Below are 55,238 nucleotides of genomic sequence, written 5' to 3'. Positions count from 1 at the left end.
GCCGGGGTGGATTGGGCCGGCCCCCTCCCGGGCAGCGTACCCGATGTCCGGGATCGTGTCCGGGCGCATCCGCAGGGGTCTCCGTCAAACTGCGCAAAAAGAGAACAGGAGACACCGATGCCTTCCCCCAGCCATTACCTCGTCATCGACCTCGAAGCGACGTGCTCCGAGGACGGATCGATCCCGCGCGAGGAGACCGAGATCATCGAGATCGGCGCCGTGCTCGTCGAGGCCGAGACCTTGAAGACCGTGCGCGAAATGCAGACGTTCGTGCGACCGATCCGCCACCCGCGCCTCACGCCGTTCTGCACGAAGCTCACGACCATCACGCAGGCCGACGTCGACGCCGCGCCCCGCTTCCCCGCGGCCATGGGAAAACTCCGCGACTTCCTCGGCCGCGACGCCGCGCTCTTCTGCTCGTGGGGCAACTACGATCGCAATCAGTTCGAGCGCGACGCGCGACGCCACGGCATTCGCCTCCCGCTCGGCAAGGACCACTGGAATCTCAAGGCGGCCTTCGCGCGGAAGCACAACGACGGCCGCGAGATCGGCGTCGGCCAGGCGCTCCGCAAGCTCGGCCTCTCGTTTCAGGGCACGCACCACCGCGGCATCGACGACGCGCGAAACATCGCGCGGATCCTGCCGTACGTGCTCGGCGGAGGAAAAGAACGCGCTTGACACGCGCCGCGGCATGGCATTCTCTTCCGCGCTGCGCGGGCGCATGAAACCCATCGACGTCGGCATCATCGGCTGCGGCACCGCGGGGAGCGCCGCGGCCCTTTTTCTCTCGCGGGCGGGGCATCGGGTCACGGTCTACGAGCGCGTGCCCGACCCGGGCCCCGTCGGCGCGGGCGTCATGCTCCAGCCCACGGGGCAAGCCGTCCTCGGCGTGCTCGGCCTGCGGGAGGCCGTGCTCGCCCGCTGCACGCCCATCACCCGCATGATCTGCCGCACCGCCGGTGGAAGGCAGCTCTTCGACCTTCGTTATGGCGACATCCCCGGTGATCACGTCGGGTATGGCCTCCACCGCGGCGTCCTCTTCGAGCACCTCTTTCGCGCCGTGCGCGCGGCGAACGTGGACTTGCGGCTCGGTGTGAGCGTCGAGAACCTGGAGAATGCAGGAAGAGGCCGCGGCTTGTATTTCGTCACGCCCGAGGGGGAGCGCCTCGGGCCACACGCCGTGTGCGTCGTCGCCGACGGGGCGCGCTCGCAGCTCCGCGACGACACCACGATAGGCAAGCGCATTCGCCCCTATCCGTGGGGCGCGTTGTGGTTTGTCGGGGAGGATCCCGGTGGCGCGTTCCGGGGCGCGCTCGCGCAGGTCGTGCGCGGGACCGAGCACATGGTGGGCCTCTTGCCGACGGGGTTCGGCCCGGGGGAAGGACCGGCCACGGACAAGGTCAGCCTCTTTTATAGCCTTCCCGTCGCGGGCCTCGACGCCTGGCGTGAAGCCGGGCTCGACGCGTGGAAAAGCGAGGTACGCGCGCTCGCGCCGTCCGCCGCGCCGGTGCTCGATCAGATCGACTCCGCCGACGAGGTCCTCTTCGCGCGTTATCACGACGTCTCGATGTATCCGTGGAACGACGATCGCGTCGTCTACCTCGGCGACGCGGCGCACGCGATGAGCCCGCAGCTCGGCCAGGGGGCGAACCTCGCGTTATGGGATGCGATGGTCCTCGCGGAGGCGCTCGCGGCGCACGAGTCCTTGCCCATCGCGCTCGACGCGTATTCGCGCGCCCGCCGCTCCCACCTCGATTATTACCAGTTCGTCACGCGCTGGCTCACCCCGTTTTTCCAGAGTGACCTCGCGCCGCTCGGCTGGCTGCGCGACCTCGGGTTTCCCCTCGCCACGGCCTTGCCCTTCCTGCGCCGCCTGATGGTGCGCAGCATGTGCGGGATCGCCCAAGGAATCGGGATCGACGCGCCGGTCCTCTTGCCGGCGCCCGATCCCGTCCCTCGGCTCGGCCCCGCCGCCTGACGATCACTTCGGCGCGTCGATCACGGCCACCGTCCACTGCGGGCTGACGTATTGCGCCGTGATGCTCTGGCCGGGGATCCAGAACGCTGGCTGGCTCGGGTCCTGTGTCCCCGCCGCAAGCTTTTCCCGATCGAGCGCGGTGATCCAGAGCTGCTTGCATTGCCTCTGCCCCTGGACGAGCCCGCACGCGGGGGTGTTCTGCGGGGTCAACTTGTGCCCGTACGGCCGCTCCGACGCGTAGGCGAGCCAGACCCATTTCTTCCCGACCGAGGGCGCCCATTGCGACCACGTGCTGCTCCAGACCTTCTCCGGGCCGTTCGGCGCGCCCCGGCCGAGCTCGAGCACGGTCCCGTCGCTCCGCCGCACGACCGCGATGCGGCCCGAGAGGTTGATCAGCGATTGTTGCGTTTTGATCGACCACCACCCGTCGGCCCGCGTGAACGAGATCGCCGTGCCGTCGGGCGAAATGCTCGGCAGCACGTTGTTCTCGCCCGTATCCGGGTTCGTCCCCGCGGCCGGGGGCGCGGCCACGAGCACCTTGGGCGTGCCGAACTGGAACGAACCATCGGCCATGTATTTCACGGACATCTCGACGATCGAGCCGAGCACCGTGTCGTCGCCGAGGAGCCGCACGTAATTGGAGTTGTTGTCGTACGCGGTGAACACGACGAAATCACCGCCCGGCGACCAGTCCGGCATCAGGGTCGCGTGGCCCACGGCCGTCGGAAGCTCCCCGATCGCCTCGACGAGGTTGTTCGCGATGGGCTGGTTCGTATCGGGATCGACGAGCAGGAGGCGTACCGTGCCCGGCGTGTTTTGCGGGACGTTGTCCGGCGACGTGTAGATCATCGCGGGCCGCGTATTGTCTTCGAGCGGATTGAACGCGGCGTACGTCCCGCGGACGGCGGGGCTCGGCGAGATGGTGGAGGCATAAAGCTTCTGTGCATCGTCATAGGCGAGCGCGCCGAAATTGAAGTTGCCGCCGTCGAAGCTGTAGGCGAAGCGCTTGCCGTCGCGTGAGATGCGATGGCAGCCGGAGCAGGGCTGCCCGGACGAGAGCGCGGGGCTGTTCGTCGGCAGCGGCACGTCCGTGCCCTTGATGATGTCGAGCACGCGGAAGCTGCCCGTCGACGATTGCCACACGTAAATGGCGCTCTCGTCGATCCCGTCGGAGGCGACGGTGAGCGAACGCGGGCTGCCCGCGCGGACCATGGCATTCGGCCCGAGCCCGTCGACCGAGAGGCTCACGGCCACGTCCGGGCTCGACTGCGCGACCTTCGTCCACACGTCGGCGGGGAATGCGAGTTCCCGCCCGGTCGTGAACAACGTGATGTCGAGGATGTCGGGGCTCGTGATGCGGACGCGATAGACGTTGCTATCGGCGCCCGGCGTCCATTGCGCCTCGATGGGCGGCAGGTTCGCCGGCAGCACGACGCCGTCCTCGGGGTATTCGAGGGCCGGGGCCTTGGACGGATCCGGATCGGCCGTGGCAGCGTCGAACGAGGCCTTCGTCGAGGCGTCCGTGCCCGGGAGGAAGACGTCGCCGCGGAGCGTCAGCGTGAGCGACGCCTCGGCCGTCACGCCGTCGTACGTCGCGAAGACCTTCGATTTGCCGCCGAGCCCTTTCACCGAGACGTTGCCGCCGACGACATCGGCAAGCGCGGGGTTTCCCACGAACCATTCGACTTCGCTCGTGACATCGACCTCGTCCTCGCCTTCGCGTTTTGCATAGGCGCGGTGCGGGAGGGCGGGGGCCGTGCCCGAGAGGTCGAGCGTGAGGGTGGTCTCGGGCGGATCGATGCGGAGCGTGACGGCCGCGGGCGCGTCTGCCCCCGCGTCTTCGTTCGCGCCGCCGGGTCCGGTGCCGGTCCCCTGCGTATCGGAGCAAGCGGAGGCGGCCGCGCCGAGGACGGCGAGGCCGAGGGCGAAGAAAAAAGCGTGTCGAGGGCGAAGTCGCATGCAGCGAGGATACACGAGATCCAGGGCACGCGGGGAGAGCGTTGCAACGTTCTTGGCCCTTCCTCCGCGCGTGTGCCAATCACCTCAGGACCCTGTCACAGCGGAAGGAAGAGCCTTGATTCGACCCATCGCCGTCCTCGTCGCAGGTATGCTCCTTTCGAGGCCGGGGATGCCGAAGGACGAGGCGGACCGTTATGCCCGTGTCCTCGCCGAGGTCGCGGCGGCGCGTGGCTTCGACCCGCTCGTCGCCGTGGCGATCGTGCATTTCGAGACGCAGTGGCGGCCCTCGCTCGTCTCGGCGGACGGGGAGGATTACGGCCTCGGGCAGGTGCGCGCCCGATTCGCGGGCGCCTGCCGCGAGGACGCCGATCCGGTGAACGCGCCGAGCGAGGCCTGCCAGCGCGTGAAAGACTCGCTGCTCGACGGCGCGACGAACCTCCGCCGCATGGGCGGGATCATCGCGGCCAACATGGAGTTCTGCAAGGCCAAGACCGGCAGCGCGAAGACCGAGCGTTGGCTCTCGGGGTACCAGGGGTATGGCGATCCCGAGCGCGGGCGCTTCTGCGAGCCGGGCGAAAAGACGCGGATCGTCATCGATTACTACAAGGGACTCGTCGCGAAGCTCGCGCCGCCGCCCAAGCCGGCGCCGCCGAAACCCGCGCCGAAGCCGAAAGCCACGCGTCCTTCATCGCCGGATCACGGCGCGGAGCCCACGCGCGCGGCGCGGCCGTCGCGCCCGGAGCTCAGCGTGAAGACGGTCGCGGCGAAGAAGAACGACGGGACGAAGAAAGCGTCACGCGCAAAGGCCGGCAAGGGGAACACGACGCGGCCCTCGCAAAGGAAGACACGATGACCGAGATCCTCAAGCTGTCGGGACCAGGGAAAAATGCGCTTTCGAGCGTCATGATGCGCCACGTCCTCGAAGGCCTCGACAAGGCCGCGGGCGCGCCCGTCCTCCTCACGGGCGAGGGCGACGCGTTCTCCGCGGGGCTCGATTTGAAGGAGGTCCTCTCGCTCGACACAGGCGGCATGGTCGCCTTCCTGCGCCTGCTCGAGCAATGCATGACGACGCTGTATTTGTACCCGGGGCCGACGATCGCCGTCGTCAACGGTCACGCGATTGCGGGCGGCTCGGTGCTCGTCGCTTGTTGCGACGTGCGTATCGCGACGAGCAAGCCGACCGCGAAGATCGGCCTCAACGAGACCGCGCTCGGCCTTCGATTGCCGCCGCGCATCCTTTCGATCCTGCGGCGTCGCCTCCCGCCCCAGCACATCGACGAAGTTCTCCTCGGCGCGGGCCTCTTCGATCCCGAGAAGGCCCGGCGCCTCGGTCTCGTCGACGAGGTCGCCGACGACCCGTACGAGGTCGGCCTCGCTCGCCATGCGGCGCTCGCGAAGCATCCCGCGGAGGTATATGCGCAGACCAAGCGAGACCTGCGCGGCACGGCGGACGACCTCTACCCCGAGGCCGATCACGCCCGCGCTGTCGACGAGAGGCTCGCCTCCTGGACCTCCGACGTCGTGCGCATGAAGGTCCTGTCCGCGCTCAAGCGCTGAGCGCGCATTTCAAGGAGACAGCCCGCCTGCCGAGGTCGCCTCGATCGAATCGGCGAGGGCGCATTTCTCCAGCCCGATCTCCTTCGCTTTCGCGCGGATCATCTGCGCCTGCTCCTCCGGGCCCTTCACGCTGACGAGCGTACGAAATTCGATTCCGTCGGGATTCTCGATGTGATCGGCGAGCCACGTCGTCCGCTGTTGCCCGATCGCGAGGGGATCCTCCTCCGCCGTGAGCCCGGCGCGTTGATCGACCTCGCACATGAGCTTGACGGCGTCGGCGAAGGTTTGTCCGGTATGCGGAGCGGCCGGGGGCTCCGGGGCCTGGGAGGCGCAACCGACGGCGAGGGCGATCGAGAACGAGGCGAGGATCCGGGAACGTTTCATGCCGCATGGACACGGAAGCCCCGGCGGCTTTGGGTGTCGTCAGACCGCGGGCATCGCCGCCGCGGGGACGGACGCCTGCCGGACGGGCTTCTCCGCCTCGGCGCGCTTCACGCCGCGCAGCATCGACGTCTTTCCCACCGCGATGTCGACCATCTTCTTCACCCGCGAAAAGACGCTCTCCTGCACGTAGGGGATCCCGTACTTCTCGCAGAGCGCCTTCACCTTCGGCTGCACCTGCCGGTATTTCAGCATCGGGATGTCGGGGAAGAGGTGGTGCTCGATCTGGTAATTGAGCCAGAGGTGCGCGTAATCAACGAGGTCGCCGCCCGTCTGGAAATTCGTCGAGCCGATCACCTGCCGCACGAAAAACTCCGCGCGCGAGGCCGGGCGGTCGTCGAAGCGATAGAGGTCGTCGCCCGTGTGGTTCGGGACGATGACGCAGAACGTGTGCAGGTTCGTGATCGCCTCGGCCATCAGCGAATTGCAGAACGCGCTGAAGACGCCCCAGGGGCCGAGCGGGAGATAACAGAGCGGGAGGAGCCCGAAATGGATGCCGGCATAAGGCAGGTAGCACTTGAGCCAGAGCTCCTGCGTCTCGCCCTCCTTCGAGGGGGCCACGCCGTCCCGCTCGGCGTGGCGCGCGCGATAGACCTCGAGCGTGCTCGGCGCATAATACGAAGCCCGCCAGGTGAGCGCGAGGGCACCGAGGAGCCCGTAACGGACCGGCATGGAATGTTCGCGCAGCCCCTCGGTGTTGCGCTCGACGAGGTCCCGATCGTCGAGCTCACCGGTGTAGGAGTGGTGCAGAACGTTGTGCTCGTAAATCCACGCTTCCGGCAGAATCCAATCGGACCAGTCAAGAAATCGCCGCTTTCCGCGGGCGAAGACCTTGCTCGTGTACTGCGACGGCACGCCCGGCACCTTGTCGTAACCACGATGACCGATGTGGTGCATGAGGATCCATCGCGTCGATCGACCGAGGCTGAGCAGCAATGCGCTCGCGGGGTTCGGCGCGAGTCCCGCGGTGAGCAAGCCGAGCGCGGTGCAGGCGCGCCCCCAGCGTTCGAACTTGTAGAGGTGCCGCAGATCGTCCTCCCCGAGCGCGTCGTCGATTTCGCGCCGCAAGGCCTTGATGTCTGCGTGGAATGCTTCGAGGTCGATCTTGGAGAGGTCGAAAGGAAGGGGCTTTTGCATGGCGTCGGGCGGCTCGCTTTAGCACCCTTCCCATCGGACGGGAAGCGCCGTAAGCTCGCGCGGCGATGAAGCGGAGAGGCGTCCTGAAGGTCGGCGCGGCGCTCGCGGTGTCCCCACTTTCGTTTTCGGGAGAAGCGCGGGCTTGTGACGGGCACGGCAACTGGGAGACGCTGCCACCCGAGAAGGCGCCCGAGAAAGCGGCCGTTTGCGAGCGTCTCGTCGCGAGGATCGGGCGAAATCACGGGCACGCCTTCACGATCGTCGCCGCCGACGTGCTGGCGGGTGTCGACAAGACGTATGACCTCACAGGGACGTCCGGCCACCCGCATACGGTCACGGTCACCGCCGCCGATTTCAAGAGGATCGGCGCGGGGCAAATCGTGCGCCTCGCGTCGAGCCGGGAGGGCGGGCACATCCACAGGCTCTTCCTCGAATGCGCCCCGGCGGTGGACCCGCCCGAGCGCGTGAATGCCTGCGAAATCGAGGTCGCCGGCAAGGACGAGCACGAGTTCGTCATCCCGGACGCCCACGTCAAGGCGAAGGTGGAGCGGACCTACGACATCCAGGGCCTCGCGGGGCACGTGCATTCGGTGACGATCACCGCCGCCGATTTCGAGGATCTACTCCGCGGCAAGCAGGTGAAGCTCCCGAGCTCCCGAGGCACCGACGGGCATAACCACCTCGTGTTCATCCGGTACCCCCGAAAGGGGTGAGATTGCGGAACGAACGGCGCGTCCGCGGGCGGGAATGCGGGCGTCGGGTGTGGGCCTACGGGATCTCCTTCGTGGACTCCGACGGCTGCGCTCGATGCATCTGACACTTGGCATTCGGGGAAAGGCGCCTTTATGTCTTCCTTGGATGCGATCCAAGGGCTCTCGGCGAATGCATGGATTCGGGGAATCCGAGGTTCGTGTGTCTGGAGGGGGACGTATGAAGAGGAATTTGAACGTTCAGGTTGTCGCGGATTCGGGCTTCTTCTGGGAAGTGCCGTCTCGGCCCAGGCCGCGCCCGCGCCGGTGGGCGCTCCGAGCGAATCGACGGCGGCCCAGCCGCTGGCGGAGAGCGCCACGGTGGTAGTTGCAGCTCGCTGCGGGCGTGAATTCACGTCCTGCAACACGAATTGCACCCGTCGTTGCGTCCAGGGGCCCCGGTATCGCGAGTGTACCACGAAGTGCGACCGTGACTGCCGCACACGTTTCTGCAGGTAGAGCAGGAATGTGAGGGGCGGGGCGGGCGTACAGGCCCTCCGCCATGTCGCTCCGCTCCCGCCTCGCATGGGCTGCACCTCTCGTGGCCGCGCTCGCCGGCGCGTGCACGAGCGCCCCGCCCGCTGCTGCGCCGAAGACCGCACGGACCTCTGGTACAGACGAGGCGCAAACGCCCGGGGCTGCGCTCACGTCTCCCGCTCGGAATGGCGCACCTCGGCCGACAAACGCGTGCACGCGGCGCCACACCCATTCCATTCCCCGCCCTGAATCACCAGTCCGTCAAGGCAGTACCGTGGCCCTGGTAAGACAGGCCGATCGGACGATCGCCTACGTCGCGGACGCCGATCGGCACGCCCTTCATACGGTCGATATCGACGGCCGGTCCCTCCTCGCGACGACGCCCCTCGCAGGCGCGCCCTCGCAGCTCGTCGTACTCGCGGACGGCCGGGTCGCCGTTTCGCTCCGCGATTCCAATCGTGCCGCCCTCCTCGAACCCGCACCCGCGCCCGAGGAGAAGCTCGCGCCGCTCTGCGAAGCCCCGACGCCGAGCGAGCCCACGGGCCTCTTCGTCACCCCGAACGAGGCGACGATGTTCGTGGCGAGCGGCTGGGGCCGTACGCTCACCGCATTCGTCGTCGACACCCTCGACGTCCGTTATGCCGTGCCTTTGCCGCGCGAGCCCCGCGCCATTTACGTCGAGCCCTCGGGCCGCCGCGCCTTCGTCTCCCACGCCATCGGCGACCAGATCTCGATCGTGGACCTCGAGGATCCGCTCCACGTCCTGCGGTCCGTTGATCTCCGTCGCCACAATGGCGAAACCGCCTCCCGCCGCACCGGCCAGGGATTCGTCCTGACCGCGCTCGTCGGGACGAACCCCGAGCGCGTCACGCGATTGCTCGCGCCGATGGTGAGCGTCGACGAGGACGCGGGCAGCATCTCCACCGAGACGTATGGCTCGCGATTCCTTGCCGCCGCGCCCCTCGTCGCCGTCGTCGATACCACGAGCGAATCCCTGCTTGGTCGAGACCTCTCGGTCCTCGGTGGCCTCGACGACGTCGGCGGCCCTGAAAAAGCCTGCACCTTGCCGCGCACCGCCGCGCTCGTCGGTGATCGCCTCCTCCTCGGCTGCCTCGGCGTCGACGCCGTCCTCGAGCTCGACGCCCGCGCGCGCGACCCCATGCATTTCGAGCGTCGCCGATTCCGTGTCCCCGCCGGGCCCATGGGCGTCGCGGCCGAGCCTGGGCGCGAGCGCGCCGTCGTCTGGTCCCAGTTCGCCGCCGCCGTGAGCGTGCTCGACCTTCACGAAGGCGCCTCCACCAAGCCGGTGGTCGAAGTCGTCGTCTCGAAGGATCTCCCTCCCGGCCTCACTGCCGTGGAGGCGCGCGGCCGGATCCTGTTTCACGCGACGAACGATCCGCGCATTTCGGGCGACGGCCGTGCCTGCGCGAGCTGCCATATCGACGGGCGCGAGGACGGCATTACCTGGCAAACGCCCGAGGGACGGCACCAGACGATCATGCTCGCGGGGCGCATGAACGAGGGCGCGCCGTTTGGGTGGCGGGGCGAGACGACCACGCTCCGTCACCACGTCGGTCGCACGATGAAGCGCCTCGCGGGGCGGGGCGTCTTTAGCGGAGCCGATTTTGCCGATCTCGACGCGCTCATCGCTTATTTGAAGGTCATGCCCGCGCCCGTGCGCGCCGAGCCCAATGAGGCCCGTCGCGCGCTCGTAACCCGCGGGCGCGAACTCTTCGACGATCCGCAGCAGGGCTGCGCCACCTGTCACCCGGGCGGCGGCACCGACCGCGCCGCGTACGACGTCGCGCGCTCGCCTTTCCGCATTCCTTTTGATACGCCCTCGCTCCGGTTCGTCGGGGGAACGGCGCCTTATTTCCACGACGGTCGTTATGCCACGCTTGGCGACCTCCTGCGCGGCGTGGACGGCACCATGGGACATACCGGTTCGCTCTCGCAGGACGGGCTTCGTGCGCTCGAGGCGTACCTGGAGGATCTGTGATGAAACGAAGCTCCGTGTTTCCGGCCCTCGCCCTCGCGTTTGCCATCGGCACAGCCGTGACCCCGGCGCGGGCCGAGGAGCCTTATCGATTCCAGGACATCCGCCTCGCCGAGATCCCGAGCCTCGAAGCCGAGTCCGCGGTCGTCTGGGAAACCAAGCATTACGACACCTTTGGCGACCCCAGCCCGCTGCCTGACGTCGAGCGCTCACGCCCCGCAGCCGACTGGAGTGGTTTGCCCCGGCCGCGCCTGACCAACGAAAAGGGCCATGCCGCCGTGGTGCGGCTCCGGAACCTCTATCATCCCGACAGCCACCAATCGAACCAGTGGCTCCGATATCTCCAATCGGACGACGCTTCCCCGATCGCCATGGCGTGCGGGCCCGACATGGGCGGGCCGCGGGGCGTCGACACGTATCTGCTCGAAGCGTCGCGCCTGGAGGGGCCGCGCTACACGGTCGTCGAGACCTGGCTCGATGGAAAGACCTGCAAAGGCCTCGCCCTCCGGCAGTATCAGACAACCGTAAAACCCCTCGCGGGCGGGCTCGCGTATGCCTATCGCACCCGTTGCGCGACCTGCTCACCTGCGCAGAGCGAGACCCTCCACGTCGTCATCCCCACGGCCATGAGCTCCAGCGCCACCGGCGGATTTCGATACTGGACGTATCTCATGGAGCATCTCGAGCTGCCCCTCGGCCCTGGCACCTCCGGCAGCTTGCGGGCGGGTATCGAGGCGGGCAGCATCCGCGCGTGGAACCGGGTTGTCCCGCGACCGCTCCCGATCGCCGACGTCGAGCTCCGCATCGAGACGAGCTTCGCCCTCGGCGAGGACGAGCCCACGATCGTCCTGGCTATACGCGCCGCGAACATCCTGCCTTTGTAGGCTTTCAATCGACGCATGGGCCGTGATAAGGTCCTCGTCATGTCAAACGTCGTTCACTTCGAGACGAACCACGGCTCCTTCGAGATCACCCTCGACCCCCAGGCGGCGCCGCAGACCGTCGCCAATTTCCTTCGTTATGTCGGCGAAGGCCACTACGCCGAGACCATCTTCCACCGCGTCATTCCGGGCTTCATGGCGCAGGGCGGGGGATACGACGCGACGTACGAAAAGAAGCCCACGCACGCGCCCGTCACGAACGAGGCCGACAACGGTCGGAAGAACACGCGCGGCACCGTCGCCATGGCGCGCACGAACGACCCGCACTCGGCGACGGCGCAGTTCTTCGTCAACGTCGCCGACAACGCGTTCCTCGACCACACGGCGAAGAACGGCTCCGGCTGGGGATATACCGTCTTCGGCGCGGTGACCGCAGGGATGGACGTCGTCGACCGCATCGTCTCGCAAAAGACGGGCGCGCAAGGCCCGTTCTCGAAAGACGCGCCGCTCGAGCCCGTCGTCATCCACTCCGCCCGCGCTCGCTGAGCCTCGTCCTCCCTGCGCGGCGTCTCTGGAGTACATCTGCCTACACGTCTCGCGCCGTCTCCATCGTAAATCGAATTGTTTCAATGTGTTACGAGATTGTCTGAACGTGTTCAGATTTTCTCTTGACCGGCGAAGTGTCTGTGCCTAACATCTGAACATGTTCAAATTTGGTCTCGCCGGCGACCTCCGGTGAGCCAGTGTGTAGGAGAAGACACCATGGAAACCACGATGATGGATGCGGCGTCGTATCTGATCCCGGTGTATGCGGCGTATGCGGTGACGAGCGTCGGGCTGACGGTGGGGCTCGCGCGGACCTTGTTTCGCAGCGGCGCGGTGTTTCTCACGGACGTCTTCAAGGACAACCCCGGAATGGCCGAGGCCGTGAATCGGCTGCTCGTCGTCGGCTTTTACCTGCTCAATTTCGGGTATGCGTGCCTCATCATGAAGGCGGAGCGCGCGACGGACATCATCTCGGCCATCGAGATCCTCGCCGCCAAGCTCGGTCTTTTGCTCCTGTCGCTCGGCGTGATCCATTTCGGCAACGTGTACCTGTTCCACCGCATGCGCCGCCGCGCGCAGATGGCCGTGCTGCCGCCCCCGGTCGTCCCTCAGCTCAAGATGATGCGCGCGGGCGCCGAGTGAATGCGCCTCCCACGGGAGAACGAGGAGGAGGTGTCCCCGTGAAGCGGCTCACGGTCCTTTATGACGAAACCTGCGCGCTCTGCGTGCGTTGCCGCGATTGGCTCCTCACGCAGGAGGCGTATGTCGAGATCGAGCTCCTCGCCTGCGGCAGCGACGAGGCGCATTGGCGATATGCCGGAGTTCCGTGGCTCGGCGAGGAACTCGTCGTGGTGAGCGACGAGGGCGACGTGTGGGCGGGAGCGGCCGCGTTCCTGCTCTGCTTGTGGGCGCTCGTGGAATGGCGGCCCTGGTCGTATCGCCTCTCCGGCCCGACGTTCGCCCCGCTCGCGGAGCGGTTCTTCCACGCGCTGTCCAGCAAGCGCCGCACGATCGCCGCGTGGATCGCGCCGGACGATTGCCCCGGCGGGAGCTGCCGGGTACGGTACGCGGGAGGGCATTACCGATGACCACCCGCAAGCGCCGTCCGAGCGGCGAGGCGAGCCGCGAGCACATCCTTTCGATCGCACTCGGGCTCTTCCGCGAAAAAGGCTTCGACGGGACCACGATGCGCGACATCGCCTCCGCCGCCGGCCTCTCGCTCGGCGCTGCGTATTACTGGTTTCCTTCGAAGGAGGCCCTCGTGCTCGCGTATTACGCGCGCCAGCAGGATGCGCATGCGGAGGCGGCGCGGGGCGCCCTCGAAACCATGCCCGATCTGCGATCGAGGCTCGGCGCCGTGATGCACGCGAAGATCGACATGCTGAAGGACGACCGCAAGCTTCTTCGCGCCATTCTGCGGAGCACGCTCGGCGCGGATGAGCCGACCTCGGTCTTCAGCGAGGAGACGTCCGATGTGCGCCGAAAGGCCATCGCCACGTTCCACGACGCGATTGGAAAGGACGAATCGATCCCCGAGGACGCGCGGCCGCTCTTCGCGCAGGCGCTCTGGACGCTGCACCTCGGCTTGCTCCTTTACTTCGTGAGCGATACCTCCGAGGACCAGGGGAAGACCCGCGCGCTCGTGGACGGCTCGCTCGACCTGGTCTGCAAGCTCGCGCCGCTGCTCGCGTCCCCGATGCTCGGGCCGATGCGCGCCGAGATCGCGGCGCTGCTTCAGAATGCGGGGCTCTTCGCGGCAAAGAAATGACGGATTGACGCGCGCCGGGCGCCTTGCGACGGTCCCGGCATGGTGCAACGAAGATCGTTTCGACGAAGATGGGCCGCGGCGACGGTGATCGCTGCGCTATTCTTGGGGTTTGGTTTCATGCAGGCGCGTCGGGCGTCCGGGGAGACGCCGCCCGATGACGGCGCGCCTTCCGGCATGGTCGCGTTCGTTGCGGGGGGCGCGTGTCCGCCGGGATGGGTGACCGTGTACGACGTCGCGGGGCGCGTCGTCGTCGGCGCGATGGAGCCGGCGTACGTGGGCCTGGAGGTCGGCACGCCGTTCACCGATCGCGAAGAGCGGATGCACGAGCACGCCTATGCGGGCGAGGTCACGCTCGTCGCGAAAAACATCGCCGCAGCGAATGGCGGGAACCACAATGGCGCCGCCGCGGGGACGTATCCCCTCGCAGGCACCACCATGAAGGTCGCCTCGGGGCTGCCCTTCTTGCAGATCGCGGGGTGCGTGAAGCCATGAAAACACGCGCCACGCTCACCTGTATGCTCTTTGTCGCCCTCGCGGGTTGCCTCGACGGGTATGGCACAGGGACCGGGGCCCCCACGGCCACGAGCCCGGACCCGCAATCGCTCCGCGGCGACGCGCTTCCCACCGGCGCCGTCTCCTTTTTCAAAAAGCTCGCCTGCCCCGAGGGATGGAAGCCCTACGAGCCCGCCGTGGGGCGCACGATCGTCGCCGCAAGTGAAACCTTGCCGAGCGGCGAGGTCGTCGGCGAGCCTCTTTCGAGCCAGGAGGAACGCGAGCATTCGCACGCGCTCGGGGCGAGCGTCGAAATCCCTGCGGTTTCGTACGTGGGCGCGCCCGGCGGCGGGAATTCAGGCGTGGGGCAGGCCGGGGCGGTCTCGTTCGCCACGACATCGGAGCCGGCATCCGCTGATACTCCCTACGTCCAGCTCCTCGCTTGCAAGAAACACGAGGAGTCCGTCCCGCGGCCGACGCCCCTGCCGTCGCGGATGCTCATGTTCTTCGATTTGGAAAAATGCCCCGAGGGCTGGAAGCCGGCCGAAGGCACGGCGGGTAGGCTCCTCGTGGGATTGCCAAAGGACGCGCCCGCGGACCAGACCTTCGGCGGCGACCCGTTCACGAGCCCGGAGCTCCGCTCGCACGGGCACGCGTTTTCGTCCGCGGTCGAAACCCCCTCGCACGGCATCGGGCTCGCCGGCGGGTGCTGCGGGGGCGGATATGCCATGCAAGGCACGTACGAGTTTGCGTCGATGACGGAGCCGTCCGAAGTGGACATTCCGATGCTCGTGCTTCTCCAGTGCGAGAAAGAGTGACGACACGCAAATCAGGGAAACACCCGATAGCCAGGAGCGCGCGTCTCGTGCGATGAGTCGATCCCGGGGGAGGGATTCGTGCACGCAAACTCGGGCTTGACCGTTGGTTCCTCGAAGCCTGTGGAGCGATCGACGCCGCGAGGCGCGTCGCTCGCCTTCTGGGGTCTCGGCGTCGATGTGGTCATCGGCGCCGTGGTGATCGCCGGCATCGCGTTCACCACGCTGAAATTGCAGCTCCTCCGGCACGGCTGACGCCGCGGGGTCAGCGGAGCACGACGTCGAGCGCGTGTGCTTCGAGCAGGCTCGGGACCTCCCATCGCTCGCTCATGCGGCGAATGACGGCCTCGGGCACGCGCGCGGCGCGGGCGCGGTTGCCCGCGAGGAGCGCGCCCCGCGGCGCCTCGACGTAGACGATCCGCACACGCGCGCCGTAATCGGCCGCGAGCGAGAGCAAGGGGCCACGCCGCTGCCGGTTGAGGTTCGTCGCATTGTAAACGAACCGCTCGCCGCGCCGCAGGTGGTCGCGCACGCGCTCCTTGCCCGCTTGCACGACGGCGCCCTGGTTCTCGTCGGGATCGATCTCGAGCTCGCTGCGCAGCTCGTCGAGCGACACCACCGGCAAATCCGGGAATCGCTCGCGGGCGCAGGTGTCTTTCCCCGCGCCCGGCAGGCCGCACATCATGATCATCTCGCTCCGCGTGTCGTCGTGGACCGGCACGTCGGGCGAGCGCCCCTCGGAGCGGAAGTAGACGACGCGCGTGTGATCGGACGGGAAGGCGCGCGGTTTGTCGAAACAACCCTCCTCGGCGCAGAACGCGCGGAAGAGCTCGATGTTGTCGACGATCCGCTGCATGTCCTGGCAGACGCGGCCCCGGATGTCCGCCTCGGCGACGAGCGCGAGCAGATCGGCGCGGCATACGAGCGAGAGCTCCGCGGCGAGCCTCTGCGCGTCGTCCCGCTCGATCAGGTAAAAGGGGATCTGGTGGTGGCGAATGAGCCCGCAGACCATTTCGCGCAGCGAAAACGGCGCGCCGAGCTCCCATAACAACCGCCGCGCCAGCATCTCGCCGGCGCGGGAATGCCCCTTCGCCGTGATGCGCCCGTCCGGCTCTTCTTTCGTGGTGAACGGCTTCGCCACGTCGTGCAGCAGGCATGCGAGCCAGACGGCCGCCTGATCGTCCGCAGAGAGCGCGCGCCATGCGGGCATCGCCACGAGCGTCTCCAGCACCATGCGCGTGTGAATCCAGACGTTGCCCTCGGCGTGGTGAATGGGGTCCTGCGGGCAGGGCTCGAGCGCGCGGACCCATTCGAAGGTCTGCAGCTCGTCCCAGGGCACGCGGAAAGCGGGCGGCCGGGGCGGCTCGGTGAGGAGGGAGAGCGTCATGGCGGGACTCGTGAAAAAAAGGAGGGACGCCACCATAGCACGGGCGAGGGCGGCTGTGCTAGCCTGCGCTGCGCCGTGTCTGCAAAGTACCCGAGGACATTCCACTTCCCGTGGTCGCCAGGCGGGACGTCGGACGACAAGCGCATGTCGGACGTGTCTGCGCTCGTTGGCGCCGAGATCGTCGCCACCGAGAAATGCGACGGCTCGAACCTGACGTACACGCGGAAAAACGTCTTTTCGCGCTCGCACGCGGGCCCGCCCGCGCACCCGAGCTTCGACCTCGCGAAGGCCACGCACGCCCGCATCGGGCACCTCCTCTCTGAGGGGATCTCGGTCTTCTGCGAATACTGTTACGCCGTGCATTCGATCACGTACGACAAGCTCCCCGAGTATTCACTGGTCTTCGGGGTGCGCGACGACACGTCAGGCATCTGGTGGGACTGGGACATGGTGACGGCCCAGGCCGGCGACCTCGGCTTGCCGACGGCGCCCGTGCTTTTCCGCGGCGTGGTTTCGTCGGTGGACGAGCTTCGCGCGCTCACGGACCGGCTTTCGCGGGAGCCCTCGACGTTCGGCGGCCCGCGCGAGGGCGTCGTCGTGCGTGTCGCCGCGCAGTTCGCCGACAGCGCATTTGGTCGATGCGTTGCGAAGTGGGTGCGCAAGGGCCACGTCCAGACGGACGAGCACTGGCTGCACCAGGCGATCGTCCCGCAGCGGCTCGCTCGGTCCGAGTAAGGCGTTTACCGCTTCCCGGCGAGCTTCGTGAGCTCGGCGCAGAGCGCGTCCCGCGCGGGTCCGAGCTTCTCCTCGTACCACGCGAAATCGTCGTCGGGACCTTTGCGCACCTCTGCGAGGAAGTGGTTCGCGGCAGCGTAATCAGTGATCTTGCCGGTTTTCGCGATCTGCAAGGCGAAGACCGGCACGCGCAGCGCGTGAAACGCCTTCTTCCGGGACGGATCGGGCTCGTCGACGAAGCGCTTCTTCGCTTTTTGCCAGTCCGCCGTGGACCGACCGATCGCCGAGGCCGCGAGTTTTTTCCGGTCGAGCGTGTACCGGAACGGCGGGCGGGGGGCGACGATCACGTGCGCCGGCGGCGCGAATTGGCATTCGAGCGCGAAGACGCTCTGGTCGGCGAGCGCGTCCTCGAACGTCGCGACGCCGTGAATGACGATGTTGAGGCGCGGGGCGAACGCGAGGTCCTGCCTTTGCCCGGGCTTGCCGAGCACCACGAGGAAGTCCTCGTCGGACCCCGATCCAGCCGTGCCGTACACGCGCGAGCCGACGCGGTACGCCGCGCGGATCTCCGCGTGCGGGACCCGAAGGACGGCGATCAGGCGGCCGAGGACGTCGTCGGACACGATCGCATCTTACAGCGGGAGGGTCGCGCTGGAAAGTTCCCACGTGCCGGCATTGCGAAGGGGGGGCGGCGCGAAGAAACGGGTAGCATTCTCGGCGGTTTCGTGATCCAATGAGGGCCGTGGTATCCTTCTCCGCCTTCCGCCAGGCCCGGCGCCTCCTCGCGCTCGGAATCGGATCGGTATCGCTCCTGTCGGGATGCTCGCCGGAGGCCCCTCCTGCAAATCCCGACACGGGGCCGAAGATGCCGGAGGGCGGCCTGCTCGACTACCCCGTGGATGCAATCGGCCCGTTCCGGGTCGGTTATCGCTCCTTTCTGCACACGTACCAGCCGAAGGGCGTCGAGGGGTCGCGCGAGATCCGCATCAATCTCTGGTATCCCACCCTCGATGAAGAAGGTACGCCGCCGAAGTATCTGAACGCATTTCCCGACGACGATGTTTTCGAGGGCGCGACCGTCGCGCCGCCGATGGAAGCGGCGGGGTACCCCGTGCACCTGCATTCGCACGGGTATTCGGGGTTCGGTGGGACGAGTTCCGACATGATGCACTGGTTTGCTTCGCACGGCTGGGTCGCGATCGCCCCCGACCACAAGGGCAACACGCTGCCGGAGCACGAGGATACCGTGCCGCTCACCATCAGCTTTCTGCGCTCGATGGACCTCTCCGCGTCGCTCGACGCCCTCGAGGCGCTGCCCGCGGAGGATCCGCTCGCGACCAAATGCCGCACGGATGAGGTCTTGCTCTCCGGCCATAGCTTCGGCGGTCGCACGGCCTGGGCGAGCGGGGGCGCGGTGTACGACCTCGCCGAGATTCAGGCCATGTGCGACGAGGGCACGAGATTCTCCGAGCCTTGCACGCCCGAGCAGATCGCTGTCTTCGGTGATGGGCTCGGAGATTCGCGCGTCAAAGCGGGCATTCCCATGGCGAGCGGCGTCGGGGACGAGCCGGGCTGGTTCGGACTCGACGGATACGACGCCGTGAAGAAGCCCTACATGCAGATGAGCGGGACGCTCGATCCGGTCGGCGCCGAGAACGTGTGGGCGCGCGTGACCTCGATTGATTTCACGTGGCTCGATTTCGAGGGCGGCTGCCATCAGCTCTTCGCGCTCGGCGGCTGCAAGGAGTTCGACTCGTACGAGGGCTGGAAGCTCGTGAACACGTACGCCTTTACGTTCGCGCGCCGGCACATCCTCGGCGATAAGAGCGACAAGGTCCAGAAGATCCTCGACGGCACCGAGGTCCTCTCGCCGAAGGTCAAGTTTCAGCACAAATGAGGTAGGCGATGGCATTCCGGGACAAACCTCTCACGAAGACCTTTTTTTCCCGGGCGCTCCTCCCCGCGGCGCTCGTGGCCTCGCTGGGCGCGTGCAGCGAGGAGGCGCCCCCGCCGAGCGGCGGGCTTGGGCCGCGGCCGCCAATGCCGGAGATCGCCGCGCAGACCGGGGCGCAGCGCCTCACGGTCGCTCAGTATGGCAATGCCATCCGCGACCTCTTCGGTGAGGACATCAACGTGCCGACATCGATCGAGCCCGACGCCCCGCTCGATGGCTTCGTGACGCTCGGCTCCTCGGTCAGCACGATCTCCTCGCGCGGCGTCGAAAAATACGAGAAGGCCGCGTTTGCGATCGCGGAGCAGGTCGTGGCGGACCCCGCGCGGAAGGCCTCCGTCCTCCCGTGTACGCCCACGGGGGCGAACGACCTCGATTGCGCGAAAAAGTTCGCCACCTCGCTCGGGCGCCGCGTCTACCGCCGGCCGCTCGCCGCCGCGGAGGTCGATCGGCTGGGCGGAGTGCTCGTGCAGGCGGCGACCACGCTCGGCAGCTTCGACAAGGGGATCGAGTTTGCCGTTGCGGCGATGCTCCAGTCGCCGAATTTCCTCTATCGCCCCCAGGTTGGCGAGCCGGACCCGAAGAACCCGGGGAAGCGCAGGTACACGAGCCTCGAAATGGCCTCGAAGCTCTCGTTTTTCCTGTGGAACAGCATTCCGGACGAGGATCTGCTCGCGGCGGCCGAGGCAGGAAAGCTCGTCGAGGACGAGGGCCTCGCGGACCAGGTCCTGCGCATGCTCGAATCGCCGCGGGCGCGGGAAGGGCTGCGGGCGTTCGTCACGGATTGGCTGCACCTCGGCGATCTCGACGCGCTCTCGAAGGATCCCACCCTTTTCACCTATTACAGCCCTGAGGTCGGCCCTGCCGCGCGCGAGGAGACGTTGCGCGTTTTTGAGCATCTCGTCTTCGAGCTCGACGCCGATTACCGCGACGTCTTCCTCACGCGGACGAGCTTCGTCAACCCGAAGCTCGCCTCCATGTATGCCGTGCCCGCGCCGACGGACGAGGGGTTCGGCAAGGTGGTGTTCTCCGAGGATTCGCCGCGCATTGGCCTCCTCGGGCACATCAGCATCCTCGCCTTGCATTCGCATCCGCGGTCCACGTCGGCCACGCTCCGCGGCAAGTTCGTCCGTGAGGATCTGCTCTGTGACGGCATTCCGCCGCCGCCCGTCAACGTGAATACGGGTTTGCCGGATGCGTCGACGGAGGCGCGGACGCTGCGTGAGCGCATCGCGCAGCACAACACGGATCCCACGTGCCGGGCTTGCCACATGCTCATGGATCCCATTGGCCTCGGCCTCGAGAACTTCGACGGGATCGGCCGGTTCCGCATGAAGGAGACCGACGCGGTCATCGATCCGTCGGGCAACCTCGACGGCGTGCCTTTCGCGAATGCGCGCGAGCTCGCCCTGCGCATTCACGACAACGACAAGGTCGCGCCTTGTTTCGTGCGCAAGCTCTACTCATATGCGACGGCGTTCGAGCCCACGAAGGAAGAGAGCGCTGCGATCAACACCCTCACGTACGATTTCCGCGCGGCGGGTCATCGCGTGAAGTCGCTTCTCTCGTTCATCGCGACGAGCCCGGGTTTCCGGCTCGCGCACGAGCCTTGACCACCGGTGACGAAGGGGATCATGCCATGAAGCGAACCAAGCTGAGCCGAAGGAAGATGCTCCGGGGCATGCTCGGGGGCACGGCGGTCGCCATCGGGCTGCCGGCGCTCGAGATGTTTCTCAACACGAACGGGACGGCCTATGCCCAAGGCGACGCCCTGCCGAAGCGATTCGGGATCTTTTTCTGGGGCAATGGCACCCTGCCCGATTTTTGGGTGCCCAAAGGAACGGGGCCGACCTGGGAGCCGTCTGCCACGCTAGCGCCTCTCGCCGACGTGAAGGACAAGGTCTCGGTCATCACCGGCATGAAGGTGTACACCGGGAACACCGTGCCGCATTTCTCGGGATCGGCGGGCATCCTCTCAGGCGCGACGCCGCTCAGCAATGGCACCGAGCTCGCCACGTTCACGCAGCCGAGCATCGATCAGGTGATCGCCGAGGCCGTCGGGCAGGACACGCGCTTCCGCTCGCTCGAATTCGCGGTCCAGCCTGGCGGGCGGAGCCTCTCGTATACGGCGCCGCATAGCGTGAACCCGCCGGAGAACTCGCCCGCGGCGCTCTTCCAGCGTGTCTTCGTGGACGGGTTCGTCATGCCGGGCAGCACGCCGATGCCGGATCCGCGGTTGCCGCTGCGGCAGAGCATCCTCGACGGGATCACGGAGGAAGCCGCAGCGCTCCAGCAGGTCCTTGGACAAACGGACAAGGAGCGCCTGGAAAAACACCTCGACGGCATCCGCGCGCTGGAGAAGCAGATCGAAAAGCTCCAGCAGAACCCGCCGAGCCTCGCGGCCTGTATGGTGCCGCAAAAGCCGCTCGACGAATATCCCGACGTGGACGGCAGGCCGCCGATGTCCGAGATTTCGCGCGTGATGGTGGACATTCTCGTCATGGCGCTCGCCTGCGACCAGACGCGCGTGTTCAGCCAGTGGTTCTCGAGCCCTGTCGGCAATCCGCTGTATCCAGGGGCGACGGCCGGGCATCACCAGCTCACCCACGACGAGCCCGGCGAACAGCCGCAGGTGCAGAGCATCTTGCTCTACATCATGTCCGAGTTCGCCTATCTCGTGAAGGCGCTCGGCGCCGTCCCCGAGGGCGACAGCACGCTGCTCGAGCATTGCGCGATCCTCGGGACGAGTGATTGCTCGTACGGCAAATCGCACCTGCTCGAAGAGTACCCGATCCTCATCGCGGGGAGCTGCAACGGAGCGCTCAAGACAGGGCTGCATTATCGGTCCCCATCGGCCGAAAACGCGAGCAAGGTGCTCCTCTCGCTCGCGCGGGGGATGGGGATGACGCTCGACAGCTTCGGCCAAGGCGATGCGCGTGTGACCTCCAGCTTGACGGCGATCGAGGTATGAAGACGAAAGGCTTTTCTGGGCTCCTGCCTGCGCTTTGTCTCGGCCTCTTTCTCGTCGGATGCGGCGAGGAAGATGGGCCCACTGCCACGTCTTGCGAGACTGGTGAGACGTACGCGGCCATTACCACGAAGCTCGCCTTTGCGCGTCTGGTGTCGCCGACCGTGGCACCCGGCTTCGATCTCGACGGGCGGACGAGCGACGGGACCGACTCCCTTTCCTGCGGAAAGGCGGATTTCGTCGATTCCGAGGGGCATGGCGGCGTGGACAACCAGCTCGCGCCGCTCGTCCCGGAGGTGGAGAAGTTCGTCGGCGACGCGATCGACGGGCTCCTGCAAGGGTCGATCAACGACGGGCAGCTCGTCATCCTCATGGAGATGGAGAACGTCGACGATTTCAAGAACGACGCCTGCGTGAACCTCGCCGTGCAGGTCGGCGTGAAGAAGCGGCCGACCCTCGGCACGGACGGTATCATCGAATCCTACCAGACGTTCGAGCCCGACATGACCGCGACCCGCAGCTACGTCAGGAATGCGCGGATCGAGAACGGCGTGCTCGAAACCGGCCCGTTTGCCCTCGCGATCCCGCTCGCCATTTTCGACGTCGCCTTCACGTTGAGCGTGCAGGACGCGCGGTTCCGTTTGTCGATCGACGAGGAGCTCAAGTTCAAGGGCCATCTCGGCGGCGGCGTCTTGCCGCAAGAGATCCTCGACGGCGTGGCGGACGGTGATGGGCTCGAGGATCTGCTCCCGCAGATCAAGGTGCTCCTCGAAGCGAACACGGACCTCGCATACAACGAGGACACCGGCAAATGCGAGCAGCTCTCGGCGACGCTCGATGTCGAGGGCGTGCCGGCGTTCATCCGCCGCTGAAGCGGGGGCGCACGTGACCTCCGCGCGCGTGCCGCCGCACGGCGCCGCGTGTTCGTCCACCATCGGTCTTTCACCTCGGCGCCGCTGCCGATATGCTGGCGCGATGCGAATCCCTTTGCGAACCCTTGGGAAGGTCGCCTTGGTCGTCGCGCTCTCGGCCCTCGCGGGCTGTGGGGATGACGAGGGCGGCACGACCACGACCAGCGGCGAGGTGCCGCGCAAGCCCATGTTCCTCGTCGCGAACAGCCGCGGCGACAACGTGCTTCGATTCGAGCAGGACACGGGCGCGCTCGTCGATGTTTTCATCCCGAAAGGCACGGGCGGCCTCTTTCATCCCGATTCCATGACGCTCGGCCCCGAGGGGGACCTCTACCTCGCGAGCGGCGATACGCCCGAGACCTCCGCGGTCCTGCGGTTCGATTCCTCGACGGGCGCGTTTTACGGCGAATTTGCGAAGGGCGGGGGCCTGCACCGGCCTTATGGCATCGCCTTCGGGCCGGACGGGCGGCTTTACGTGGCGAGCTTCCTGACCGATCAGATCCTGCGATACGACGGGAAAACGGGGGATTTCATCGACGTCTTCAAAGAGGGCGATGGAATGCCCGGGGGCCTGAACGGGCCGAATGGGCTGCTCTTCGGGCCCGACGAAAAACTCTACGTCACGACCCAGGGCTCCATCGCCGAGAACGGGGCGCCCATGTTCCCAGGGCTCCCGAGCCAGGTCTTGCAGATCGACGTCACGACGGGCGAAATGGTGGTCTTCGCCGACCAGCCCGCGCTTTCCGACGCCGGGCATGGTTACATCAGCCTGCTCGGGCTCGCCTACGGGCCGGATTGCAATGCGGGGTTCTGCGAACTCTACGTCAGCGATTACGCGAACGACATTCGGCGCTACGATTTCACGATGGGGACCTTGCTCGGCACGATCGGCACGAACTACACGGGCGGTTCGCCGAGCGGCAATTACCTCGGCGGCCTGAGCTTCGGCGACGGCGGTCGTATCTTCACCGTGGGCTTCGACGTGGACGACACGAAGGGCAACCCGGGGACGGTGCTGCGCTTCGAAGCCGATGGAACGCCTGTGCCCGCGTCGGGGCAGTCGGGCGCGGTGCTCGTGAAGGCGGATGCGAGGCTCGCGCGGCCGATCGGGATCCTCGCGCTGCCCTGAAAAATGCTAAAAGGGGCGGCGATGTCCGAAGCCGCCCTCGCGCCCGCCTCCTCCGCGCTCGCCGATGCGCTGGCGATCGCCCGGTATCACATCGTGCTCGTGGCCATGACCGCGTGTGTCGTCTTCGGCTGGCTCATGACGGGCCGCTATCTGCCGCTCGTGGCGCTCGTCGTGGGCCTCGACTGGTTCCTCATCAACCTGATGAACCGGATCACCGACATCGACGAGGACCTCAAGAACGGGATCCGCGGAACCGAGCGTGTCGCGCGCAGGAAGCGCCTGCTCACGGTGGGCTCCGTGCTGCTCATGGGCGGGTCGTTCGTCGCGACGCACCTGGTTTGGCCGGGCCTCACGCCGTTCCGGCTCGCGGTCCAGGTCATCGGGCTCGCGTACAATTACAACATCGTCCCCACGCCGCGCGGCTTTTCCCGCCTGAAGGAGATCTACTTCTTCAAGAACTTCGGCTCGTCGGTTCTCTTCGTCCTCACGTGTTTCGTGTATCCCCTCGTCACGAGCTCCGGCGCGCGCGTGATGCCGTGGAGCGGGGTCGTTTGTCTTGCGTTGTTTTTCGTTCCCTTCGAGCTGACGTACGAGATCCTTTACGACATGCGGGATCTGGAAGGGGATCGGCAGGAAGGGATCCCGACGTATCCCGTGGTGCATGGACCTCATCGCGCGCGGCAGATCATCGACGGGCTGCTCGTCGGCGCAGCGGGCATTCTCGTCGCGGGAATCGTCTCCGGCGCGATCGGCGTTCGGGAGGGGCTGATGCTTGCGGCGCCCGCGACGCAGCTCGCCTTTTATCGGCCGCGGTACCGTCGGGGCCTCACCTCGCACGATTGTATCGTGCTCACGCACCTCGGGACGGCGCAGCTCGTGTTGTATCTGGTCGGCACGGCGATCTGGCAACGCGCGGGCATGCCGGCGAACGTATTTCTTTGATACGGCCGTCCGTTCACCGGGTCGATAGTTCGGTCGCCGCGAAATAAGGGACCGCCACGATCGCCGTGTGGTGCCAGAGCGGGAGTTCCGCGGGCGCGGTCGAGACGAGGAGCACGAAAAAGAGGCCGGCCGCGACCATGCGCGGGAGCGCGACGGAGAGCGGAATGCCGCCGCCGCGACGGCGCGCGAAGACGACGGACGCGAGCACGAACACGCCGATCACCGAGAGCCCCCAGAGCGAAGCCACGCCGAGCGCGTCCCGTTGCGCCCACCGGAAAAACCCCCACCACGTGATTTGAATGAGCGCGTGCGCGACGAGCGGAGCCGCGACGATCGTGGCGAGCGCGCGCCGGAGCCGCCCGTCGCCGGACGAGAGCCGGCCCGACAAGGCGAGGTCCGCGCCAATCGCAAAATATCCCCAGCCGAGGATCCCGATGATCGGGACGCCGAGGTGCCCCGCGTCCACCCACGACCAGAGCCCCGCCCGCACCGCAATCACCTCGACGAGCGACGCGTCGAACGCGACGATCGCAAACACCACGAGCGGACGGAGCCGCTCGATCCGCGGCCACACGCACGCCGCGACCTCACGGGCCGAGAGGATCACGAGCGGCCAGATGAGCGGCACGAGGATCGGGACCCGATCCAGCCGGACATGCCAGCCCATCGCGTAATGATAATAGTCGTACAACACGACGCACGTCTCCTCGCCGATCCAACCGGCGACGGCGAGCGCTGCATAATCGGTCAGGAGATCCGCAGGCGGCCGTCTCCGCGCCATGGCCGCGAGCGCAAGCAAGACGACGGCGACGCAGGCAACCTCGAACACGAGCAAAGGCACGCGCCGACGCTAGCACGCCGCCCGCAGGCTGCTGATAAACTTGCTGCGCGCCCTGCATCGTCGGTCGTCGTCCTCGGAATACGCTTGTATTCCTGCGTCCTCCTCCCTAGCTCCAGGGCGCTCGCTCCCGTTTCTCAGCAGCCTGCGAGGACCTTCGAGGTCACGACTTCAGCGTGAATACACGGATCCCCTGCTGCCGCCCGCGCACCGGCGCGACGCCGAGATCCTCGAACGTCACCTCGGGCACGCGCTGCACGGTCTCCTCGCTGACGAGCACGTCGACGCCCTTGTCCTTGGTCATCGCTTCGAGGCGCGAGGTCGTGTTCACCGCGTCGCCGATGACCGTGAACTCGAGCCGGCTGCCGCCGCCGAGGCAGCCCGCCACCACGGTCCCCGAGTGCACGCCGATGCCGATACGCAGGCCCGCCGAGCGGAGGCGGTTCTGCTCGTCGAGCGCAGCGCGAATGCGGCGCACGGCCTCGATGGCGCGGCGCGCGTGGTCGTGCCCGGGCTCGGTCGCGCCAAACACCGCGAGCATGCCGTCGCCCATGAACTTGTCGACGATGCCGCCACACGCGTGCACCGCCTCGGAGAGCGCGCCCTGGAGCTGGTTCAGCATCTCGAAGACGTCGCCGGGCTCCATGCACTCCGAGAGCGAGGTGAAGCCGCGCAGGTCCGTGACGAGCAGCGTCGCCTCCACGGACCGCGGCGCGTCGAGGAGCGAGAGCGGATCCTTCAAGGCCGCGCGCGCGACGCCCGGCAAGAGGCGCTCGAGGAGCAATTGCCCACGCGTGGCCTCCATCGCGCGTCGCACCTGATCGGCGAGCCAGACGTTGAGCAATCCGATCGCGACGATCGCCACGCCCGAGTAGAGCAGTTGCACGCGCGAGGCATGATCCCCGAGGAGGCGAACGAGCAACACCACGGCGAGGGCCGTCGTCCACGCGGCCGCGCGGCGATCGAAGCGGATGCCGCCCGTCGCGGCGAAGAGGCCACAAGCGAGCGCGCTGACCGCCGCCATCGCGGTCGTGACGCCCATATGCGCGATACGCGCGCCGAGCAGGCTGTCGATGAGGAAGAAGTCGACGACGGGCACGATGAACCAGTACACGCGGCCGTACGGGAGCCGCATGATCGCGAAGAAGATCGCGGCCGAGAGGAGCACCCACAACGCTCCGCCGGTGATGTTCGTCGCGGGCCGCAGGCCCCGGAGCCAAAGCGTGACGTCGAGCACGAGCACGAGCCCGTACGCCGACAAGCGAACGACCGCGACGCGCATCTCGTTCCGGCGCGCCTCGCGGTTCAACGCCTCCTTCATCGCAGCGGCGAGCTCGCTCCGGTTCGAGGCGTGGGCCACGGTTCCCATGTCGATCCACCAACGCAAATCGGATCCCGTGCGTCAAGCGTTATTCGTTCGGATCCCTCGTTTGCTTCGTCCTTGACCGGCGCGGGGCCCGATGACAGACCCGCAGGGCAAACCATAACGACAGGAGAATCCCGTGCCTCGTCCCATCCTCAACCTCGACGAGCTCCAGTATTTTCCGATGGGCCATGGCGAACGGTTCGCGTGTCGCGTGAGCCTCTTCAGTCAGCAGATCGGCGCGCAGAAGCTCGGGTACAACGTCTCGATCATCCCGCCCGGCAAGCGCGCGTTCCCGTTTCACGCCCATCGCGTGAACGAGGAGATGTTTTTCGTGCTCGAAGGCGAGGGCGAGATGCGTCTCGGCGACGAGCGACACCCGATCCGCCGCGGTGACATGATCGCGTGTCCGCCCTCCGGGCCGGAGTCGGCACACCAGTTCATCAATACGTCCGAGACTGACGAGCTCAAAGTCCTGTCCGTGAGCACGCGGACGAGGCCCGAGTTCGTGGAGTATCCCGACTCGGGCAACTTCGGCATCGTCGCCGAGTTCGGTCCGGGCGCGGACGGAAAGCCGCGTATGTTCCGATACGTCGGGCGAGATGGAGAGAGTCGCGATTACTGAGAAGGAAACGAGTAGGCGAGTGAGTCAGGCCGAGGCCGGAGGCTCGTCCAGATCGGGGAGCAGGAGGCCCATGCCGATATCGTCGACGAAGAGCCCGTCGTCGCGACGAAGCAGCCCGCGGCGGGATCCTTCCTGCTGGAAGCCGAGGGATCGATAAAGCGCGACGGCGCGAGGGTTGTCGGCGCGAACGTGGAGCTCGACACGATGGATGCGGCCTCCGTCCTCGTCGCGATGGTCGCGTACCCAGCCGAGGAGCGCTTCGAGGAGCGCACGGCCGAGGCCGATTCCTTGTGCGTCGGGATGCACGCCGATGCCGAGGACGGCGACGTGTCGGACCATGCGGAACGAGAGGCGGAGGAGCGAGGCCTCCGCCACGATTCCGCGCCCCTCTTCCTCGGCGACCATGCAAAAGGCCGATCCGTCCGTCGCCGCCATGCCCGCGCGTATTTGTAGCTCGCCGTAGGTGATCGGGTCGTCGGGCAGCTCGTCGGGGTATTTGACGATTCCGTGGCGGGCGTCGACGATCGCGCGTTCGAGATCGAGCAGACCGGCGGAATCGGCGGGGTAGATGGCCATTCGGAGGAGGGCGCGGCGGCCCTTCCGGAGCGGGACGTGCGAGGGTGGGAACGGCGTGAAGGGCATGGGCGTGCTGACCGAGCAAGCGCCCGCGGCCCTCGAAAGTCAAGCGCCCGCGCACGCCGGCGCCGCGGTTTCACGCAAACGTCACGCAGCGCGGCGAATACCCCGGCCGTGGCGCCGTTCGGGCGCCAGGGCACAACGTTCGAGATTCCCTCGTGTTGGATGCTCGATTCCCGCCCCCGGTGAACCACCCGTCCCTGCGAGCCCTCCGCCTACCGGCGCGGAAAAAAGCACGATTCTCCCGTTCGCCTCCAGCCGGAGCAGGCCTTGATCCACGGACGAACGTGGGAGGCCAAGGAGTTTGTCCCGGAGCAGCGCGAGTGATACGATTTCGCCCGGGGCGGGCAGGAGGCGGGCGAGCGCGTAGAGGATTCGAGCCTCTACTGCAGCATCCGGCCCCGCGTCCCGCGCTTCGCGCACGTGATCGGCGAGGCGCACTACGGCGTCGAGCTGCTCCGGAGGGAGACGCCACAATCCTGAAAGAATCTCCTCGAAGACGAACACACCGGAGGAGACGAGTGTAGGCGCGCTGCTCGTTCGCTCGCGCACGGGTGGGAGTGGCGGCGGCACGGGGGTGCGGCTGAATCGGGCGCGGATTCGACCGAGCAGATCCAGAAGGCGAGACCGCCATCCATTTTCGGGGACGCAGGAGGGATCGACGATCGTCGGCCGCATGTCCTCGGGCCAGGTCGGCCGTTCGTGGATTCCGATCGGGACGTCGTCGTCCGACGATTCTGGCAGCGTTGGCATAACTCCCTCCCGTTTTTGTTTGATCACCGCTCGTAGGCGACCCGTCGAGACAACCTTCTCGGATTGGCCTTGTTTTCGTGCGCGCGAGCAGGGGTCCTCCGTTCGTCTTTGTCACGGCGGGCCGCCTACGAGCGGTGATCATCGTCGAAATCGTGGATCGTCGTCCCCAGGCGGCCGCGCCACCATGCTCGCCCAGAATGAGAGGCAACGCGGCCGGCTGCGAACGACGATCCTTCGTGGGATACGGTCCCACGCATCGGTCAAGGGTTGGGTTTGTCCTCGGTCGGAACTCGGGGCTTCGTGGACTCTTTCGCGATCATCGAAGCGAGGTTCTTTTCAGCTATTCTCTTGAGTCTCGCGGTCTCATTAACATGCGTGCTCTTGGGAAAGCGGCGCGCATGCTCTTCGAGTTTCTCAAGAGCCGCTCTCGGATCATTGTCTTTGAGCAAGGCTCGCATCCGCGAAAGCAGCGGGACTTCGGGGTCCTCATTCTTGGCGCGAGCTGTGGGCGCTTGCTCTGGGGAGGGCGGTACATCCCTCGGTGTCGCAAAATCGCCCGACAGTGTGTTCTTCACGAAGGCGTCAGCGATGACCGCGACCTGGGGCGCTGTCGCGCGGAGCGATGGCGCCCCGGCCGTTTGCGCCGAAGCGATACCCCCGCCGAGATGCCCGAAGAGCATGCCTGCGAGCGCGGACGGGAGCGCCACGGCAAACGCGATCGTGAGTTTGAAAGGGAGACCCAACTTCCCGAGTCCAGGTCCGAGCGATGAAGCCGACTCGCGCCTCGGCGCACCCGAGGCGATCTTCGAAGCATCGATCGCTCGCGACAAACGGGCCCAGCCGTCGAGCTCAGCCTTGGCGAGAACGTCGCATGACTCCCAGGTCTGCGGCAGAAACCCGGCCAGCGAGAACGACGCAAATAGGCTCGCCCGCGAGTCCTTCTCTGGATCCATCCCGAGGAGCGTTTTGAGCCACCCCTCGAACGTCGTCTCGGCAGCGGCGAGGCGGAGCTGCACGGTCGAGCGCGCGATGCCGAGGCTCTTTGCGAGCGCATGCAGCGGCTCCTCATGGACGTGATACCGCAAGAGGAGCATCCGCTGGTCCTCGGGCATCCGTTCGAGCGCCTCGAGGACGACCGTCGTCGTCGGTTCAGCCATCGAGTGCTGATCGATCGCGGCTTCGACCACCTGCGGGGCGAGTCGTTCAAACCGTCGCACAGCCTTGCGCCGGTAGTTCCGGACCATCTCGTAGCTGACGCGCGCGAGCCAGCCCTGAGGATAGGCAGGGATCTCGTCGAAGTGGTTGTACGCGAAGACGAAGACCTCGTGCGCGAGGTCGGCCACATCGGCCTCACGGACCCGGAGGCGAGACAACGTACGCCACACGATGCGGAAGTTCTCCTGGTAGAACGTCCGGAACTCCTCCCGTGTGGGTGTGGTGTCGACCGCGGCTAGCATGATGGGCTGCGCCTCCGCTGCTATATGTCGTCAGACCCCTCCGATGTACCGACGGTCGGAGAAAATTTTTGAGAAAGTGGCGTGGGAGGGGGTTTGGCGGTGGGGTGGGTCACGTCGAAGGCGTAAACGAGACCAACCTGGACCGCGGCGGAGGCGGAGGGGAAGGTCCAGATTTCGCGGCCGTTTGACTCCACAACCGGCGGTGCGGGAACGAGGAGGACGTCGAGACGGCTGAACAAGGCCCAGGACGTGCCGAATGTGTACGACAATCCACCGCGGACGCCGATGCCCCAGGTGAGGGTTTCTTCGCTGTCCTCGCCCTGCAGCAGCTTGAAATCGTGCTCGGTGCTTGCCAGTGTCGAGCCGATTGAGAGGAGGACGCATCTGTCCAGTTGCCACCGTGAAACGGCGCGCACATGCCAGCAGGGGGCAATCGTTCCGAAATTTTGCGAGCCATCAACCCGGAATCCGCTTTCGATACGTCGTGTGTTCAAATCGGAACGAAATTCTGCGCTTACGGAGAGCGGGCCCTGTCGTAGGCCCACGCCGACCGTCCGTGAAGGTGACAACGCGGGCGTGCTGCCGAACGCAGCGCCGCCAGCCGCGGCGAATAAGAGGCGAATGGGTGGCACCGACCTTGGCGCAGGTGTTCTTTGCGCGATTGGCACAGGGGAGGGTGCAGGTGGAGGGCTTGGCCGTGGAGATGGCAACGGCGGAGCCGAGGGAGGTGGTGGAGAAGCGGCCGGTTGCTCAGGTTCCGGTGGCTCCAGTGGATCGATGAGCATCCCGGCGCTGAAAGCCGCGTGATGCAACAATCCAGCGCAGTCCCAGGCTGGTTTTTGGTGCTCGGGCGCGCTGTGTTCCGAGCCAGCGGCGGCTTTGGCCACGATGTAGACTCGGACCTTCTTTTCGGAGCGTCGGAAGATGACGGTGAGGAGATTCGGTGCGTCAGGTAGGAACGGATTTCGTCCGACTTCCTGAGAGACGGCAGCACGGAACGCGACCTCGGTCGGGCAACCCTCTGCACCGGCCTCGCGCACATAGTCGAGTCGATAGGTCTCCTGTGCGGCGGCAGGCGCTGCCAGGAAGCAGAACGACGCTGCCAGTACCGTCCCCCCGCGGAGAGCCATGGTGCCCGACCCTACCAGCTAGAGGTGGGAGCGAGCAAGGTGGCTTTACGCGAGGCAGCAGAACGTGATGGGTTTCTGCATCTCGATCTCGCCTGTGGACTCACCACCATGAGAGGAACACGTGCCGGGCAACCTTTCGATGACTTCGGCTTTCTTACTTCCGAGCGAGATACCCGACATCAGATCGTAGCAGGGAGCAGACATGTCCGAAGAGACGTACGGGGATAGTTGCTCGTTCGTGCAGGCGCTGTCCGTGTATACGTGGATCTGAACGGTACACGAGCCTCCTGCGGGTGGAGAGCAAGTGCAAGCGCTGCACGCGCGTTTGTCGGTGCCACCCTCGAAGAACAACGTGCGTTTCGCCCAATCTTGAGGACAATCAACGTCCCCTGTTGCGTACACGCAGACCTCGAAAGAAGATGGCGGATCCGGCGAGCAGGAGGCGTACTTGCACGGGGTTTTCCCGTCGTTCTCGCAAGCCAGTGCCGCGACCGAGATTGGCGCCGGCCACTCGTTGATGGTCCCGTCGTAGGGTATCGGGAGGTCCGTTGGCTCCTCCCCCTGGATCAGGACGGGACAATCTCCCTCCACAACCACGGGTGGGGCCACGGAAAGGGAGCGGACGCAGGGGACACCACCACAGAACTTGCCCTCCGAAAGAGCGTTGGTGGTGGTGCACGATCCATCCCAGTTTGTCGGCGCATCGAAGGACGCGCTCGCTGGTGGCATGGGTGCTTGACAAACGGTGGTGTGCGTATTCCAGGACGTCGGTAACTCGCAGGTCCCCGGAGGTTCGCCGCAGGCGCATGTTGGGCAGTCACGAGGTCCGAGCTGCGGGTCGGCCCAGGCCCAAATGGCCTCCTTCGTACCCAACGGGCAGAGGGGCAAACCGATGGCGGGCCCAGTGGCTACGAGGACGGGGCCTTCAAAGCCGGCAGGCGTATCAGGGGCACACACGCCAGGGCACCCGACCGTGCCTGCATCGGGGGGACAAGTTTCCGGATCCGGGGGATAACCCAGCTCGATACACTCGGCAAACTCTTCAGGCGTGCCTATTCCGCAGACACACTTGAAGTGAAAGTCCAGATCTTCACTCCAGCCGATATCACCACACGCCAGGGCAATGAATGGCAAGCTTGCAGGCAGAGCGAGGTATTTCCACAGACGCATGACGAGCTCCCAAAATCAAATGCACACGTGCCGGCGCACGCCTCCCCAAGCATCCACGATTCAACAGACAGATACTTAACCACTTCTCATTGGTGCGTCCCGGGATTCAGTAGCACGCGGTTTGTCACGGAGGAAAGAGACAAGCGCCAACCTCGTGCAAGTTTTTGAGCACGAACCCGTCGCGGTTTTTCCGCGAACCACCCCTACCTGGACACATGAACCGTCCGCGGACCAACCTTCCGGGGGTCTCCGCAAAAATCGACGCCTTCCTGTCGTTTCTGGTGGACGATCTGCCTTCTCAACACACTTAACTACCGGGAGGTTCTACTTCCCAAACCCGTTCACCCAGGGAGCCCGCGCCGAACCCCCCGCCAGGAAAAATCACCGGCCCCGATGATCTCTTCGGGCAAAACGCCTCCTCGAGACATTTACCTAGGGTAGGAGGAAGCCGTACCCACACCCGGGTAGGTGAATGTGCGATGAGTATTTGGATCGAAGCTTCTGGCGAGCCGCTTTGCCTGCAATGGACCATCCTGCCCGGGCTCGAGCTCGTCGTGTCGCGCCTCTGCGGCCAGATCACCGTCGGCTACATGCTCGGGACCGACGGGGACGAAGTCATCCTCCGCGCCCGTCGAGACGACATGGAACGCTGCCGCGAGCTCTTCCACCTCGCCTTCACCTGGGGCGAAGCGTGAAGTTGCCCGTCGTGCCGCAGTCCTTCTCCTTATAGAGAGGGCGCGGCAGGGGCGTCGAGGTCGAGCACCGCCGGCTCATGCCCCGTCGCCCGGAGAAATCGGACGAGGTCCGTCCCCCGGATCGCCGTCGTGTGGTCGTTCGTCAGCGGATGGCAGTGCACCGGATCCCGCGCGAGGATCTTCGCGTCGAGCACGACCTGCACCAGGCCGTCCTTGTCCATCATCGCGGCGAGCGGCGTGACCGACCCAGGCTCGACCCCGAGGTGCTGGCGCAAGCGCTCGTGCGAGCAAAACGAGACGTGACCCGCGCCGATGCGGCGGCCGAGGTCTTTGAGGTCGACCGCGCGATCCTCGTCGAGCACGACGAGCCACATCGCGCCCTTCTTGTTGCGCAAGAAGAGGTTTTTCACGTGCGTGCCGTCATGCCGCACGCGATGGGCTTTGGCCTCCTCCACGGTAAAGACGGGCGGATGCGCGACGGTCTCGGTCTCGATGCCGAGAGCCGCGAGCCGCTCGAAGAGCGCGTCCCTGGAGGAGCTCGTCATGGGCGACTCGTTACCGCGCGCGGCGTCGTCGATCAACGTTTCGTGCGCGCATCTCCCCGGCAGCACAGGCGTGCGCTACAGATGCGGCCTCGACCAAGGAGCTACGCGATGGCGAAAGATCTCGAAGGCAAAGTCTTTTTGGTGACGGGCGCGACCGAAGGTATCGGCAAGGCCGCCGCCCGGGACTTCGCGCAGCGAGGCGCGACGCTCGTGCTCGTCGGCCGCAGCCGCGAGAAGAGCGAGCGCGTGGTGCAGGAGCTGAAGGAGGCGAGCGGCAACGAGAAGATCGAGCTCTTGCTCGGCGACCTCTCGAAGATCGCCGACACCCGCGCCGTGGCCGAGGGCTTCCGCGCGAAGTACGACCGGCTCGACGTGCTCGTGAACAACGCCGGCGCCGTCTTCACCGACTACAAGCTCAGCGACGACGGCATCGAGATGACGTTCGCCCTGAACCACATGGCCTACTTCGTCCTGACCACGAGCCTGCTCGACCTGATCAAGAAGACACCGAAGGCCCGCGTGGTCAGCACGTCGAGCGACGCCCACAAAGTCAGCAAGATGGATCTCGCGACGGTCGCCAAGCGGAAAGGCAAGGCCGGCTTTGGCGCCTATGGCGACTCGAAGCTCGCCAACATCCTCTTCACGCGCGAGCTTGCCCGGCGCCTCGTGGGGTCGAGCGCGACGGCGAACTGCATGCACCCCGGCTACGTACGCACGGGGTTCGCGCTGAACACCGGCCCGATCGCGGCGATCTTCGTCAAGGCGGCCGCCGCGCTCTTCGCGCGCACGCCGGAGAAGGGCGCCGAGACGATCATCTGGCTCGCGACGAGCGACGAAGCCGCGTCGTACAGCGGGGAGTACTTCTTCGATCGCGCGCTCACGCGCACGACGAGCCTTGCGAGGAACGACGCCGTGGCGAAAGGCCTGTGGGAGCTGTCGGAGAAGCTCTCGACCTGAACGCGGGGTACGATCCCCGCATGACGTTCTCCCCCGACACGTACGCGCGCGCCCTCAGCTTCGCTGCCGAGGCCCACGGCGCGCAACGCGTGCCCGGCACGCAGCATCCGTACATCACCCACGTCGCCACCGTCGCCGCGGAGATCCTCGCGGTTGCGACGAAGGACTCGTTCGACGTGGAGCTGGCCGTGACGTGCGCGTTGCTCCACGACACGCTGGAGGACACGAGCGCGTCCGAGGACGAGATCACGAGGATCTTCGGCGATTCCGTGGCGCGCGGGGTGCGCGCGCTGAGCAAGGACGCGCGCCTGCCGAAGGAAGAGCGGATGGCCGATTCGCTCGCGCGCATCCAGCGCGAGCCCCGCGAGGTGTGGATGGTGAAGCTCGCCGACCGCATCACGAACCTCGCCGCGCCGCCGTCGTACTGGTCGCGCGAAAAACGGATCGCGTACCGCGAGGAGGCGAGGCGGATCCTTTCGGCGCTGGGCCCGGGGAGTGCGCCGCTCGCTTCGAGGCTCGAAGCGAGGATCGAGGCGTACGGCGGCTACATCGGAGACGCGGCGTAGCCCACGCCCACGTCCGCGCCTCTCACCGCTCGCCAAGCCAGATCGCTGCGAACTCCATCACCCGCGCGTTGTCGGGCACCTGCTCCAAAAAGCTCTGCCGCCAGCGCGGATCGCTGATCCGATCCGCACGCTTGAGCAGCCGCCGCCGCGCCTCCGTGATGCGGCGGAGCGCCTCCTCCTCGGCGCCGTTCACGCGAAGGGCGAGCGCGTACGTCCACTGGATCAAGCTCTCGCCCTCCTCGATCCCTTCCAGCCGTCCGAGGATTTGCATTGCCTCCGAGGCCTTCGTGTACGCCTCCCGCACGTTGTTCCGGGCGATCGCGATCGCCGCGATGAGCGCGAGCGCGCAGGCCCGCGCCGCGGGCACACCCTCGGAGACCTCCATCGCGTGCTGCGCCATCGTGAGCGCCTCGTCCGTGCGCCCCGCGAGCCGCAGGATGATCGAGAGGTAGACCCGCACGAACCCCTCACCGCGCCGGTTGCCCTGTCGCACGAGGAGCTCGAGCGCCGCCGTCTCCACGGCGATCGCCTCCGTGAGGTTTTCCATGTGCGCGAGCGCGTAGCCGAGGTTCGCGAGCAGCGAGGAGACGAAGTCGAGCTGCATCGGCTCGGCGATCGCCTGGGCTTCGCGGAACGCCGCGACCGCGAGGGCATACGCGCCGAGCTGCACGTACGCATTGCCGATGTTGCAGCGCTGCAGGCAAGCGTTCCGCATGTCGCCCGCCGACGTGAAGTTTTCCACGGCCGACTCGACCCGCCGCACGTAACCGATGAGATCTCCCTCGTGCAGCGCGATCTCCACGCGCGCCACGTCGAGCCACGCGAGCACGAACGAGCTCACCACGCTGTGCCGCTGCGCGAGTCGCTGCGCGCCGGCGAAGACCTCGTGCGCTCGATCCGTCAGGCCTGCGCGCACGAGCGCGATGACGAGGCGCGCCGCCGTCACGATGTGCGCTTCCGTGGTCACGCCCTCGCGCGCGAGCGCCGCGAGCTCGTCGACGAACGCGCCGATCCGCGCGACGTCGCCCATGCTGCCCGACGCGATCACGAGGTGCCCGAGCGCGGCGTGATAGGCCGTGCTCCCTCGCGGCAGGCCCGTGATCGCCTCCTCGGCCGCGCGCCTCGCCTCCGCGGTGTTCCCGAGCCAGCGATGGGCGATCGCCTGCACGAGCCGCATGCGCGCGATCGTCTCCGGCGTGCCCGACGCCTCGATCGCGCGCGCCGCGTGCGCCTCCGCGTCGCGCAGCGCGTTCACGCCGAGCGCGTCGAACGCGGCGTTCTCGTCGGCGGTCGGGGGCGCGCCGGGGAAGAGCGCGGCGGCGTCGCGCCACTCGACCTCCGCGCGTGGGAGCGTGGCGATCGTCGTGCTCGCGAGGCTCGCGATCGCCTCGTCGAGCTCGGTCACCGTGTCCTCGTCGAGGACGAGATCCGCCGGGTCGAGCTCCAGCACGTCCGCGCCGCTGGCCTCGTACGCTGCCTCTGCTTCCTCGTGCGGCTCGTGTGTGTCCTCGTCCTCGTCCTTCGGGCCTCGCGTCGGCGCGAGCACCACGCGGTGCGAGATGTTCTCGTAGGCGAAGACGAGCTTGTCTCGGAAGACCTGCATCGACGGGTAGCGCCCCTCGCGCGCTTGCACGAGGGCGCCTTGGACGACCTCCAGGAAGGCCGCGGGGATGTCGTCGACGAGCGTGGACAGGATCGGCGGCGCCTCCGTGACGATCTTGATCAGCACGGCCTGGTGCGTGGGGCCGTCGTAGGGGCGCCTCCCCGAGAGCAGCTCGAAGAGGACCGCGCCGACGGACCAGACATCGGCGCGCGCGTCGATCCCCGGATCTCCTTTCGCCTGCTCGGGCGCCATGTACTCGGGCGTGCCCATGACGACGCCGCTCAGCGTGAGCTTGCGCTTCGGGTCGAGCGTGTTGACGCGGGCGAGGCCGAAATCGATGAGCTTCGGGACGATCTCGCCGGACGTCGAGTCCGTGAGGACGATGTTCTCCGGCTTGATGTCGCGGTGCACGATGCCCCGGCGGTGCGCGGCGATGAGCGCGCCCATGATCGGGACCATGATCGTCATCGTCTCGTGCTCGGTGAGCCGACCGCGCGGCGCCAGGTATTCGCGCAGGCTCTCGCCTTCGAGCAGCTCTTGCACCATGTAGAACGTCCCGTCGCGGCGCTGCCCGACCTCGTGGATCGTGACGACGTTCGGGTGCTGGATCGCGGCTGTCGTCTGCGCTTCGCGGCGGAAGCGGGCGATCATGGCGGGGTCGCGATCGTAGTTCGGGTGCATCAGCTTGATCGCGACGCGCCGCTCCACGAACATGTCCCAGGCCTCGAAGACGGTGCCCATCGAGCCTGCGGCGATGAGGCGCTGCAGCGTGAACTTGCCGGCGATCTGCATCCCCGGCTTGAACGTCGCTTTTTCGAGCTCCGCCGCGCGCGCCGCGCCCTCGTCGGCCCCTTCCGGGGACGGAGGGCCCACGCGCGGATCGTCTTTGCGGCGTTGCCAGAAACGAAGCATGGGCGCTCTTCCTCGGCGAGGAACCGTGAGGACAACGCGAGCCACGTTGGGTGTCAAGGTGCCCGTCCTTCAAGCGAAATCTCTGCATGCTGGGGGCCGAGCGTGCAGTGCCTCACGCGCCCAGCTCGAAGAGCTGCATCGCCACCAGCGCGACGCAGTCGGGCTCGCGCGAGTCCGACACGATCTGGCGAAGCTCGTGGAAGTACCGCACGTGCAAGGCCCGCAGCCGCTCGAGGTCACGGCGCGCGACGCTGACCAGGTTGTAGGAGTAGAGCCCCGGAGCGCCGCGAAGCTGCCGGCGCGCGGCGACGTCGAGCCAGTGCGCTTTCAACCGTTGCCGCGGCTCGGCGGGGCCTCGGGTCATGTCGACCGTCTCGGCCGTGGCGGCGAACCGCCCTTCGTGCCATCGGACCAGGCCCGCTCGTGACAGGGCTTCGAGGCACACACGCACCTCGTCGTCGGGGAGCCCGAGACGAGCGGCGACCCAGGCATCGTCATGGCAGGGCAGGGCCGCGTAGCTCGCGAGCTCGAGGACGCGCAGGACGGCGTGCGACCAGGGGAGTTCGGTCGCGATCCGGCGACGCTCCTCCAGCACGCGGAAGTCGCGCGCCACCGAGGGGAGCTGGCTCGGGGGGACGAAGAGGGCGAGGAAGTCGAGGAGCCGGTCGGTGGTCGCGTCGACGATGGCGAGCACGTCGGGGAGCCGGGGCTGGGAGGTGCCCGCCATGAAGCGCGACACCTGGGAGGCGCTGCGCCCGATGCGGGAGCCGATCTCGGCGTTGCTCAGGCCTCCCTTGAGGATCTGAAAGAAGGCAGCCGTGAGGGCCGGGTCGGAGACGGCGACATCTGCGCCGAGGGCCGACTCCTGGCGCACGAAATCCGAGAGCGCGCGATGGACGTCGACGCCGTTGTACGCCGCGACGCGCAGCAGCGTGGGGAGCGTGGGAAAGCGCCGCCCGGACTCCCAGCCGAAGGCGACGTTCGTCCCGTACCCGAGCCGGACGCTGAGCTGCCGTTGCGAGCGCCGGCCGCGGATCACTCGGCAGAAATCCTTCGCGATTCCGTCGTATTGCGCCTTCTTGTATCGCATATCTGCATCGATTCTAGCAGATCGGCACGATAGATAATGCGTATGTGCGCTACGTGGCGCTTGCGCTGGCTCCCGCGCTGCGGCAATTGGAGGGGCGAAGGAGGCTTTCGATGAACGTACGACTTGCTTGCTGGGCTTTGGCGGGGCTGCTCGTGGGGTGCACGACGACCGGGGGACAGACGGGGGAGATCGGTGCCGATCCCTGCGATTCCTTCTCGCCGGTGGGCCCGTCCGTGGAGCATGGCCTCACCGAATCGACGCCCCTCGGCGTGAGCGGACAGGAGGCCCTCGATGCGACGGGCGGGTCCGGGAGCTTCGACGTGGCGTGGGCCAATGGAACGAAGACCGCCGTGAGCTGGTCTCTCGCTGCCGACACCGAGAGTTCGCCGGTGGTGGCCTACTTCGACCGCAATAGCGAGTGTGCCGACGGGTATTTGAAGGTCCTCGTGCTCGGGCAGCTCTCGAGCGCCGATGGCATTCTCGCACACGAGCAGCGCGGGGAGCTTTATCGGGGCGACGACGGGGCCGCGCACCTTCGCCTGTTCTTCGTCGTCGACGAGAACCCGTTCCCGGACGTGTACGCGGGCGGTGGGTCGGGGGACAATTGCAGCAGTTGCGGCTCCAACTTCGAGCTGGCCGTCGATGCGCGCTGGGAGCCGGGCGTGTCGGCCCCTCGGGGCCATGTGGACCTGATCGAGGCCGGGTCGCTGCTCGGCGAAGTCGGCACGTTTTGAGCCCGCGCCGCGTCTGCGCGGATTATCGCTCGTCCTCGCGCACGTGCGCCACGATCGCGTCGAGCGTCGGCCGTTCGCGTGGCGAAACGAGGCGCGCGGGTTGGTCCGCGCGAACGGCGGCGAAGCGGTTCGAGCCGAACACGGCGAGCGTGACCTCGAGGTAGGTCTCGAACGACATGAAATCGGAGCTTTCGAGATCGGCCCCGTGATCGGTGGATACGAGGACCACGGGTTTGGGGCCGATGATCAAATCGGCGTGGTTGTACTTGCTGAAGTTGTCGATCGTGATGGCCTTCAGCGGTCGCTCGGAATCGAGCTTTTGTCCGAAAAAAAGCTCTTCCTGCCCCGGCAGAAGCTCGTTCACGTGGAAATCCCTCTGCCAGTCGGGCTGGAATGCGGCGCTGATGGGCAGCAGGTTGATGCAGCCTGGAGGCGCGTCGTAATCGGGGAAGTCGTACGGGTCGGTCCGGGTATACGTGCTGCCTCGTAGGCCCCATTCCAGAAAAACGCCGTTGTGCGCCGTGTAAAACTCCAAAATGGAGTCCGGCAGCGTCATGCCGGCGGCTTGCTCCGCGCGCGAGAGCACGGCCCCGGCGGCCGGGGAGCCGAGACGGAAGTCGAGCACCTCGACGTCCGGGTGCGCGCGAAGCGCTTCGATCATGGCTTCCAGTCGTTCACGAAATGAGGCGGCCATGGGGGCGGATCTGAGGTCCTCGCGCGACGTGCTGTCAAGCCTCGACGGCGCGGAGCGTGGCGAACATGACGCTTGCGCGTGCGGCTGCCGTGCGCTACCACGCTCGTGCTCACGATCCTATCCGGCGAGCATGCGCGGGCAGAGCCCCACGTGCTTGCGTCCGAACGAAGGCGACCGGGAAGGCGTGGCGGTGCGCACCTTGATGCGTGTTGCGCCGCAGTGGAGCGGCCAGACGGGTCGTTTCACGCCCTTCCCGAACCCTGGCGGCTCGGCGGGAAGGGGAGAGCGACAAGCACACCCTTCACGGGTTCGGGCCGCGAGAGAGCATTTTCATCGTGACTTTTTCCGTTCCCGGGCGGCCCATGGTGGCCCCCGTCGAGGCGCCGCGTGCCGAGGGCAGCGCGCCGCTCGTTTCCGTTTCCATGGCCTCCGAGGCCCCGGGCGCCGCGTTCGTCGCGCTCGGCCTCGCGGCCCCGCTCGTGCGCGCCCTCGTCAAAGAGGGGTACGAGCGTCCGACCCCCATTCAATCGCAGTCGATCCCCGAGGCGCTCTCCGGCCGTGATTTGCTCGGCTGCGCGCAGACCGGCACCGGCAAAACGGCGTCGTTCGTCCTGCCAATCCTCCAGCGCCTCTCGAAGACACAACGCCACGGAGGCATTCGCGCGCTCGTCCTCACGCCGACGCGCGAGCTCGCCGCGCAGATCGGCGAGCGCGTGACCGCGTACGGGCGGCACCTCGGCCTCCGCCATACCGTCATTTACGGCGGCGTGGGGCAACGCCCGCAGGAGGAGAACCTCGCGAAGGGCCCCGACCTGCTCGTCGCGACGCCCGGCCGCCTCCTCGATTTGATGCAGCAAGGGTTCGTGCGCCTCGATCGCGTGGAGGTCTTCGTCCTCGACGAGGCCGATCGCATGCTCGACATGGGCTTCATCCACGACGTGCGGCGTGTCGTCGCCGCGCTGCCCAAGCAAAGGCAGACGCTCTTCTTCTCGGCCACGATGCCCCGCGAGATCGCGGCGCTCGCCGACAACATCCTCGTCGATCCGGCGCGCGTCTCGGTCACGCCCGCGCGCGCGGCGGCCGATACGGTCGAACAATCGATCTTTTTCGTCGAGAAGGCCGACAAGCGCGCGCTGCTCGAGCAACTCCTGCGGACGTCGAGCGTCGAGCGCGCGCTCGTCTTCACCCGTACGAAGCACGGGGCGAACCGCATCTCCGAGCAGCTCGTGCGTGTCGGCATCGAGGCGCTCGCCATTCACGGCAACAAGTCGCAGGGCGCCCGCGAGCGCGCGCTCGACCGGTTCCGCCGCGGCGTCACGCCCGTGCTCGTCGCCACGGACATCGCGGCGCGCGGCATTGACGTCGAGGGCGTCTCGCACGTCATCAATTACGACCTGCCGAATGTGCCCGAGAGCTACGTGCACCGGATCGGCCGTACGGGCCGCGCGGGCGCGACGGGCAGCGCCATTTCGTTCTGCGACAGCGAGGAGCGCGCCTTGCTCGCGGACATCGAAAAGCTGCTCCGCCGCCGGATTCCCGTCGCGGAGGGGCAGGCGCCTCCCGTTGAGACGGCCGCAGCACGCCCCGCTGCGCGCCCGGAGCCGCGCCCGGCTGCGCGTCCGGAGCCGCGCCGCGCCTTCGCGCCCGAGCCGCAGCGCCCCCGAGGACCGCGCCCGCCGCGTCCTCCGCGCGGCCGTCGGAGCTGAGTTCCGACGATTGTGCACGGGCCACGCGCGCGTTACCCTTGCGTGCATGGCCCGTGTCCCGACCAGGCGCCACTTCCTCCTCGCCGCGGGGGCTGCCCTCCCTGTGGCGACGTTCGCTTTGCTCTCGCGTGAGACCGACGCGCCTTCGCCCCTCGCCGTGGGGGGCGGGCTCGATCCCGACGCGCGCCCCGTGCGGCGGATCGTCCAGGCGCAGCCCACGCGGGACGGCGCCGGCGTGCGGCTCTCGCGCGCGCTCGGGGGCCAGGCCCTCCCCGATCTCGACCCGTTCCTCCTCCTCGACGAGTTCCACACCGATCGCGCCGACGATTACATCGCGGGATTCCCCGATCATCCGCACCGCGGCTTCGAGACCGTCACGTACATGATCCACGGCGCGATGGAGCACCGGGACAGCGTGGGGAACCGGGGACGCCTCGGCCCGGGCAGCGCGCAATGGATGACCGCGGGGCGCGGGCTCATTCATTCCGAGATGCCGAAACAGGAGCAGGGGCTCATGTGGGGCTTTCAGCTCTGGGTGAACCTCCCGGCCGCGCAGAAGATGATCACGCCGCGGTATCAAGACATCCCGCCGTCGGCGATTCCCGAGGTCGATATCGCGGACGCCCGCGTGCGGGTGGTCGCCGGGGAGGCAGGCGGCCGGCGTGGGCCCGTGGACGGCGTTGTCGTCGCGCCGAGCTTGCTCGACGTCACGCTGGCGGCGGGCGCGAGCTTCCGACATCCGCTGCCGATCGAGCACAATGCATTCGTGTACGTCATCGACGGCGCCGCGCGAATCGGGCCCGAGGGCACGCCCGTCGCGCGGGGCGAGCTTGCCGTGCTCGGCGCGGGACGATCGGCCGTCTCGACGAGCGCCACCGGGGCGCGCCTCTTGCTCCTCGCGGCGCAGCCTATCGGCGAGCCCATTGCGCGCCGTGGGCCCTTCGTGATGAACACGGCCGAGGAGATCCGGCAGGCCTTCGAGGATTATCGCTCGGGGCGCCTCGTGGGCGGCTGACGAAGCGGGCGCGGCTCGACGGCGCGCGCATCAACGTATCTCGACCTCGATCGACATGGGTTTGCCGCCGCGGACGATACGGACGTCAAGCCGGTCGGCGGCGCGCAACCGCGCGAACGCCTCCATCATCTTCGTGAGATCTCCCATCTCGAATCCGTTGATGTTGTCGAGCCGGTCCCCATTCTGAAGCCCGAGCATGCTGGGCAACGAGCCGGGCCGGACGCCGCTGACCCGCATGCCAGCGATCCGGTCGCCTTCGCGCACGGGCACCAAACGCGCCGCGCCGAGGAGGTCCGTACGTTCGAGGATCGTGTCGACGATCGATCGTTCCACGACGTAATGGTTGTCCGCGTCCTTGCGAATTCCGTTTGCGATCTCGGGCGGTACACGCGAGCCCGAAGCGGGTTTCGACGGCGCGTTGCCCGGCTCCTTCCGCGCCGCATGGCCCTCGCGCGGCTCGTGCAAGGGGAGCTGGCACCGCGCCTCGCCTTGCCGGAGCCATACACGATCCCAGGCCATGGCGTGCACCGTGCGCCCGCCGATGTCGTCGCCGAGCCGCCGCAACGTGGCCTTGCCGTCCGACCCTGCAATGGCCGCGAACGACCAGAGCGCCTCGTCGGACTCCGTGATGAGCAAGACCTTGGCCGCGTCGCAGATCGGATCGGCGTACGGATCCCCGAGCGGCTCGGCGGGCTCTGGGGCCCCGTCGTCCGGCGGGCCGTGGCGCGTGAGCGGGCCGGTGATCGAATCGAAGGGGTTTCGCCCGAGAATGGCCTCGCCATGTTTCTCGTCTTGCAGCGCGGCCAGCGCATTCCGCACCTTCATCGACGGCCTCGGCGAGAGCGGCTCGAACGGCGGACCCGTGAGGCTCGACGAGACGAGCCTTCCGAGCCCGGCTGCCTGGAAATAGGCGACGAGAGCCACGAGCAGCACCAGGACCGCGGGGAACCATCGTTTCAAACGGGCGTCGAATCCCATGAGCAAAGGGAACAAGCGAGCCTCGTGCCAGCTTTTGAACGTTGCGGATCCCCGCGAAAACGGCTCGGGGCCTGCCCGGACGGGCGACAAAATGACCCGCGCGCCGCGGATCAACGTCCTGCTTCTGTCAGCTTGGCACGCGCGGCGTGGGCATCGAGGAACTGTGACACCTCCGCGAGCACCGCGGGGGAGATGTCGCGCCCGATGTCGTCCGGCTTGATCCGCGTCGCGTCCGGTTGCGTGATGCAGTTCAGGGCGTGCGTGACGCAATCGAGCACGCGCACCCGATGCGGGGCGCGCGACGCGCCGTCGAGCCATTTCGCCCAGCTCTCGATCTCCGAGGGCGCGACATTGTAATCGTAGCTCCCGCCGAGCACGAGCAGCGGCCTGTCGAGCTTCCGAGCAAGCTCGGGCGCCCGCCTCGCCAGCTCGAGCCACGATTCCCACAGGCCCGGCGGCTGCCCGAGGATGGGCGCGCCGAGGTGCGTCCCTCGCTCGATTTGCCGGAGCGCCTGCGCGGCGGCGAGCAATTCACGGCCTTCCGCCTCGGCGCGCTCCGGCTGCCCGGCCATGGTGAAGGACCAGCGGACGCGCTCGCTTTGCTGCTCCAGCAAGACGGTCATCGTGTGAAAGGGCGGCGCCAGCATGACCCCGGCGCGTACCCGCGGCCTGTCCGAGAGGAGCACGGGCACGAGCTCGCCGCCTTCGCTGTGCCCCGCGAAAAAGAGGCGATCGGGATCGATCTCAGGGCGCTCTGCGACGGCGTCGAGCGCGGCCTCGGCGTCGAGCACGTATTCCGTCGTGGCGAACTCCACTTCGAGGAGGGAGTAGGGCACGGACGTGAAACCGCCATCGGCGCAATCGTTGAATGCGCCGCACGTTCGTTTGTCGTACCGATACACAGCGTACCCACGATCGGCGAGCGCGTCGGCGAGGCGCTGGTAGACGGCGAGTTCGAAGCCGAAGCCGAGCCCGATCTGTCCACGCATCACGCCGTCGCGCGACATGGGGCCGCTGCCGTGCACGATGACCACGGCGGGCACGCGCTCCCCCTCCTCGCGCGTCGGCAGCGTCAACGTCCCTTCGAGACGCCAGAGGCCGCGATCAAAGGCGAAGGTCACTTCTTCTTTCGGGAGCCGCGGCCGAGCGGGCTCTGCGACTTTTGGCGTGGGTGTGGCCCTGAAGCTGCTCGCGCGCGGGACCGCGGGCGACGTCGAGCCACAGGCGCCAAGGAGCGACACCACGAGCAGCAGCGACGCGAGACGCATGGGTTCCCTCCCGACAGCCGAACAACGCACGCCTTGGATGGTGCCATCCCTGCGGGCGGGGTTCAATCCCGCGTCGCGGCGATCGCGGCCGTCAGCGCCGTGATTTTTTCCCCGTCGGACTTGTCCAGCGGGAGAGCGACATCCGGGGCGATGCCCTCCACTTCGTTCGTCCCATCGGCGAGGAAACGCGCGCAGTTCGGCATTCGCACCTCGAAGCCGATCTCCCGAAGCTGGACGCGCCCCCCGCCATTCACGTATCCACATCCCGCGCCTGCCGTGCGGGCGCCGAGGATCGTGGCTGTGTGATTGTCCTTGAGCCAGGCGACGAAATCCTCGGAGGCCGAGCCCGTGCCGCGATCCACAAGGACGAACAGCGGTCCCTTCCAGACATTTTTGCCTTCGAGCATCGCCGTCCCGGGCGGCTCGCCGAAGATCGAGCACACCTTTTCGCCCTTCCAGACCGGCGTCCGATCGCAGCTCGGCGAGACGATCCGGGCTTTGCTCCGTCGCAGCGTGCCGCCTGTGAACAGCGGCACGGCTTCCGAGACCCACTCCGTGCCGCCGCCATTGCCGGTGAGATCCACGAGGAGCCGCTTGGCCCCGCGATCCCGCAGCGCTCCGATCGCCGTCTGCAAGGCCTCCTGGAGTTTGGCCCGGACCCCGGCCCGCAAGGCGTCCTCATCCAATCCCGTGGTGAAGACCGCCTCGCAGGTGGCGAGGTACTTGTCCTCCCCGAAATGGGCGATCCGAATCACGCCGAGCTCGCCGGCCACACCCGCGGGGAAAGGCGCCTCGTGCACGGCCGTGAACCCGGGCATTTTCTTGAACGGAAAACGCGAATCGACCGGGCGCGCCTCGTACCCCGCCGCCGTGCAGCTCGCGACGGGAGCGGGAGGCGCCGCGCCGTTGTCCGACGGCGGCGCGCTTGGGCGGCCGGCGCCCCCCGTCAGTTTGAAATGGGGATCCTGAAACGTACGAACGAAGCGACGGAGGGCGAGGAAGGCCTGCACCCGCGTGAACGCACCGCCGAGCGAGGCGCGCGTGTCGCGGTCGAGCTTCGCGAGATCGACGCCGCGATGCTCGACCATCCAGTCGAGGTTCGCGTATTCCTTTGCCATCGCGACCTCGAGCGCCTCGAAATCGCGCTGCCACGCGCCGCGGTCGAACGTGGCGACGTCCCAGCCGAGGAGCCCGAGCACGATCGAGAGCAATCCAATCCCGATCCAGCGGAAAACCTTCCGCCCCCTCTTGCGCGTCTCCTTCGGCAGCGAGTCGCCTCCGCTTTGCGTTTCGCTCATATGCGAGCGATGTCTACCGCATCCCGTCCGGCGATGCACCTTCCGAACACGGGCCGCTGCGTGATACATCATGGCTCCATGAAGCTCAGCACGCTGCGTATCGCCGAGCCCTGCCACGAGGACTGGCAAGCGATGACGGGTGACGAACGCGCGCGCCGATGCGAGCGTTGCGACCTGCACGTCACGAATCTCTCCGAGCTCACGCGCGGCGAAGCCGACCGCCTCTTGTCCACGTGTCCTCCGGGGAGTCGGCTTTGCGTGCGGTACGCCCACGATCGACAGGGGAACGTGGTCACGCGGACGACGCAGCAGGAGAGAATGGTCTCGGTGCTCTCGTTGCTCGCCCAGCGAAGGCAGGCGGAGGGGGAGAGATGAGCGTCACGCGGGAGGAGGTCATTGCGTACCTCGAAAGCCTCACGGCCGAGGAGCTTGGAGAGCTGGCGGACGAGCTCGTGCAGCGTTTCGGCCTCCTGGCGTTTGTCGAGCCTCCACGGTACGAGTTTTTTATGGGCGCGCCGCCGCCGGACCCTCACGAGGAGATAACGGAGTTTTCCGTGGTCCTCCTGGAGATCGGAAAGGACAAGCTCGCTGTCGTGAAGGCCGTGCGTGCGCTGTGGGAGATGCCCGTGAAAGAGGCGAAGGACCTCGTGGAGTCGGCGCCTGTCGTGGTTCGCCGGTGGATCACGCGCGACGAGGCGCGCGTGATCGTCGATACCCTCACCGCTGCAGGCGCGAACGCTGAAGTGCGAAACGGATCCTGAGTTTATTTTTTCGAGGGTTTCGCGCGCGCCTTCGCGGGGGCTTCTCGCGCGCCGAGGCCGCCGCGGAGGAGGGACCACACGCCCTCGAAGGCCGCATCGATGCCCGGGTCGGACCACTCCGACGCGTGGATTGGATTGTGAAACCGCGCCGTCGCGTGGAAGACGGCCCAGGCGGAGGTCACCGGATCGTCGAGGGTGAACTCGCCTTGCTCCACGCCGTCCGTGAGGATCCGGGCGACTTGCATGGCGAGCGTCTCGACGTGCACGCGGACCACGTCCCGCGCGTCGGCGACGAGATTCGTGTACGTCGCGAAGAGCTCGGGCTCGTCGCGCGCCTTTTTTCGCTTCAGCTCGAAGAGCAGGCCGAGCCAGCGCCGCAGGCGCTCGGGGGCCGGGCCCTTCTCGGCGGCGACCTCCGCGAGTGGCTTCGATACGCGCGTGAGCCAGCGTTCCGCCACGGCGTCCCGCAATGCCGTTTTGCTCGGGAAATGCCGATACACGCTGCCATGACTGACGCCGAGCGCGCGGGCCACGTCGACGACCGTGGCCTTGGCGGGCCCGAAGCGGCGGAGGACCTCCTCGGCCGCTTCGAGGATTCGTTCGGCGGTGAGCGCCTCTTCGACCATGTCAATGCGCCCTGCGTTCGCTGTCGAGGTGCGCCATTTGAGACGCGGCATAACGCTCGCCCGCGGCCGCGCCGGCCGGCACGGCGCGCTCGATCCTCGCGAGGTCGTCCGGCCCGAGCTCGATGGAGAGCGCGCTCAGCGCCTCGGTGAGGCGGTCGCGCCGCCGCGCCCCGACGAGCGGGATGATGTCGCTCCCGCGCGAGAGCACCCACGCAATGGCGATCGGCGCGACGGTCGTGCCCTTCGCCTCGGCGATGCCGCGCAAGGCCTCGACGAGCGCGAGGTTCTTGTCGAGGTTCTCCGGCGCGAAGCGCGGGCTGTACTGGCGGAAATCGGTGGGCGCCATCGAGCGCTCCTTCGACCAGTGTCCGCTGATGAGGCCGCGGGAGAGCACGCCGTACGCGGTGATCGCAATGCCGAGCTCGCGCGCGGTGGGGAGGATCTCGGCCTCGATGCTGCGCGAGATCAACGAATATTCGATCTGCAAGTCGCAGATCGGGTGGGTCGCGTGGGCGCGGCGCATCGTCTCCGCGCCCGCCTCGGAGAGGCCGATGTGCTTGACGTAGCCGGCTTTGACCATCTCGGCGATTGCGCCGACCGTGTCCTCGATCGGCACGGCCGGGTCGACGCGGGCCAGGCGGTAGACGTCGACGTAATCGGTGCCGAGCCGGCGCAGCGAGTAGGTGAGGAAGTTCTTCACTGCGCTGGGGCGCCCGTCGATGCCGACCCAACCGCCGGCAGGATCGCGCATCGCGCCGAACTTGACGCTGATGGCGACCTTGTCGCGGGCTCGCCCTTCGAGCGCCTCGCGGAGGAGCAGCTCGTTGTGCCCCATACCGTAGAAGTCGCCCGTATCGAGCAGATCGATCCCTGCGTCGAGCGCTGCGTGAATCGTGGCAATGCTCTCGGCCCTGTCGGACGGGCCGTAGAGATCGGACATACCCATGCACCCGAGGCCCAAGGCCGACACCCGAGGACCCTTCGAGCCGAGCGAACGCGTGATCATGGCGGACTCCTGTCGCGAAGTTGGATGACGGGAAGTATCAACAACGCGATGACAAAAGTCAACATCTGTCAGTCTACTTTTGTGAAACCGTGGTGAGCGGTGGGCTGGGAAACCGAAGGTCACTTCGGGGGTTCGAGCGGCGCGCAGGTCGAGACGCCCGCGCCGACGACCCGGAAGCCGATGTTCGACTTCAGGTTGACGGTGGTCCCGTCCTTGGGGCGATATCGATCGATGCGCGAGGCCACGCCGGGACACGTGAACAGATAGAAATCGCCTCCCCAGAACGCGAACGCCCACGCCGTGCCGATGTCGAGGCTCGGCTGCGACGACTGGGAGAGGACGTGGGACGTCTTCGGGTCGAGCTCGGCAACGATCGGAGGGGCTGTCGTGAAAAACCCCCACAGGTGCCCGTCGCCCGTGCCCGAGAGTTCGGCCGCGTCGAAGATCGCGTCGTAAAAGCCGAGCGTCTCGAGCTCCATCGTCGCGAGATCGATCCGCCCTAGCCCGCTGCCCCCGTAATCCGCCGCGTAGAGCGTCTCCTTCGTGGCGTCCGGCCCGTCGGTCGAGAAGCCCATTCCGAACCGCCCGAACGCCCCGGTCTTCGGCACGAACGACGTGCCCTCGCACGACGCGTCCACGGTGCTCACGCGAAACAGATGGCCGTCGTCGTAAAGCACGTACGCCGTCGCGTCGCGATCGATCGCCATCGAAAAGGGCGACGCGCCCTGCGTGGCCGGGCATGAGAGCACGCCGATCTTCTGGAACGCGAGCGTGGGCGGCGAGAAGCTATAGAGCGCATTCTCTTGCGCGAGCAGATACACGAGCTTCGCCCGTTCGTTGCAGTCCTTGCCGCCGTCGATCTCCATTCCGCCGTCGAAGAACGGGCCGCCGCCTTCGCCCCCCGAGCCGCCTGCGCCGCCGCCGCCGGTTCCCTTCGGCGTGGTCCCGGAGGCCGAGCAGCCGAGCACGCAGACCACCACCACGAATGCAATCGAGGTCCAAGCCAATCGAAGCACGTGTCCTCCTCCGCCCGGCGACGACGAAAGAAGGAAGAGCGCCCGCGTGTCGCCGCGCAGGCCGCCGCCGAGCGAGCGCACATGCTACAGCATTCCCGTTGCATCGACATCCGTCAGGCACAAAATCATTTGTCTGTGAGCACTCACACGCGCTCGCGCAGAGCGCGTCCGGGTCGAACGCCATTCCTTTCATCATTTCGATGGCCTCACCATTTCGACCGAACGGACATGCTCGGCGGTAGATTTTGTGTCATGTCGAGGTCGCAAAGAGGGAGGGCACGATGGCGCAGAGCAAGACGATTCCGCTCGACGAACAGGCAAAAATTCGCGACCTGGAACCTGAACGGAAAGATTCGGCCGGCACGTACCTGACAACCGACCAGGGCATCCGCGTCGACGATACCGATAACTCGCTCAAGGTCTCCTCCCGAGGTCCCACTCTCCTCGAGGATTTTCACTTCCGCGAGAAGATCATGCGATTCGATCACGAGCGCATCCCCGAGCGCGTGGTCCACGCCCGCGGCTCGGCAGCGCACGGGTATTTCCAGGTCTATCAATCCCTGAAGAACCTCACCCGCGCGCGGTTTCTCCAGGATCCCTCCGTGAAGACCCCGGTCTTCGTGCGTTTCTCCACGGTTGTCGGCTCCCGCGGCTCCGCCGATACGGTCCGTGACGTGCGGGGATTCGCGACCAAGTTCTATACCGAGGAGGGCAATTTTGATCTCGTCGGCAACAACATCCCGGTCTTCTTCATCCAGGATGGGATCAAGTTCCCGGACGTGGTCCACGCCGTCAAACCGGAGCCGGACCGCGAGATCCCGCAAGCCTCGTCGGCGCACGACACGTTCTGGGATTTCGCGTCGCTCGTGCCCGAGACCACGCACATGCTCATGTGGATCCTCTCGGACCGCGCGATTCCGCGGAGCTTCCGCATGATGGAGGGCTTCGGCGTCCACACGTTCCGGCTCGTTAACGAGGAAGGGAGATCGCGGTTCGTCAAATTCCACTGGAAGCCGCTCCTCGGCGTGCATTCGTTCGTCTGGGACGAGGCCCAGAAGATCGCCGGGAAGGACCCCGATTTTCACCGGCGTGATCTCTGGAACGCCATCGAGAAGGGCATCTACCCCGAGTACGAGCTCGGCCTGCAGATCATCGAGGAGGACGAGGCCGACAGCTTCGATTTTGATCTGCTCGACCCGACGAAGATCGTCCCCGAGGAGCTCGTGCCCGTGCGGCGCGTCGGCAAGCTCGTCTTGAACCGGAACCCCGACAATTTTTTCGCTGAAACAGAGCAGGTCGCGTTTTGTGTGCAGAACGTCGTGCCTGGAATCGATTTCACCGACGATCCGCTGATGCACGCGCGCCTCTTCTCCTACCTCGACACGCAACTCACGCGGCTCGGTGGGCCGAATTTCGCGCAAATCCCGATCAACCGGCCCCTCGCGCGGGTAGACAACCACCAGGAGGACGGCTTCCACCAGCACCGCGTCCCCACGGGGCGCGCGCATTACACGCCGAACTCGCTCGGCGGCGGCTGCCCGATGGTCGCGGGCCCCGGCGCGGGCACGTTCACGCATTACCCGGAAAAACTCGCCGGGGTGAAGCAGCGCGCGCGAAGCGAGAGCTTCGGGGACCATTTCACCCAGGCGACGCTGTTCTGGAACAGCATGTCGATGCCCGAAAAGGAGCACCTCGTGAAGGCGGCCGTCTTCGAGCTCGGCAAGTGCCAGAGCAAGGCGATCCGCGAGCGGATGGTCGAGCGATTCACGCGCGTCGACGTCGCCTTTGGCCAGGCCGTCGCCACCGGGCTCGGGCTCACGTCGCCCGCGAGCGTGGGCGCGACCGTGAAGAAGGCCGCGCAGGCCGTGGCGCAGAAGCTCACGACGAAACGCACGGTGGCCGCGTCGCCCGCGCTCAGCATGGAGAACACCGTGAAGAATTCAATACGCACGCGCCGGATCGCCATCCTCGCGGAGAAGGGCGTGAGCCTCGCGGAGCTCTCGGCGGTGCGCAATGCGCTCGTCGCGGAAGGAGCCGAAGTGGAGGTGATCTCGTCGAGGCTCGGCACGATCGAGGCCGCGGAGGGCGGCGACGTCGAGGTCGATCAGGCGAGCATCCACGTCGGCTCCATTCTTTACGACGCCGTCTTCGTGCCCGGCGGGGCGGCGAGCGTCGAGGCAATGAAAAAGCTCGGGGACCCGATCCATTTCGTCAACGAGGCGTTCCGTCACAACAAGCCCATCGGGGCGACGGGCGAGGGCGTGGAGCTGCTCCTCGCCTCGAACATCAAGGGCGTGACCGTGGCGAGCGCGCAGGCGGCGGGACAAACCTTCCATGCCGAGGGGGTGGTGACGATGCGCGGCGCGAGCGATCTCACTGTCTTCCTCCAGGACTTCGTCAAGGCGATCGCGCAGCACCGACACTGGAACCGCGCCGAGCAGGAGGCCGTACCCGCCTGAGCCCCGGGAGCGGCCGCACACGCGGCCCTCCGCGTGATCGCGTCCGGTTTCTCGATCCGTCACGCGCGCCTGTGGCAGGATGCCGCCTCCCGGCGCACGCGCCGACAAAGGACGGAGACGCAGATGAAGAAACTCGCGGTTGGGTTCGTGATGGTGGGTGGGATGTTGCTCGCGGCGGCCTGCGGCAACAAGGAGACCACCGAGACCAAGCCGACGGAGGCCGCGGGCGCGGCGGCGCCGGCGGCGGAATCGATTGGCGTCCCGGAGTGCGACGCGTACTTCAAGAAGGTCGCCGAATGCATGGGCAAGAAGCCCGAGCTCAAGCCCATGCTCGAGCCGGCGATGAAGCAGAGCGCGCAGGCCTGGAAGCCGCTCGCGGCGAACCCGGCCACGAGGGACGGCCTCATCAAGGGCTGCACCGCGGCCGTCGAGCAGCTCCAGAAGCAGTGTAACTGAAGTCGGGTTCGTGGGCGCCGGCCCTTCACGCCGGCGCCGCCCTGCCACGCGACCTACAGCGCAGCGGCCAGGGCCATCTCCGGCTCGGGCGTGAGGATCTCGCAGCCCTTCCGCGTCACCACCACCGTGTGCTCGAATTGCGCCGAGAGCGAGCCGTCCTCGGTGACCACGGTCCATCCATCGCCGAGCAGCCGCACCTCGGCGCCCCCGAGGTTCACCATCGGCTCGATCGTGAAGACCATTCCCGCGCGGAGCCTGATCCCCGTGCCGCGCCGGCCGACGTGGCTCACATGCGGCGCGGCGTGCATCGAGCGGCCGATGCCGTGCCCGCCGTATTCGCGCACCACCGAGCATCCCTCGCGGCGCGCGAGCTCGTCGATCGCCGCGCCGATATCGCCCAGCCGCGCGCCGTCGCGGACCTGCGCGATTCCCGCGTCGCGGCAGCGGCGTGCGACATCGACGACGTGCCTCGCCTCCGGCGACGGGCGGCCGATGAAAAACGTCGCCGAGGTGTCGCCGTGATAGCCGCCGAGTTCTGTCGTCACGTCGACATTGACGATGTCCCCGTCGGCGAGGACCTCCGCGGGGGTCGGGATGCCGTGACAGACCACGTGGTTGCGGCTCACGCAGACCGAGGCGGGAAAGCCGTGGTAGCCGAGCTGGCTCGGACGTCCGCCACGGCGCGTGGTGTCTTCTCGAACCCACTGATCGATCTGGTCGGCGCGCACGCCGGGGGCGAGGCGCGCGGCCACGGTCGCGAGGGTCGCGGCGGCGGCGCGGCCCGCCAGGCGCATGGCTTCGACGGAGCGGGGCGTCTGAATGTCGATGGACGGCATGGTACGCGCGAGGATGCTGACGCTCGCGGACGAGATCCAATACCGTTTCGATATGGCTCACGCGGGGCGCTTGGATCCGGGCGCGAGTCGTGGTAGCGATCGTTGCATGAGCCTGGCGCAGCTCAAGTACTTCGTGGCGGTGGCCGAGGAAGGGAACGTCACCCGCGCGGCGACGCGCCTCCGGATTGCGCAGCCGCCGCTCACCCGGCAGATCCGCAGCCTGGAGGAGGAGCTTGGTGTCGCGCTCTTCGAGCGGACGGCGCGCGGCGTGCGCCTCTTGCCGTCGGGGGAGACGATGCTCGCGCACGCCCGCGCGATTTTGGCGCAGGTCGACGCGGCCGTGGTGGCCGTGCAGACGAGCGCCCCGGTGCTCTCCGGAGCGCCCGCCGTGGATTCGCCGCGCTGACGTTCAGCCCGTCGAGATCCGCTTGAACGCAGGCCGCTCCATACAGCGGGCCGTCCACGCCTGGATGTGGGGCCAGCGGGCCAGCGAGGGCACGACCCCCATCTGGTACCACCAGAGATCGGCCGCGAGCAGCGCGTCCGCCAGCGTGAACGAGTCCCCGGTCACGTAGGGTTTGTCCTTCAGCTCCGCGTCGAGCAGGTCGAGCAGCCCTTCGAATTCTTTGCGCGCGCTTTCGCCCTGCGCCGCGTTCTTCTGCTCGTCCGGGACCTCCGGGGACGTATTGATCATGATCCGCGTCCCGGCATTGAGGAGCGACGCGGCGGCCCATACCGTCCACGACATCGCGCGCCCGTGCGCTTGCGTGCCGGCTTTCGGCCAGAGGCCCTTCGCCACGCCGTATTTCTCCCCGAGGTAGATGTTGATGGCCGCGGACTCGAAATACGGCACTCCGTCGTCGACGAGCGTCGGGACCTTGCCGTTCGGGTTCAGCTTCAGGAAGTCGGGCTTCTTCTGATCACCCGCTTTCAGATCCATCCGCACCCCTTCATACGGGATGCCGAGCTCTTCGAGCGCCCAATGGGTGCGAACCGCGCTGGAGTACGGCGAGAAATAAAACTTGATGGACATGTCTTTGAGTACCTCCCTGGGCCCCGCTACTTGACATGAACGGATGCTCAGTACAAGAGAAAAAAACTAGTTCCTCGACACAGGGGTCTTGACTGTTTCACGCTGCGACGGGCAGCGCGGGATGCGCTGGCTGTGGGTATGCGTGCCCCATCTTCTTGCGAGCGTGCTGGACACTGAACCTCCAGCGGATTCC

The 55,238-nt window shown here is 67.1% G+C and carries 56 protein-coding genes; 33 read left to right on the top strand and 23 right to left on the bottom strand.

All coding sequences use genetic code 11. The features are described 5' to 3' along the window. The first annotated feature begins 117 nt into the window (after window positions 1-117). Both E8A74_RS37455 and E8A74_RS37450 read left to right on the top strand, forming a co-directional pair. The gene (locus E8A74_RS37455; protein WP_136933891.1) at window positions 118-678 is read left to right on the top strand and encodes a 3'-5' exonuclease; all 561 of its coding nucleotides are present in this window, start codon (window positions 118-120) and stop codon (window positions 676-678) included. Window positions 679-691: 13 nt separating this feature from the next. Continuing rightward, on the top strand, window positions 692-1,978 hold the full coding sequence (locus tag E8A74_RS37450; RefSeq protein WP_136933890.1) for an FAD-dependent oxidoreductase: 1,287 nt from the start codon (window positions 692-694) through the stop codon (window positions 1,976-1,978). Between the two features lie 3 nt (window positions 1,979-1,981). Here the strand turns inward: E8A74_RS37450 and E8A74_RS37445 are convergent, their stop codons facing one another. Then, entirely contained in the window at window positions 1,982-3,937 is a 1,956-nt protein-coding gene (locus E8A74_RS37445) for a TolB-like translocation protein (protein ID WP_136933889.1), read from the bottom strand. A gap of 115 nt (window positions 3,938-4,052) precedes the next feature. Here E8A74_RS37445 and E8A74_RS37440 point away from each other — a divergent pair, with 115 nt between their 5' ends. Together E8A74_RS37440 and E8A74_RS37435 are read left to right on the top strand one after the other, a co-directional pair. Further along, window positions 4,053-4,790, top strand: coding sequence for a hypothetical protein (locus E8A74_RS37440; RefSeq protein WP_136933888.1), 738 nt, complete (start codon window positions 4,053-4,055; stop codon window positions 4,788-4,790). Continuing rightward, on the top strand, window positions 4,787-5,494 hold the full coding sequence (locus E8A74_RS37435; protein ID WP_136933887.1) for an enoyl-CoA hydratase/isomerase family protein: 708 nt from the start codon (window positions 4,787-4,789) through the stop codon (window positions 5,492-5,494). Before E8A74_RS37440 ends, E8A74_RS37435 begins: the two co-directional genes overlap by 4 nt. A gap of 9 nt (window positions 5,495-5,503) precedes the next feature. Here the strand turns inward: E8A74_RS37435 and E8A74_RS37430 are convergent, their stop codons facing one another. Continuing rightward, window positions 5,504-5,878 carry a hypothetical protein gene (locus E8A74_RS37430; RefSeq protein ID WP_136933886.1) on the bottom strand — a complete coding sequence of 125 codons (375 nt, stop codon included), beginning with the start codon at window positions 5,876-5,878 and terminating at the stop codon, window positions 5,504-5,506. A 39-nt stretch (window positions 5,879-5,917) separates the two neighbouring features. Beyond that, window positions 5,918-7,072: a fatty acid desaturase family protein gene (locus E8A74_RS37425; RefSeq protein WP_136933885.1), complete on the bottom strand. Its 1,155-nt coding sequence runs from the start codon at window positions 7,070-7,072 to the stop codon at window positions 5,918-5,920. A gap of 65 nt (window positions 7,073-7,137) precedes the next feature. Between E8A74_RS37425 and E8A74_RS37420 the strand changes: the two genes are divergently transcribed. From E8A74_RS37420 to E8A74_RS55685, 10 genes are all read left to right on the top strand, one after another. Beyond that, the gene (locus E8A74_RS37420; RefSeq protein WP_136933884.1) at window positions 7,138-7,785 is read left to right on the top strand and encodes a hypothetical protein; all 648 of its coding nucleotides are present in this window, start codon (window positions 7,138-7,140) and stop codon (window positions 7,783-7,785) included. Between the two features lie 787 nt (window positions 7,786-8,572). Beyond that, entirely contained in the window at window positions 8,573-10,297 is a 1,725-nt protein-coding gene (locus tag E8A74_RS37415) for a cytochrome C peroxidase (RefSeq protein ID WP_136933883.1), read from the top strand. Continuing rightward, window positions 10,297-11,178: a PH domain-containing protein gene (locus E8A74_RS37410; protein WP_136933882.1), complete on the top strand. Its 882-nt coding sequence runs from the start codon at window positions 10,297-10,299 to the stop codon at window positions 11,176-11,178. The genes E8A74_RS37415 and E8A74_RS37410 overlap by 1 nt, the downstream gene beginning before the upstream one ends. Before the next feature lie 39 nt (window positions 11,179-11,217). Then, a complete protein-coding gene (locus tag E8A74_RS37405; protein ID WP_136933881.1) occupies window positions 11,218-11,721 on the top strand; it encodes a peptidylprolyl isomerase in 504 nt (167 codons plus the stop codon). A gap of 216 nt (window positions 11,722-11,937) precedes the next feature. Then, window positions 11,938-12,363: a hypothetical protein gene (locus E8A74_RS37400; RefSeq protein ID WP_211365538.1), complete on the top strand. Its 426-nt coding sequence runs from the start codon at window positions 11,938-11,940 to the stop codon at window positions 12,361-12,363. 38 nt (window positions 12,364-12,401) lie between these two features. Next, window positions 12,402-12,809 carry a thiol-disulfide oxidoreductase DCC family protein gene (locus E8A74_RS37395; RefSeq protein WP_136966181.1) on the top strand — a complete coding sequence of 136 codons (408 nt, stop codon included), beginning with the start codon at window positions 12,402-12,404 and terminating at the stop codon, window positions 12,807-12,809. Next, entirely contained in the window at window positions 12,806-13,489 is a 684-nt protein-coding gene (locus E8A74_RS37390) for a TetR/AcrR family transcriptional regulator (protein WP_170229661.1), read from the top strand. Before E8A74_RS37395 ends, E8A74_RS37390 begins: the two co-directional genes overlap by 4 nt. A 117-nt stretch (window positions 13,490-13,606) precedes the next feature. Beyond that, the gene (locus E8A74_RS37385; RefSeq protein ID WP_136933878.1) at window positions 13,607-13,981 is read left to right on the top strand and encodes a hypothetical protein; all 375 of its coding nucleotides are present in this window, start codon (window positions 13,607-13,609) and stop codon (window positions 13,979-13,981) included. Further along, window positions 13,978-14,799: a hypothetical protein gene (locus tag E8A74_RS37380; protein WP_136933877.1), complete on the top strand. Its 822-nt coding sequence runs from the start codon at window positions 13,978-13,980 to the stop codon at window positions 14,797-14,799. Before E8A74_RS37385 ends, E8A74_RS37380 begins: the two co-directional genes overlap by 4 nt. Window positions 14,800-14,919: 120 nt before the next feature. After that, window positions 14,920-15,051, top strand: a complete 132-nt coding sequence (locus E8A74_RS55685; protein ID WP_269749914.1) for a hypothetical protein — start codon at window positions 14,920-14,922, stop codon at window positions 15,049-15,051. A gap of 10 nt (window positions 15,052-15,061) precedes the next feature. On the opposite strand, the gene E8A74_RS37375 is transcribed toward E8A74_RS55685, so the two are convergent. After that, window positions 15,062-16,183 carry an AAA family ATPase gene (locus E8A74_RS37375; RefSeq protein WP_136933876.1) on the bottom strand — a complete coding sequence of 374 codons (1,122 nt, stop codon included), beginning with the start codon at window positions 16,181-16,183 and terminating at the stop codon, window positions 15,062-15,064. A gap of 144 nt (window positions 16,184-16,327) precedes the next feature. On the opposite strand from E8A74_RS37375, the gene E8A74_RS37370 reads away from it, so the two are divergent. Then, window positions 16,328-16,918, top strand: a complete 591-nt coding sequence (locus E8A74_RS37370) for an RNA ligase family protein (protein ID WP_232379927.1) — start codon at window positions 16,328-16,330, stop codon at window positions 16,916-16,918. Between the two features lie 5 nt (window positions 16,919-16,923). Here the strand turns inward: E8A74_RS37370 and E8A74_RS37365 are convergent, their stop codons facing one another. Further along, the gene (locus tag E8A74_RS37365; RefSeq protein ID WP_232379926.1) at window positions 16,924-17,541 is read right to left on the bottom strand and encodes a hypothetical protein; all 618 of its coding nucleotides are present in this window, start codon (window positions 17,539-17,541) and stop codon (window positions 16,924-16,926) included. 119 nt (window positions 17,542-17,660) lie between these two features. On the opposite strand from E8A74_RS37365, the gene E8A74_RS37360 reads away from it, so the two are divergent. The 6 genes from E8A74_RS37360 to E8A74_RS37335 all read left to right on the top strand — a co-directional run bounded on the left by E8A74_RS37360 (window position 17,661) and on the right by E8A74_RS37335 (window position 24,819). Continuing rightward, window positions 17,661-18,815, top strand: coding sequence for an alpha/beta hydrolase family protein (locus tag E8A74_RS37360; protein ID WP_170229660.1), 1,155 nt, complete (start codon window positions 17,661-17,663; stop codon window positions 18,813-18,815). Between the two features lie 8 nt (window positions 18,816-18,823). After that, on the top strand, window positions 18,824-20,482 hold the full coding sequence (locus E8A74_RS37355) for a DUF1592 domain-containing protein (protein WP_136933873.1): 1,659 nt from the start codon (window positions 18,824-18,826) through the stop codon (window positions 20,480-20,482). A 26-nt stretch (window positions 20,483-20,508) separates the two neighbouring features. After that, window positions 20,509-21,840: a DUF1552 domain-containing protein gene (locus E8A74_RS37350; protein ID WP_136933872.1), complete on the top strand. Its 1,332-nt coding sequence runs from the start codon at window positions 20,509-20,511 to the stop codon at window positions 21,838-21,840. Further along, window positions 21,837-22,709 (top strand): hypothetical protein, encoded by an 873-nt coding sequence (locus tag E8A74_RS37345; protein WP_136933871.1) that lies wholly within the window; start codon window positions 21,837-21,839, stop codon window positions 22,707-22,709. Before E8A74_RS37350 ends, E8A74_RS37345 begins: the two co-directional genes overlap by 4 nt. 103 nt (window positions 22,710-22,812) lie before the next feature. Beyond that, entirely contained in the window at window positions 22,813-23,877 is a 1,065-nt protein-coding gene (locus tag E8A74_RS37340) for a Vgb family protein (protein WP_136933870.1), read from the top strand. A gap of 21 nt (window positions 23,878-23,898) precedes the next feature. Continuing rightward, a complete protein-coding gene (locus tag E8A74_RS37335; protein WP_170229659.1) occupies window positions 23,899-24,819 on the top strand; it encodes a UbiA family prenyltransferase in 921 nt (306 codons plus the stop codon). Window positions 24,820-24,832: 13 nt separating this feature from the next. Here E8A74_RS37335 and E8A74_RS37330 read toward each other — a convergent pair whose 3' ends face one another. Beyond that, window positions 24,833-25,660 carry a hypothetical protein gene (locus tag E8A74_RS37330; protein ID WP_136933868.1) on the bottom strand — a complete coding sequence of 276 codons (828 nt, stop codon included), beginning with the start codon at window positions 25,658-25,660 and terminating at the stop codon, window positions 24,833-24,835. A 160-nt stretch (window positions 25,661-25,820) separates the two neighbouring features. After that, window positions 25,821-27,026 (bottom strand): adenylate/guanylate cyclase domain-containing protein, encoded by a 1,206-nt coding sequence (locus E8A74_RS37325; RefSeq protein ID WP_136933867.1) that lies wholly within the window; start codon window positions 27,024-27,026, stop codon window positions 25,821-25,823. 178 nt (window positions 27,027-27,204) lie between these two features. On the opposite strand from E8A74_RS37325, the gene E8A74_RS37320 reads away from it, so the two are divergent. After that, the gene (locus E8A74_RS37320) at window positions 27,205-27,645 is read left to right on the top strand and encodes a cupin domain-containing protein (protein WP_136933920.1); all 441 of its coding nucleotides are present in this window, start codon (window positions 27,205-27,207) and stop codon (window positions 27,643-27,645) included. Window positions 27,646-27,669: 24 nt separating this feature from the next. Here the strand turns inward: E8A74_RS37320 and E8A74_RS37315 are convergent, their stop codons facing one another. The 4 genes from E8A74_RS37315 to E8A74_RS37300 all read right to left on the bottom strand — a co-directional run bounded on the left by E8A74_RS37315 (window position 27,670) and on the right by E8A74_RS37300 (window position 30,985). Continuing rightward, window positions 27,670-28,287, bottom strand: coding sequence for a GNAT family N-acetyltransferase (locus E8A74_RS37315; RefSeq protein ID WP_136933866.1), 618 nt, complete (start codon window positions 28,285-28,287; stop codon window positions 27,670-27,672). An 81-nt stretch (window positions 28,288-28,368) separates the two neighbouring features. After that, window positions 28,369-29,034, bottom strand: a complete 666-nt coding sequence (locus E8A74_RS37310; protein ID WP_136933865.1) for a hypothetical protein — start codon at window positions 29,032-29,034, stop codon at window positions 28,369-28,371. A 260-nt stretch (window positions 29,035-29,294) separates the two neighbouring features. Further along, the gene (locus tag E8A74_RS37305) at window positions 29,295-30,491 is read right to left on the bottom strand and encodes a sigma-70 family RNA polymerase sigma factor (protein ID WP_136933864.1); all 1,197 of its coding nucleotides are present in this window, start codon (window positions 30,489-30,491) and stop codon (window positions 29,295-29,297) included. 20 nt (window positions 30,492-30,511) lie between these two features. Beyond that, window positions 30,512-30,985, bottom strand: coding sequence for a hypothetical protein (locus tag E8A74_RS37300; RefSeq protein ID WP_136933863.1), 474 nt, complete (start codon window positions 30,983-30,985; stop codon window positions 30,512-30,514). A 2,285-nt stretch (window positions 30,986-33,270) separates the two neighbouring features. Here E8A74_RS37300 and E8A74_RS37295 point away from each other — a divergent pair. Then, complete coding sequence (locus E8A74_RS37295; RefSeq protein ID WP_136933862.1) at window positions 33,271-33,486, top strand: hypothetical protein; 216 nt, start codon at window positions 33,271-33,273, stop codon at window positions 33,484-33,486. Window positions 33,487-33,515: 29 nt separating this feature from the next. On the opposite strand, the gene E8A74_RS37290 is transcribed toward E8A74_RS37295, so the two are convergent. Beyond that, window positions 33,516-34,031: a prolyl-tRNA synthetase associated domain-containing protein gene (locus E8A74_RS37290; RefSeq protein ID WP_136933861.1), complete on the bottom strand. Its 516-nt coding sequence runs from the start codon at window positions 34,029-34,031 to the stop codon at window positions 33,516-33,518. A 108-nt stretch (window positions 34,032-34,139) separates the two neighbouring features. On the opposite strand from E8A74_RS37290, the gene E8A74_RS37285 reads away from it, so the two are divergent. After that, window positions 34,140-34,988 (top strand): SDR family oxidoreductase, encoded by an 849-nt coding sequence (locus E8A74_RS37285; RefSeq protein WP_136933860.1) that lies wholly within the window; start codon window positions 34,140-34,142, stop codon window positions 34,986-34,988. A 20-nt stretch (window positions 34,989-35,008) separates the two neighbouring features. Further along, entirely contained in the window at window positions 35,009-35,554 is a 546-nt protein-coding gene (locus tag E8A74_RS37280; RefSeq protein ID WP_136933859.1) for an HD domain-containing protein, read from the top strand. 22 nt (window positions 35,555-35,576) lie between these two features. On the opposite strand, the gene E8A74_RS37275 is transcribed toward E8A74_RS37280, so the two are convergent. Further along, window positions 35,577-38,069, bottom strand: a complete 2,493-nt coding sequence (locus E8A74_RS37275; RefSeq protein WP_136933858.1) for a protein kinase domain-containing protein — start codon at window positions 38,067-38,069, stop codon at window positions 35,577-35,579. A 112-nt stretch (window positions 38,070-38,181) separates the two neighbouring features. Then, complete coding sequence (locus E8A74_RS37270) at window positions 38,182-39,159, bottom strand: DUF4423 domain-containing protein (RefSeq protein WP_136933857.1); 978 nt, start codon at window positions 39,157-39,159, stop codon at window positions 38,182-38,184. Window positions 39,160-39,269: 110 nt separating this feature from the next. Between E8A74_RS37270 and E8A74_RS37265 the strand changes: the two genes are divergently transcribed. Continuing rightward, entirely contained in the window at window positions 39,270-39,893 is a 624-nt protein-coding gene (locus E8A74_RS37265; protein WP_136933856.1) for a hypothetical protein, read from the top strand. A gap of 22 nt (window positions 39,894-39,915) precedes the next feature. Here E8A74_RS37265 and E8A74_RS37260 read toward each other — a convergent pair whose 3' ends face one another. After that, on the bottom strand, window positions 39,916-40,554 hold the full coding sequence (locus E8A74_RS37260; RefSeq protein WP_136933855.1) for an SMI1/KNR4 family protein: 639 nt from the start codon (window positions 40,552-40,554) through the stop codon (window positions 39,916-39,918). A gap of 455 nt (window positions 40,555-41,009) precedes the next feature. On the opposite strand from E8A74_RS37260, the gene E8A74_RS37255 reads away from it, so the two are divergent. Beyond that, the gene (locus E8A74_RS37255; RefSeq protein WP_136933919.1) at window positions 41,010-42,293 is read left to right on the top strand and encodes a DEAD/DEAH box helicase; all 1,284 of its coding nucleotides are present in this window, start codon (window positions 41,010-41,012) and stop codon (window positions 42,291-42,293) included. A gap of 46 nt (window positions 42,294-42,339) precedes the next feature. After that, complete coding sequence (locus tag E8A74_RS37250) at window positions 42,340-43,308, top strand: pirin family protein (RefSeq protein ID WP_136933854.1); 969 nt, start codon at window positions 42,340-42,342, stop codon at window positions 43,306-43,308. A gap of 30 nt (window positions 43,309-43,338) precedes the next feature. Here the strand turns inward: E8A74_RS37250 and gspC are convergent, their stop codons facing one another. From gspC to E8A74_RS37235, 3 genes are all read right to left on the bottom strand, one after another. Continuing rightward, a complete protein-coding gene (gspC, locus tag E8A74_RS37245; RefSeq protein ID WP_232379925.1) occupies window positions 43,339-44,268 on the bottom strand; it encodes a type II secretion system protein GspC in 930 nt (309 codons plus the stop codon). A gap of 128 nt (window positions 44,269-44,396) precedes the next feature. Beyond that, window positions 44,397-45,554, bottom strand: a complete 1,158-nt coding sequence (locus E8A74_RS37240; RefSeq protein ID WP_136933852.1) for an alpha/beta hydrolase family protein — start codon at window positions 45,552-45,554, stop codon at window positions 44,397-44,399. Between the two features lie 62 nt (window positions 45,555-45,616). Then, entirely contained in the window at window positions 45,617-46,852 is a 1,236-nt protein-coding gene (locus tag E8A74_RS37235) for a S41 family peptidase (RefSeq protein WP_170229658.1), read from the bottom strand. A gap of 78 nt (window positions 46,853-46,930) precedes the next feature. Here E8A74_RS37235 and E8A74_RS53185 point away from each other — a divergent pair, with 78 nt between their 5' ends. Then, on the top strand, window positions 46,931-47,227 hold the full coding sequence (locus E8A74_RS53185; protein ID WP_170229657.1) for a hypothetical protein: 297 nt from the start codon (window positions 46,931-46,933) through the stop codon (window positions 47,225-47,227). Then, window positions 47,224-47,613, top strand: a complete 390-nt coding sequence (locus E8A74_RS53180; protein ID WP_170229656.1) for a ribosomal protein bL12 — start codon at window positions 47,224-47,226, stop codon at window positions 47,611-47,613. Before E8A74_RS53185 ends, E8A74_RS53180 begins: the two co-directional genes overlap by 4 nt. Before the next feature lie 2 nt (window positions 47,614-47,615). On the opposite strand, the gene E8A74_RS37225 is transcribed toward E8A74_RS53180, so the two are convergent. The 3 genes from E8A74_RS37225 to E8A74_RS37215 all read right to left on the bottom strand — a co-directional run bounded on the left by E8A74_RS37225 (window position 47,616) and on the right by E8A74_RS37215 (window position 50,261). Further along, a complete protein-coding gene (locus E8A74_RS37225; protein WP_136933849.1) occupies window positions 47,616-48,239 on the bottom strand; it encodes a TetR/AcrR family transcriptional regulator in 624 nt (207 codons plus the stop codon). A 1-nt stretch (window position 48,240) separates the two neighbouring features. Then, a complete protein-coding gene (locus E8A74_RS37220; protein ID WP_136933848.1) occupies window positions 48,241-49,245 on the bottom strand; it encodes an aldo/keto reductase in 1,005 nt (334 codons plus the stop codon). Between the two features lie 119 nt (window positions 49,246-49,364). Further along, entirely contained in the window at window positions 49,365-50,261 is an 897-nt protein-coding gene (locus tag E8A74_RS37215; protein ID WP_170229655.1) for an NHL repeat-containing protein, read from the bottom strand. Between the two features lie 281 nt (window positions 50,262-50,542). On the opposite strand from E8A74_RS37215, the gene E8A74_RS37205 reads away from it, so the two are divergent. Further along, window positions 50,543-52,720, top strand: coding sequence for a catalase (locus E8A74_RS37205; protein WP_170229654.1), 2,178 nt, complete (start codon window positions 50,543-50,545; stop codon window positions 52,718-52,720). A gap of 123 nt (window positions 52,721-52,843) precedes the next feature. Then, on the top strand, window positions 52,844-53,176 hold the full coding sequence (locus E8A74_RS37200; RefSeq protein WP_136933845.1) for a hypothetical protein: 333 nt from the start codon (window positions 52,844-52,846) through the stop codon (window positions 53,174-53,176). A 53-nt stretch (window positions 53,177-53,229) separates the two neighbouring features. Here E8A74_RS37200 and map read toward each other — a convergent pair whose 3' ends face one another. Next, window positions 53,230-54,012, bottom strand: a complete 783-nt coding sequence (gene map / locus E8A74_RS37195; protein WP_136933844.1) for a type I methionyl aminopeptidase — start codon at window positions 54,010-54,012, stop codon at window positions 53,230-53,232. Window positions 54,013-54,118: 106 nt separating this feature from the next. Here map and E8A74_RS37190 point away from each other — a divergent pair, with 106 nt between their 5' ends. Further along, a complete protein-coding gene (locus tag E8A74_RS37190) occupies window positions 54,119-54,418 on the top strand; it encodes a LysR family transcriptional regulator (RefSeq protein ID WP_136933843.1) in 300 nt (99 codons plus the stop codon). Window positions 54,419-54,421: 3 nt separating this feature from the next. Here the strand turns inward: E8A74_RS37190 and E8A74_RS37185 are convergent, their stop codons facing one another. Next, window positions 54,422-55,045, bottom strand: coding sequence for a glutathione S-transferase family protein (locus E8A74_RS37185; protein ID WP_136933842.1), 624 nt, complete (start codon window positions 55,043-55,045; stop codon window positions 54,422-54,424). Window positions 55,046-55,238 lie beyond the last annotated feature (193 nt).

Source organism: Polyangium fumosum (assembly GCF_005144585.1).
Taxonomy (GTDB): Bacteria; Myxococcota_A; Polyangia; order Polyangiales; family Polyangiaceae; genus Polyangium; species Polyangium fumosum.
This window is presented reverse-complemented; position numbering and strand designations above follow the sequence as displayed.

Excerpts from the sequence above, each read along its gene's own strand:
- E8A74_RS37290 (WP_136933861.1), bottom strand. The coding sequence starts at position 34,031 with ATGACGAGCTCCTCCAGGGACGCGCTCTTCGAGCGGCTCGCGGCTCTC.
- E8A74_RS37425 (WP_136933885.1), bottom strand. The coding sequence starts at position 7,072 with ATGCAAAAGCCCCTTCCTTTCGACCTCTCCAAGATCGACCTCGAAGCA.
- E8A74_RS37370 (WP_232379927.1), top strand. The coding sequence starts at position 16,328 with ATGTCGGACGTGTCTGCGCTCGTTGGCGCCGAGATCGTCGCCACCGAG.
- E8A74_RS37310 (WP_136933865.1), bottom strand. The coding sequence starts at position 29,034 with ATGCCAACGCTGCCAGAATCGTCGGACGACGACGTCCCGATCGGAATC.
- E8A74_RS37205 (WP_170229654.1), top strand. The coding sequence starts at position 50,543 with ATGGCGCAGAGCAAGACGATTCCGCTCGACGAACAGGCAAAAATTCGC.
- E8A74_RS37455 (WP_136933891.1), top strand. The coding sequence starts at position 118 with ATGCCTTCCCCCAGCCATTACCTCGTCATCGACCTCGAAGCGACGTGC.
- E8A74_RS37375 (WP_136933876.1), bottom strand. The coding sequence starts at position 16,183 with ATGACGCTCTCCCTCCTCACCGAGCCGCCCCGGCCGCCCGCTTTCCGC.
- E8A74_RS37345 (WP_136933871.1), top strand. The coding sequence starts at position 21,837 with ATGAAGACGAAAGGCTTTTCTGGGCTCCTGCCTGCGCTTTGTCTCGGC.
- E8A74_RS37340 (WP_136933870.1), top strand. The coding sequence starts at position 22,813 with ATGCGAATCCCTTTGCGAACCCTTGGGAAGGTCGCCTTGGTCGTCGCG.
- E8A74_RS37235 (WP_170229658.1), bottom strand. The coding sequence starts at position 46,852 with ATGAGCGAAACGCAAAGCGGAGGCGACTCGCTGCCGAAGGAGACGCGC.
- E8A74_RS37405 (WP_136933881.1), top strand. The coding sequence starts at position 11,218 with ATGTCAAACGTCGTTCACTTCGAGACGAACCACGGCTCCTTCGAGATC.
- E8A74_RS37295 (WP_136933862.1), top strand. The coding sequence starts at position 33,271 with ATGAGTATTTGGATCGAAGCTTCTGGCGAGCCGCTTTGCCTGCAATGG.
- E8A74_RS37285 (WP_136933860.1), top strand. The coding sequence starts at position 34,140 with ATGGCGAAAGATCTCGAAGGCAAAGTCTTTTTGGTGACGGGCGCGACC.
- E8A74_RS37350 (WP_136933872.1), top strand. The coding sequence starts at position 20,509 with ATGAAGCGAACCAAGCTGAGCCGAAGGAAGATGCTCCGGGGCATGCTC.
- E8A74_RS37185 (WP_136933842.1), bottom strand. The coding sequence starts at position 55,045 with ATGTCCATCAAGTTTTATTTCTCGCCGTACTCCAGCGCGGTTCGCACC.
- E8A74_RS53185 (WP_170229657.1), top strand. The coding sequence starts at position 46,931 with ATGAAGCTCAGCACGCTGCGTATCGCCGAGCCCTGCCACGAGGACTGG.
- E8A74_RS37315 (WP_136933866.1), bottom strand. The coding sequence starts at position 28,287 with ATGCCCTTCACGCCGTTCCCACCCTCGCACGTCCCGCTCCGGAAGGGC.
- E8A74_RS37435 (WP_136933887.1), top strand. The coding sequence starts at position 4,787 with ATGACCGAGATCCTCAAGCTGTCGGGACCAGGGAAAAATGCGCTTTCG.
- E8A74_RS37270 (WP_136933857.1), bottom strand. The coding sequence starts at position 39,159 with ATGCGATACAAGAAGGCGCAATACGACGGAATCGCGAAGGATTTCTGC.
- E8A74_RS37325 (WP_136933867.1), bottom strand. The coding sequence starts at position 27,026 with ATGGGAACCGTGGCCCACGCCTCGAACCGGAGCGAGCTCGCCGCTGCG.
- E8A74_RS37240 (WP_136933852.1), bottom strand. The coding sequence starts at position 45,554 with ATGCGTCTCGCGTCGCTGCTGCTCGTGGTGTCGCTCCTTGGCGCCTGT.
- E8A74_RS37335 (WP_170229659.1), top strand. The coding sequence starts at position 23,899 with ATGTCCGAAGCCGCCCTCGCGCCCGCCTCCTCCGCGCTCGCCGATGCG.
- E8A74_RS37420 (WP_136933884.1), top strand. The coding sequence starts at position 7,138 with ATGAAGCGGAGAGGCGTCCTGAAGGTCGGCGCGGCGCTCGCGGTGTCC.
- E8A74_RS37390 (WP_170229661.1), top strand. The coding sequence starts at position 12,806 with ATGACCACCCGCAAGCGCCGTCCGAGCGGCGAGGCGAGCCGCGAGCAC.
- E8A74_RS37220 (WP_136933848.1), bottom strand. The coding sequence starts at position 49,245 with ATGATCACGCGTTCGCTCGGCTCGAAGGGTCCTCGGGTGTCGGCCTTG.
- E8A74_RS37280 (WP_136933859.1), top strand. The coding sequence starts at position 35,009 with ATGACGTTCTCCCCCGACACGTACGCGCGCGCCCTCAGCTTCGCTGCC.
- map (WP_136933844.1), bottom strand. The coding sequence starts at position 54,012 with ATGCCGTCCATCGACATTCAGACGCCCCGCTCCGTCGAAGCCATGCGC.
- E8A74_RS37225 (WP_136933849.1), bottom strand. The coding sequence starts at position 48,239 with ATGGTCGAAGAGGCGCTCACCGCCGAACGAATCCTCGAAGCGGCCGAG.
- E8A74_RS37190 (WP_136933843.1), top strand. The coding sequence starts at position 54,119 with ATGAGCCTGGCGCAGCTCAAGTACTTCGTGGCGGTGGCCGAGGAAGGG.
- E8A74_RS37260 (WP_136933855.1), bottom strand. The coding sequence starts at position 40,554 with ATGATCGAAGCGCTTCGCGCGCACCCGGACGTCGAGGTGCTCGACTTC.
- E8A74_RS37450 (WP_136933890.1), top strand. The coding sequence starts at position 692 with ATGGCATTCTCTTCCGCGCTGCGCGGGCGCATGAAACCCATCGACGTC.
- E8A74_RS37400 (WP_211365538.1), top strand. The coding sequence starts at position 11,938 with ATGGAAACCACGATGATGGATGCGGCGTCGTATCTGATCCCGGTGTAT.
- E8A74_RS37385 (WP_136933878.1), top strand. The coding sequence starts at position 13,607 with ATGCAGGCGCGTCGGGCGTCCGGGGAGACGCCGCCCGATGACGGCGCG.
- E8A74_RS37355 (WP_136933873.1), top strand. The coding sequence starts at position 18,824 with ATGGCATTCCGGGACAAACCTCTCACGAAGACCTTTTTTTCCCGGGCG.
- E8A74_RS37255 (WP_136933919.1), top strand. The coding sequence starts at position 41,010 with ATGGCCTCCGAGGCCCCGGGCGCCGCGTTCGTCGCGCTCGGCCTCGCG.
- E8A74_RS37445 (WP_136933889.1), bottom strand. The coding sequence starts at position 3,937 with ATGCGACTTCGCCCTCGACACGCTTTTTTCTTCGCCCTCGGCCTCGCC.
- E8A74_RS37250 (WP_136933854.1), top strand. The coding sequence starts at position 42,340 with ATGGCCCGTGTCCCGACCAGGCGCCACTTCCTCCTCGCCGCGGGGGCT.
- E8A74_RS53180 (WP_170229656.1), top strand. The coding sequence starts at position 47,224 with ATGAGCGTCACGCGGGAGGAGGTCATTGCGTACCTCGAAAGCCTCACG.
- E8A74_RS37200 (WP_136933845.1), top strand. The coding sequence starts at position 52,844 with ATGAAGAAACTCGCGGTTGGGTTCGTGATGGTGGGTGGGATGTTGCTC.
- E8A74_RS37410 (WP_136933882.1), top strand. The coding sequence starts at position 10,297 with ATGAAACGAAGCTCCGTGTTTCCGGCCCTCGCCCTCGCGTTTGCCATC.
- E8A74_RS37305 (WP_136933864.1), bottom strand. The coding sequence starts at position 30,491 with ATGCTAGCCGCGGTCGACACCACACCCACACGGGAGGAGTTCCGGACG.
- E8A74_RS37265 (WP_136933856.1), top strand. The coding sequence starts at position 39,270 with ATGAACGTACGACTTGCTTGCTGGGCTTTGGCGGGGCTGCTCGTGGGG.
- E8A74_RS37275 (WP_136933858.1), bottom strand. The coding sequence starts at position 38,069 with ATGCTTCGTTTCTGGCAACGCCGCAAAGACGATCCGCGCGTGGGCCCT.
- E8A74_RS37380 (WP_136933877.1), top strand. The coding sequence starts at position 13,978 with ATGAAAACACGCGCCACGCTCACCTGTATGCTCTTTGTCGCCCTCGCG.
- E8A74_RS37430 (WP_136933886.1), bottom strand. The coding sequence starts at position 5,878 with ATGAAACGTTCCCGGATCCTCGCCTCGTTCTCGATCGCCCTCGCCGTC.
- E8A74_RS37320 (WP_136933920.1), top strand. The coding sequence starts at position 27,205 with ATGGGCCATGGCGAACGGTTCGCGTGTCGCGTGAGCCTCTTCAGTCAG.